General features: G+C 72.0%; 45 protein-coding genes and 3 pseudogenes (1 of these 48 running past the window's edge). 30 read left to right on the top strand and 18 right to left on the bottom strand.

What is annotated here, in order from left to right:
• The 4 genes from IE142_RS11010 to IE142_RS10995 form a co-directional block, all read left to right on the top strand.
• Nucleotides 1-622: the 3' portion of an amino acid permease gene (locus IE142_RS11010; protein WP_191885563.1), read on the top strand. The gene continues 791 nt to the left of window position 1, outside the view; 622 of the gene's 1413 nt are visible here — the last part of the coding sequence; its start codon lies beyond the left edge, outside the window; the stop codon is at nucleotides 620-622.
• 77 nt (nucleotides 623-699) lie between these two features.
• Entirely contained in the window at nucleotides 700-1761 is a 1062-nt protein-coding gene (locus IE142_RS11005; RefSeq protein WP_191885562.1) for an ATP-binding protein, read from the top strand.
• Entirely contained in the window at nucleotides 1758-3563 is a 1806-nt protein-coding gene (locus IE142_RS11000; RefSeq protein ID WP_191885561.1) for a vWA domain-containing protein, read from the top strand. Before IE142_RS11005 ends, IE142_RS11000 begins: the two co-directional genes overlap by 4 nt.
• An 85-nt stretch (nucleotides 3564-3648) precedes the next feature.
• Nucleotides 3649-4074: an OsmC family protein gene (locus IE142_RS10995; protein WP_043377849.1), complete on the top strand. Its 426-nt coding sequence runs from the start codon at nucleotides 3649-3651 to the stop codon at nucleotides 4072-4074.
• Between the two features lie 4 nt (nucleotides 4075-4078).
• Here the strand turns inward: IE142_RS10995 and narI are convergent.
• The 5 genes and pseudogenes from narI to IE142_RS10970 all read right to left on the bottom strand — a co-directional run bounded on the left by narI (nucleotide 4079) and on the right by IE142_RS10970 (nucleotide 7459).
• Nucleotides 4079-4788, bottom strand: a pseudogene (gene narI, locus IE142_RS10990) (respiratory nitrate reductase subunit gamma).
• Complete coding sequence (gene narJ / locus IE142_RS10985) at nucleotides 4785-5279, bottom strand: nitrate reductase molybdenum cofactor assembly chaperone (RefSeq protein ID WP_191885560.1); 495 nt, start codon at nucleotides 5277-5279, stop codon at nucleotides 4785-4787. Before narJ ends, narI begins: the two are co-directional and overlap by 4 nt.
• A 4-nt stretch (nucleotides 5280-5283) precedes the next feature.
• Nucleotides 5284-5496: pseudogene (gene narY / locus IE142_RS10980) on the bottom strand (nitrate reductase subunit beta); the annotation flags it as partial.
• A gap of 236 nt (nucleotides 5497-5732) precedes the next feature.
• On the bottom strand, nucleotides 5733-6548 hold the full coding sequence (locus tag IE142_RS10975) for an SAM-dependent methyltransferase (RefSeq protein ID WP_191885559.1): 816 nt from the start codon (nucleotides 6546-6548) through the stop codon (nucleotides 5733-5735).
• Between the two features lie 47 nt (nucleotides 6549-6595).
• A complete protein-coding gene (locus IE142_RS10970; protein ID WP_191885558.1) occupies nucleotides 6596-7459 on the bottom strand; it encodes a Sco1979 family transcriptional regulator in 864 nt (287 codons plus the stop codon).
• Between the two features lie 218 nt (nucleotides 7460-7677).
• On the opposite strand from IE142_RS10970, the gene IE142_RS10965 reads away from it, so the two are divergent.
• Nucleotides 7678-8103, top strand: a complete 426-nt coding sequence (locus IE142_RS10965) for a hypothetical protein (RefSeq protein ID WP_191885557.1) — start codon at nucleotides 7678-7680, stop codon at nucleotides 8101-8103.
• On the opposite strand, the gene IE142_RS10960 is transcribed toward IE142_RS10965, so the two are convergent.
• Nucleotides 8085-8900 carry a helix-turn-helix domain-containing protein gene (locus IE142_RS10960; protein WP_191885556.1) on the bottom strand — a complete coding sequence of 272 codons (816 nt, stop codon included), beginning with the start codon at nucleotides 8898-8900 and terminating at the stop codon, nucleotides 8085-8087. The genes IE142_RS10965 and IE142_RS10960 overlap by 19 nt on opposite strands.
• Before the next feature lie 122 nt (nucleotides 8901-9022).
• Between IE142_RS10960 and IE142_RS10955 the strand changes: the two genes are divergently transcribed.
• The 3 genes from IE142_RS10955 (at nucleotide 9023) to IE142_RS10945 (ending at nucleotide 12037) form a co-directional block, all read left to right on the top strand.
• Nucleotides 9023-9328, top strand: coding sequence for a 4a-hydroxytetrahydrobiopterin dehydratase (locus IE142_RS10955; RefSeq protein ID WP_191885555.1), 306 nt, complete (start codon nucleotides 9023-9025; stop codon nucleotides 9326-9328).
• Nucleotides 9329-9332: 4 nt separating this feature from the next.
• A complete protein-coding gene (locus IE142_RS10950) occupies nucleotides 9333-10073 on the top strand; it encodes a class I SAM-dependent methyltransferase (protein ID WP_191885554.1) in 741 nt (246 codons plus the stop codon).
• Nucleotides 10074-10159: 86 nt separating this feature from the next.
• Nucleotides 10160-12037, top strand: coding sequence for a rhamnogalacturonan lyase (locus IE142_RS10945; RefSeq protein ID WP_191885553.1), 1878 nt, complete (start codon nucleotides 10160-10162; stop codon nucleotides 12035-12037).
• A 15-nt stretch (nucleotides 12038-12052) separates the two neighbouring features.
• On the opposite strand, the gene IE142_RS10940 is transcribed toward IE142_RS10945, so the two are convergent.
• The 3 genes from IE142_RS10940 to IE142_RS10930 form a co-directional block, all read right to left on the bottom strand.
• Nucleotides 12053-12298: a hypothetical protein gene (locus tag IE142_RS10940; protein ID WP_043377833.1), complete on the bottom strand. Its 246-nt coding sequence runs from the start codon at nucleotides 12296-12298 to the stop codon at nucleotides 12053-12055.
• Nucleotides 12299-12435: 137 nt separating this feature from the next.
• A complete protein-coding gene (locus IE142_RS10935; protein WP_191885552.1) occupies nucleotides 12436-15090 on the bottom strand; it encodes a cellulose binding domain-containing protein in 2655 nt (884 codons plus the stop codon).
• A 218-nt stretch (nucleotides 15091-15308) separates the two neighbouring features.
• A complete protein-coding gene (locus tag IE142_RS10930; protein ID WP_191885551.1) occupies nucleotides 15309-18230 on the bottom strand; it encodes a glycoside hydrolase family 48 protein in 2922 nt (973 codons plus the stop codon).
• A 533-nt stretch (nucleotides 18231-18763) separates the two neighbouring features.
• Here IE142_RS10930 and IE142_RS10925 point away from each other — a divergent pair.
• The 3 genes and pseudogenes from IE142_RS10925 to IE142_RS10915 form a co-directional block, all read left to right on the top strand.
• Complete coding sequence (locus tag IE142_RS10925; RefSeq protein ID WP_191885550.1) at nucleotides 18764-20500, top strand: glycoside hydrolase family 6 protein; 1737 nt, start codon at nucleotides 18764-18766, stop codon at nucleotides 20498-20500.
• Nucleotides 20501-20646: 146 nt separating this feature from the next.
• Nucleotides 20647-21564 (top strand): class I SAM-dependent methyltransferase, encoded by a 918-nt coding sequence (locus tag IE142_RS10920; RefSeq protein WP_191885549.1) that lies wholly within the window; start codon nucleotides 20647-20649, stop codon nucleotides 21562-21564.
• Nucleotides 21565-21587: 23 nt separating this feature from the next.
• Nucleotides 21588-22034: pseudogene (locus tag IE142_RS10915) on the top strand (SDR family oxidoreductase); the annotation flags it as partial.
• 50 nt (nucleotides 22035-22084) lie between these two features.
• Here IE142_RS10915 and IE142_RS10910 read toward each other — a convergent pair.
• The 3 genes from IE142_RS10910 to IE142_RS10900 form a co-directional block, all read right to left on the bottom strand.
• The gene (locus IE142_RS10910) at nucleotides 22085-22921 is read right to left on the bottom strand and encodes an aldo/keto reductase (RefSeq protein ID WP_191885548.1); all 837 of its coding nucleotides are present in this window, start codon (nucleotides 22919-22921) and stop codon (nucleotides 22085-22087) included.
• Between the two features lie 83 nt (nucleotides 22922-23004).
• Entirely contained in the window at nucleotides 23005-24831 is a 1827-nt protein-coding gene (locus IE142_RS10905) for an AMP-dependent synthetase/ligase (RefSeq protein WP_191885547.1), read from the bottom strand.
• 303 nt (nucleotides 24832-25134) lie between these two features.
• Nucleotides 25135-26019, bottom strand: a complete 885-nt coding sequence (locus IE142_RS10900) for a LysR substrate-binding domain-containing protein (RefSeq protein WP_191885546.1) — start codon at nucleotides 26017-26019, stop codon at nucleotides 25135-25137.
• Between the two features lie 167 nt (nucleotides 26020-26186).
• On the opposite strand from IE142_RS10900, the gene IE142_RS10895 reads away from it, so the two are divergent.
• The gene (locus IE142_RS10895; RefSeq protein ID WP_191885858.1) at nucleotides 26187-27191 is read left to right on the top strand and encodes a bile acid:sodium symporter family protein; all 1005 of its coding nucleotides are present in this window, start codon (nucleotides 26187-26189) and stop codon (nucleotides 27189-27191) included.
• Nucleotides 27192-27206: 15 nt separating this feature from the next.
• Here the strand turns inward: IE142_RS10895 and IE142_RS10890 are convergent, their stop codons facing one another.
• The 6 genes from IE142_RS10890 to IE142_RS10865 form a co-directional block, all read right to left on the bottom strand.
• Nucleotides 27207-29081, bottom strand: a complete 1875-nt coding sequence (locus IE142_RS10890; protein ID WP_191885545.1) for a sialidase family protein — start codon at nucleotides 29079-29081, stop codon at nucleotides 27207-27209.
• 217 nt (nucleotides 29082-29298) lie between these two features.
• Complete coding sequence (gene fdhD, locus IE142_RS10885; protein ID WP_191885544.1) at nucleotides 29299-30147, bottom strand: formate dehydrogenase accessory sulfurtransferase FdhD; 849 nt, start codon at nucleotides 30145-30147, stop codon at nucleotides 29299-29301.
• A gap of 5 nt (nucleotides 30148-30152) precedes the next feature.
• Nucleotides 30153-31013, bottom strand: a complete 861-nt coding sequence (locus tag IE142_RS10880; RefSeq protein ID WP_191885543.1) for a 2Fe-2S iron-sulfur cluster-binding protein — start codon at nucleotides 31011-31013, stop codon at nucleotides 30153-30155.
• Nucleotides 31010-32965: an NAD(P)H-dependent oxidoreductase subunit E gene (locus tag IE142_RS10875; RefSeq protein WP_191885542.1), complete on the bottom strand. Its 1956-nt coding sequence runs from the start codon at nucleotides 32963-32965 to the stop codon at nucleotides 31010-31012. Before IE142_RS10875 ends, IE142_RS10880 begins: the two co-directional genes overlap by 4 nt.
• On the bottom strand, nucleotides 32946-34868 hold the full coding sequence (locus IE142_RS10870; RefSeq protein ID WP_191885541.1) for a molybdopterin oxidoreductase family protein: 1923 nt from the start codon (nucleotides 34866-34868) through the stop codon (nucleotides 32946-32948). The genes IE142_RS10875 and IE142_RS10870 overlap by 20 nt, the downstream gene beginning before the upstream one ends.
• Nucleotides 34865-35836 (bottom strand): 2-dehydropantoate 2-reductase, encoded by a 972-nt coding sequence (locus tag IE142_RS10865; RefSeq protein ID WP_191885540.1) that lies wholly within the window; start codon nucleotides 35834-35836, stop codon nucleotides 34865-34867. The genes IE142_RS10870 and IE142_RS10865 overlap by 4 nt, the downstream gene beginning before the upstream one ends.
• Before the next feature lie 187 nt (nucleotides 35837-36023).
• On the opposite strand from IE142_RS10865, the gene IE142_RS10860 reads away from it, so the two are divergent.
• The 18 genes from IE142_RS10860 to IE142_RS10775 all read left to right on the top strand — a co-directional run.
• The gene (locus IE142_RS10860; RefSeq protein WP_191885539.1) at nucleotides 36024-37364 is read left to right on the top strand and encodes an OFA family MFS transporter; all 1341 of its coding nucleotides are present in this window, start codon (nucleotides 36024-36026) and stop codon (nucleotides 37362-37364) included.
• Nucleotides 37333-37476 (top strand): MFS transporter small subunit, encoded by a 144-nt coding sequence (locus tag IE142_RS10855; protein WP_167343782.1) that lies wholly within the window; start codon nucleotides 37333-37335, stop codon nucleotides 37474-37476. Before IE142_RS10860 ends, IE142_RS10855 begins: the two co-directional genes overlap by 32 nt.
• A gap of 138 nt (nucleotides 37477-37614) precedes the next feature.
• On the top strand, nucleotides 37615-38565 hold the full coding sequence (locus IE142_RS10850) for a beta-ketoacyl-ACP synthase III (RefSeq protein WP_191885538.1): 951 nt from the start codon (nucleotides 37615-37617) through the stop codon (nucleotides 38563-38565).
• A 125-nt stretch (nucleotides 38566-38690) separates the two neighbouring features.
• Nucleotides 38691-39368, top strand: a complete 678-nt coding sequence (locus IE142_RS10845) for a GntR family transcriptional regulator (RefSeq protein ID WP_191885537.1) — start codon at nucleotides 38691-38693, stop codon at nucleotides 39366-39368.
• A gap of 260 nt (nucleotides 39369-39628) precedes the next feature.
• The gene (locus tag IE142_RS10840) at nucleotides 39629-40810 is read left to right on the top strand and encodes an ROK family transcriptional regulator (RefSeq protein WP_191885536.1); all 1182 of its coding nucleotides are present in this window, start codon (nucleotides 39629-39631) and stop codon (nucleotides 40808-40810) included.
• Nucleotides 40811-40953: 143 nt separating this feature from the next.
• Nucleotides 40954-42471 carry a sugar ABC transporter ATP-binding protein gene (locus IE142_RS10835; protein WP_191885535.1) on the top strand — a complete coding sequence of 506 codons (1518 nt, stop codon included), beginning with the start codon at nucleotides 40954-40956 and terminating at the stop codon, nucleotides 42469-42471.
• Nucleotides 42468-43487 carry an ABC transporter permease gene (locus tag IE142_RS10830; protein ID WP_043377800.1) on the top strand — a complete coding sequence of 340 codons (1020 nt, stop codon included), beginning with the start codon at nucleotides 42468-42470 and terminating at the stop codon, nucleotides 43485-43487. Before IE142_RS10835 ends, IE142_RS10830 begins: the two co-directional genes overlap by 4 nt.
• 17 nt (nucleotides 43488-43504) lie before the next feature.
• Complete coding sequence (locus IE142_RS10825; RefSeq protein WP_191885534.1) at nucleotides 43505-44548, top strand: substrate-binding domain-containing protein; 1044 nt, start codon at nucleotides 43505-43507, stop codon at nucleotides 44546-44548.
• An 85-nt stretch (nucleotides 44549-44633) separates the two neighbouring features.
• On the top strand, nucleotides 44634-45929 hold the full coding sequence (locus IE142_RS10820) for a Gfo/Idh/MocA family protein (RefSeq protein WP_191885533.1): 1296 nt from the start codon (nucleotides 44634-44636) through the stop codon (nucleotides 45927-45929).
• 16 nt (nucleotides 45930-45945) lie between these two features.
• Nucleotides 45946-46944 (top strand): sugar phosphate isomerase/epimerase family protein, encoded by a 999-nt coding sequence (locus tag IE142_RS10815; protein WP_191885532.1) that lies wholly within the window; start codon nucleotides 45946-45948, stop codon nucleotides 46942-46944.
• Nucleotides 46945-47237: 293 nt separating this feature from the next.
• Complete coding sequence (locus IE142_RS10810) at nucleotides 47238-50942, top strand: ThuA domain-containing protein (RefSeq protein WP_191885531.1); 3705 nt, start codon at nucleotides 47238-47240, stop codon at nucleotides 50940-50942.
• 210 nt (nucleotides 50943-51152) lie between these two features.
• Nucleotides 51153-52448 (top strand): inositol-3-phosphate synthase, encoded by a 1296-nt coding sequence (locus IE142_RS10805; protein WP_191885530.1) that lies wholly within the window; start codon nucleotides 51153-51155, stop codon nucleotides 52446-52448.
• Complete coding sequence (locus IE142_RS10800; RefSeq protein ID WP_191885529.1) at nucleotides 52445-53524, top strand: SCO3242 family prenyltransferase; 1080 nt, start codon at nucleotides 52445-52447, stop codon at nucleotides 53522-53524. The genes IE142_RS10805 and IE142_RS10800 overlap by 4 nt, the downstream gene beginning before the upstream one ends.
• Complete coding sequence (locus IE142_RS10795) at nucleotides 53521-54501, top strand: sugar phosphate isomerase/epimerase family protein (RefSeq protein ID WP_191885528.1); 981 nt, start codon at nucleotides 53521-53523, stop codon at nucleotides 54499-54501. The genes IE142_RS10800 and IE142_RS10795 overlap by 4 nt, the downstream gene beginning before the upstream one ends.
• Nucleotides 54502-54788: 287 nt before the next feature.
• Nucleotides 54789-55430 (top strand): EboA domain-containing protein, encoded by a 642-nt coding sequence (locus IE142_RS10790; RefSeq protein ID WP_191885857.1) that lies wholly within the window; start codon nucleotides 54789-54791, stop codon nucleotides 55428-55430.
• Complete coding sequence (locus IE142_RS10785) at nucleotides 55430-56278, top strand: TatD family hydrolase (RefSeq protein ID WP_191885527.1); 849 nt, start codon at nucleotides 55430-55432, stop codon at nucleotides 56276-56278. The genes IE142_RS10790 and IE142_RS10785 overlap by 1 nt, the downstream gene beginning before the upstream one ends.
• A 3-nt stretch (nucleotides 56279-56281) precedes the next feature.
• Nucleotides 56282-57487: a metabolite traffic protein EboE gene (gene eboE / locus IE142_RS10780; protein WP_191885526.1), complete on the top strand. Its 1206-nt coding sequence runs from the start codon at nucleotides 56282-56284 to the stop codon at nucleotides 57485-57487.
• The coding region (locus tag IE142_RS10775) for an alkaline phosphatase family protein (protein WP_191885525.1) at nucleotides 57484-57671 on the top strand (188 nt) is incomplete at its 3' end. The genes eboE and IE142_RS10775, both read left to right, overlap by 4 nt.

Below are 57671 nucleotides of genomic sequence, written 5' to 3'. Positions count from 1 at the left end.
CCTGCTGGGCACCCTCTCGGTCTTCGGCACGGTCGCCCACGACCGACTGGTGGACTCCACCGCCCCCTTCTCCGACGCGGTCAACGCCATGTTCGGCGGCACCTGGGGCGGCTGGGCCGTGGCGCTCGCCGCCCTGGTCTCGATGACCGGCTGCCTCAACGGCTGGACCCTGCTCAGCGCCCAGACGCCCTACGCCGCCGCCAAGGACGGCCTCTTCCCGGCGGCCTTCGCGCGCCGGCGGCGCGGCGTCCCGACGACCGGCGTCGCCGTCACCGTCGTCCTCGCCTCCCTGCTCACCGTCTACAACTACGCCGCCGGCTCGGCGAAGGTCTTCGAGGTCCTGGTCCTCGTCACCACCTTCACCGCGACCGTGCCCTACCTGCTGGCCACCGCCGCGCAGATCTTCCACCTGGTCTCCGGACAGGGCGAGAAGGTCGACCGCGCCCGGTTCGTCCGCGACGGCGTGATCGCGGCGGTCGCGGCCGGCTTCTCCCTCTGGCTGGTCGCCGGCGCCAGCTACGCGGCCGTCTACCAGGGCGTCCTCTTCCTCTTCGCGGGCGTGCTGGTCTACGCGGTGATGGCGGCCCGCAGGCGGCGCGCGGAGGGGCCCGCCGCACCGTAATTCGGCTGCGCGCGGGCGGCCGGGGACCGACACTGGTGCGGTCCCCTCCCGACATCCCTCTTCCGAGGAGCCCCTGCGTGCACGCAGCCGTCACCGTCACTCCCGCCCGACTCCCGGAACTGCTGCTCGGTCTGGCCACCGTGCGGCCGGTCTTCCTGTGGGGCGCACCCGGCATCGGCAAGTCCTCCCTGGTGAGGAACTTCGCCGACTCGCTGGGCCTGGAGTGCGTGAGCCTGCTCGGCACCCAGCTCGCGCCCGAGGACCTGATCGGCGTACCGCAGATCCGGGACGGGCGGTCGGTGTTCTGCCCGCCCGAGTCCATCGCCCGCGACGAGCCGTACTGCCTGTTCCTGGACGAGCTGAACGCGGCCACACCGGACGTGCAGAAGGCGTTCTACTCGCTCATCCTGGACCGCCGCATCGGCAGCTACGAGCTGCCCAAGGGCTCCATCGTGATCGGCGCCGGCAACCGCGCCACCGACAACGCCCTCGCCCGCCCCATCGCCTCCGCGCTGGTCAACCGCCTCACCCACGTCCACCTGGACGCCTCCGCGAAGGACTGGCTGGCCTGGGCCGCCGAGAACGGCATTCACCCCTGGATCACGGACCACCTCACCGACCGCCCCGACCACCTGTGGTCCAAGCCGCCCAAGACCGAGGAACCGTTCTCCACCCCGCGCTCCTGGCACATGCTCTCCGATGCCCTGCACTCCTTCGGGCGGGAGCTCGACGAGGAGACCCTGAAGGTCCTCGCGCACGGCACGCTGACCCCCGCCCACGCCACCGCCTTCTGTGGCTACGTCAAGATCGTCCGCAGCCGCTTCGGCATCGAGGCGATCCTCAAGGGCGAGGCCCGCTGGCCCAACCGCCTCCAGGACCGGGACCTGCTCTACTACCTCGCCGAGTCCTTCCGCGGCCGGCTGGTCAAGGAGCTGCCCGCGAGCAAGGAGCAGATGTCGGCGAACGGCCGCCAGACCGCCTACCGCGCCAAGTCGCTGCTCGTCCAGCTCGCCGAGATCTCCGTCGAGGTCGCCCAGAGCGTCATCGCCTCCGACGCCGACGGCAACCCGGTGCTGCCCGCCTGGTTCCTCGTCGAGGCCGCCCGCGACATGCCCCGGCTGGTGGAGGCACGGCGATGAGCCGGGCCGCGGGGCCGAAGCAGCAGAAGAAGAAGGACCCGGCCGCCGAGAACTGCGCCAAGGGCGTGCGGTTGGCGTGGGCCAACCCGGCACTGGCCTCGATGGAGGTCAAGCTGTGCCGGGAGGAGGAGTGCCGGGTCGCGCCCCGGCAGGGACTCGTCCGCGTCAGCTCCAACGGCCGGCTCCACCTGCACCCCACCCGCCACGCGGAGCCCGCCGAGTGGGCCTGGGCCATCGCGCACGCGCTGATCCACCTCGGCTTCGGCCACGTACCCGCCGCGACCGGGGAGCGCGTCCAGCCCGACCGCTACGACCTCGCCGCCCGCTGCGTCGTCGTCAACCGCTTCCTGCAGACCTTCCCGGTCGGCCGCACGCCGGACGACCTGCCGCCGGCCTACCCCGACGGCGACGAGGAGCGCATCGCCGCCGCCTGGCGCCGCGAGGGCGGCATACCGGCCGCCTACGAGCACTGCGGGACCGCCGGCCACGAACCCGACCAGCTGCTCGCGCCGTGGGACACCTGGAACGGGCAGGCCCCCGACTGGCAGCTCGCCTTCGCCCACGCGCTGACCCGCACCATGTCCACCGCCCTCGACCTCGCGGGCGGCCGGCGTGACGACATGCTGGGCGGCCCCACCCGCCTGCACCCCTGGCAGCAGGCCCTGAGCTGGTTCGTCTCCTCCTACCCGCTCCTCGGCGGCATCGCGGCCGGCATCACCCTCGTCGCCGACGCCGAACTGGCCCGCGCCCACGGCATCTCCGTCGCCGCCGTCAACGCCGAGGCCGGCGAGATCTACGTCAACCCGCTGCGGCGCCTCGACGACGAGGAGTGGCGGTTCGTCCTCGCCCACGAGATGCTGCACGCCGCCCTGCGCCACGGCGACCGCTGCGGCACCCGCGACCCCTACCTCTTCAACGTCGCCTGCGACTACGTCATCAACGGCTGGCTCGTCGAGATGCAGGTCGGCACCATGCCCGAGGGCCTCCTGCACGACCCGTCACTGGCCGGCTCGTCCGCCGAGGAGGTCTACGACCGCATGGCCGGCGACCTGCGCCGCATACGCCGCCTGTCCACCCTGCGCGGCAAGGGCGTCGGCGACGTCCTCGGCGGTCCGCTGGGCTCGCCCCCCGACTACGTCGACCTCGACGGCTTCTACCGGCGCGGCCTGACCCAGGGACTCGACCTGCACCGGCAGCAGGAACGCGGCTTCCTGCCCGGCGGCCTGGTCCAGGAGATCCGCGCCCTCAGCCATCCACCGCTGCCCTGGGACGCGCGGCTCGCCCGCTGGTTCGACGAGTTCGTGCCACGCCCGGAGCCCGTACGGTCGTACGCCCGTCCCTCCCGACGCCAGGCGGCCACCCCCGACATCCCGCGCGCCGGGCGGTACTTCCCGCCCGAGGAGATCGCCCGCTGCACCTTCGGCGTCGTCCTCGACACCTCCGGTTCGATGGACCGCACGCTGCTCGGCAAGGCGCTCGGTGCCATCGCCTCCTACGCCGGGGCCCGCGACGTGCCCGCCGCCCGCGTCGTCTTCTGCGACGCGGCACCCCACGACGCCGGGTACCTGCCGGTGGCGGACATCGCGGGCCGGGTGCGGGTGCACGGCCGCGGCGGCACCGTGCTCCAGCCCGGCGTGGACCTGCTGCTGCGCGCCGACGACTTCCCGCCCACCGCGCCGGTCCTCGTCATCACCGACGGATGGTGCGACGTGCTGCGGGTGCGGCGCGAGCACGCCTACCTGATTCCGCAGGGGGCTCGGTTGCCGTTCACCGCCCGGGGACCGGTCTTCCGGGTGAGCTGAGCCGGAGTGTGATCGGATGGGGGTGGGAACCCGGTCGCGGGCTCCCACCGCCCCAGTACAGCAAGAGAATTCGAGAGGACCCGCCGTGGCAACCACGCGCTCCGCACACACCGTCTGGGAAGGCAACCTGCTCGAGGGCAACGGTGTCGTCACCTTCGACTCGTCAGGCATCGGCGAGCAGCCGGTGTCGTGGCCGTCGCGCGCCGAGCAGGCGAACGGCAAGACCAGCCCGGAGGAGCTGATCGCCGCCGCCCACTCCAGCTGCTTCTCCATGGCGCTGTCGCACGGCCTGGCCGGCGCCGGCACCCCGCCCACCAAGCTCACCACCTCCGCCGACGTCACCTTCCAGCCGGGTGAGGGCATCAAGGGCATCCACCTCACCGTGGAGGGCACCGTGCCCGGCCTCGACAACGACGCGTTCGTCGCCGCCGCTGAGGACGCCAAGAAGAACTGCCCGGTCAGCCAGGCCCTGACCGGCACGACCATCACCCTCACCGCGAAGCTGGCGTAACCGGCTAGGAGCCCGCGCGCTCCCAGCCCGCCGGTCCGGGCGCGGCCCCAGCTGCCTGGGGTCGCGCGACCGGTACACCACGTACGGGCGGGTCAGGTACTGCACCGGCGCGCTGAACATGTGCACCAGCCGGGTGTACCGCAGGAGGGCGTCAGCAGCATCCCCACCACCGCGTGCACCTGGTACAGCACCGGCACCCCACCATCAGCTCCGTCTTCCGCCGGAGGGTGAACAGGCCGCGCGACCAGGGCGCGATGGTGTGCCGGTAGTCGTAGCCGGTGCCCGAGGAGTGCGCTAGCTTGGCGACCACGCCGAGGACGATCGCCGCGAGCAGGAAGAGGTACATGACCTTGTCGTTGGCGGTCGTCGCCCGGAAGACGGGGCGTTGGTGCGCCGCCGGTAGATCAGGACGAGGATGCCCGCGACGGCGAGCACCCCGGCCGCCGTGCCGCCGTACAGGGACAGCAGGTGGTACGCGTGCTCGCTCACGCCCAGCGCGTCCGTCCACGATTCGGGAACGAACAACCCGACGAGAGGGCCGACGAGCACGAACAGGATGCCGTAGTGGAACACCGGCGACGCGATGTTCAGCAGCTTCGACTCGTAGACCTGCGAGGAACGGGTCGTCCGGTCGTAGCGGTGCCGCCGGACCAGGCCCGCGATCAGCGGGGCGCAGGCGGCGTAGGGCAGCACGCCCCGCAGGAAGACGGTCACGGGCGGCCTCCGGTGGGTGCGGGCGGCAGGGTGGCGCACACCGCGTCCAGGACGCACGCGTAGGGCGTCCCGAAGGCGGTGAGCCGGGAGCGGAGCTGGTCCAGGGCGTGGCGGTGCTCGGTGAGCATGCCGATGTTCCCGGTGCGGGAGGCGAACTCCAGGACCGCGGGCAGGAAGTCGGGCAGCTCCTCGTCGGTGAACTCCAGCCCGTGGGCCCGGTACAGCTCCTTGAAGCGGACCAGCGACATGCCGCGGTTGCGGGTGTCGCCGTCGGTCCACCAGCTCAGGTACAGGCTGTGCCGGTTCTTGAAGTCGAAGACCTCCACGTAGTGCGCCTGGAGTTCGCCCTGCTCGGTCGCCGCCGCGTGGTCGGTGAAGCCGCGCAGTTGCGGCGCGGCCTCGCGCAGCAGCGGCAGCCGGGTGCGGAAGTCGTCGTCGGGATACGTCAGACAGAGCGCCGCCGCCTGGTACAGCACCTCGAAGCCGGGCATGGGATCAGACCTCCCTTTCGTGGTCCGCGGTCTGCCGCCTGCGCAGGATGTGGAAGTTCTCCACGGGCACCAGCGGCAGCCGCTTGCGTCCCGAGTCCTGGCCGAACGGCCCGTCCCCGCCCATGCCCGGGCCGTCGACGCTGTCCAGGCTGCACGTGTCCGGCAGCGCCGACGCCTCCAGCCGGTGCGCGTCGCCGACGGCCGCCGTCGGGACCACGCGTCCGACTCCCGGCCGCCGACCAGCCCGATGCTGTGCAGGTCGGGGGCGGCGGTGCCGGGCCGGAAGAACCGCCCCGCCCGCAACAGCGCCGCGCCCGGCTCGGTGGGCGGTGTCCGTGTGTCGGTCACATGCGCTCCCTTGATCGCCCTGGCTCCCTCGAACCTAGGGGCGGGCGCGGGAGCGCACCCGTTCGCGGGGCCCGTACGGGTCAGGACGGGCCGTCCGGACCCGCGTCAGACCTTGCGCGCCACCCCCGCGTACACCGGCACGATGCCCTCCGCCTGCACGGCCACGTCCTCCGGGTCCGGCCGCCACCCGGTGACCGGGATGACGCCCGGGCCCACCAGTTCCAGGCCGTCGAAGAAGCGGGAGAACTCGCTGAGGGAACGCGGATAGAACGGCGTGCCGCTGCGGGCGAACAGGCCGGCGGCCTTGCCCACGGCCTCCGGGTTCAGGTCGGGCGTGACCTGGGAGAGGACCAGGTGACTGCCGGGGGCGAGGGCGTCGACGTACCGCTTCAGCAGCCCGTGCACGTCGTCGCCGTCGGCCGCGTCACCGAGGTAGTGCGTCAGCGCCACCAGGGACAGGGCCACCGGCCGGTTGAAGTTCAGGGACTCGCCCGCCAGCCGCAGAATGGTGTCCGGGTCGCGGACGTCCGCGTGGACGTAGTCCGTGGAGCCCTCGGCGGAGCCGTGCAGCAGCGCCTCGGCGTGCCGCAGCACGATCGGGTCGTTGTCGGCGTAGACCACCCGCGATGCGGGCGCCACGGCCTGGGCCACCTGGTGCAGGTTCGGCTCGGTGGGGATACCGGTGCCGATGTCCAGGAACTGGCGCACCCCGGCCTCGGCGAGCATGCGGACCGCCCGGTGCATGAACCGGCGGTTGGCCCGCGCACCGCGCACCGCGGTGCTGTCCGCGGCGAGGATCCTGCGGGCGAGTTCCTCGTCCACCGGGTAGTTGTCCTTGCCGCCCAGCCACCAGTCGTACACGCGCGCCGGGTGCGGCCGACTGGTGTCGACGGGGGCGGGGGTGGCGCCGGGTCCGGTCATGCGGTGTGGTCTCCTCACGAAGGCGTGGGTGCTTCGGGATCGCCGGGTCAGAAGTTCTCGCGGTACCGGCGCAGAATCTTCTCGGTGCGCTGGGTCGAAGCGGCACGCGCCGTCATGTGGTCCAGGACCTCCAGGTGCGCGGAGACCTCCGTACGGGAGTCCAGGTAGAGGGCGCCCGTCAGATACTCGGTGAAAACCATGTCGGGCAGCTCCGGCTCCGCGAAACGGAACAGGGTGAACGGCGCGTACGTCCCGGGGTGCGGCCCGTCGTCGAACTCGGCCACCTGGAGCGTCACCCGGTCCCGGACCGCGAACTCCAGCAGCTTGTCCAGCTGGTCGCGCATCACCCGGCCGTCGATGCTCACCGGCCGCCGCAGCACCGTCTCGTCCATCACCACCCACAGGTGCGGCGGGTTCGCGCGCTCCAGCAGCCGCTGCCGCTCCATCCGCAGGGACACGTGCCGCTCGACCGCGTCGCCGCCCGCGTTCCCGATCGTCCCCGCCTCCAGGACCGCGCGCGCGTAGTCCTCGGTCTGCAGCAGACCGGGTATGAAGTGCGGCTCGTAGGAGCGGACGATCCGCGCGGCGCCCTCCAGGCTCACGTACATGCTGAACCAGTCCGGCAGCACGTCGTGGTACCGCTGCCACCAGCCCGGCTGGTTCGCCTCCTCGGCCAGGGCCACGAACGCCGACACCTCGGCCGCGGGCACCCCGTAGGCCGTCAGCAGGATCTGGACGTACGGTATTTTCAGCGAGACCTCGGCCATCTCCATGCGTCGCACGGTCGCCGGGGCCACCCGGAGGACCTTGGCGGCCTCCTCGCGCTTGAGGCCCGCCGTCTCCCGCAGTTCCTGCAGCCGCCTGCCCAGGACCACCTGGCCCACGGTGGGTGCGGCCCGCCGCTCACTCACGCCACGCCTCCCCAACGCGCCCAAGTCCCAACGCAGTCTGTCATGTTCCCTTGTCAGTCTCACAGGGGCGGTCGTGGATCACCACCATTACCCGTCGGGTAATCGACCGTGCGCGACCGGAGCGCGATCGTGGAGTCACCGGGTTCCGGGCCGGCGCACTCCGGTCCGGAACCCGGCCCCCGCAACCGTGCACCGATCCCGACGGAGGGTGACTCGTCATGTCCACGAACCAGTTGGCCGTCCTCGCCCGCACCGCCGAACCGCGGCTGATGCTGCGCCGCTTCCTTGCCCTCGACGCGGTGGTGACCGGCGCCAACGCGGTCGCCTACCTCGCTTTTCCCGGCCCGCTCGGCCGGTTCCTCGGCGCCGGCTCCGGACTGCTCCTCGCCCTCGGCGCGTTCCTCGCGGTGTACGCCGGGTGCGTTGCCCTGGTCACCGCGCGGTCCCGGCCGCCGACCCTCGCGGTACGGGCCGTCGTCGAGGTCAACCTCGCCTGGGCGGCGGTCAGCCTCGCCGCCCTCGGCCTGTGGCTGACGCCCACCACGGCCGGTGCGGTGTGGACGGTGCTCCAGGCGCTCACCGTCGCCGGGTTCGCGCTGCTCCAGTACGCGGCACTGAGGCAGCGTCAGAAAACCGACGTGTGAAGGTACTTGATCGTCGCCGGGTCGGCCGGGAGCAGCGTCTCGATGGCCAGCTCGGCGACCGTCACGTCCATCGGCGTGTTGAAGGTGGAGATGGACGAGATGAACGACAGGGTCCGGCCCTCGTGCTCGATCTGCATCGGCAGCGCGAAGTACGGCACCGGCTCGGCCGGCTCATCGCCCGCACCGCTCTCCGGCACCGGGTACGCCGCCACCTCCTCGTACAGCGCCCTGAGCGGCTCCGAACGGTGCAGGGCGATCTGCCGCTCCATCTGCTCCAGCAGGTGCCCGCGCCACTCGCGCAGGTTGCGGATGCGCGGCGCCAGGCCCTCCGGGTGCAGGGTCAGCCGCATCGCGTTGACGGGTGACTCCAGCAGGTGCTCGGGGAGCCCGTCCAGCAGCATCAGGATGCCCCGGTTGGCGGCCAGTACCCGGTACGTCGCGTCCACGACCAGCGCGGGGTACGGCTCGTAGCCCCGGATCAGTCGCTCCATGCCCGCGCGCAGGGCGTCCAGCGCCGGGTCGTCCAGCGGGGTCTCCGGGTAGTGCGGGGCGTAACCGGCCGCGAGCAGCAGCGCGTTGCGTTCGCGCACGGGGACGTCCAGGTGCTCGGCGAGCCGCAGCACCATCTCCTCGCTCGGCCGGGAACGCCCCGTCTCGATGAAGCTGATGTGCCGGGCGGAGGAGTCGGCGCGCAGCGCCAGCTCCAGCTGGCTGACCCGCCGCCGCTCCCGCCAGGCCCGCAGCAGCGGACCCACGCCCTGGGCGGTGGGGGCGGTACCGGACATGAGTGCGGTCATACGCCGAACCGTAGCCGACGCTGGGCCCGTACCGGGACCGGCGGGCGCTCCTGACCAGGGCCCGCGGGGTGATCGTGTGGCAGGCTGAAGGGGTGCCGCCGCGAAGGAGAGGAGCGCGACCCATGCCCGTCGAACCGCTGTCGCAGAAGGAGATCGAGGAACGGCTGGCCGAGCTGCCGGGCTGGTCCCTCGACGACGGCCGCCTCACCCGCACCTACCGGCTGGGCTCGCACTTCGCGGCGACCGCGATGGTCGTCCACGTCTCCCAGGTGCAGGAGGAGCTCGACCACCACTCCGACCTGACCCTCGGCTACAACACGGTCTCGCTCGCCGTGCACACGCACAGCGCGGGCGGCGCCGTCACCGAGAAGGACGTGGAGCTCGCCCGCAGGGTGGAGGACCTGGCCGTCGGCCACAGGGCACACTGACGGTGTGCTCGACTACGACAAGGAAGCGGAAGTCTACGATGCCTCCCGCGGCGGCGAGCCCCGCGCCGAGGCCGCCGCACGGGCCGTACTGAGCCTCGTCCCGCCCCGGGCGCGCAGCCTGCTCGACGTCGCCTGCGGCACCGGCATCGTCACCCGTCGGCTCGCGGCCGGCCGGGAGGCCCTCCGGGTGACCGGCGTCGACCTCGCGCACGCCATGGCCCGACGCGCCGCTGGCCGGCTGCCCGGCGCCGTGGTGCTGGCCGACAGCCGCCGGCTGCCCTTCCGGGACGGCGAGTTCGACGCCGTCAGCAGCGTGTGGCTGCTCCACCTGGCGGGCAGCGGCGTGAACGCGCGGGCGATCGTCGGCGAGTGCGCCCGCGTCCTGCGTCCCGGCGGGGTGTACGTGACCACGGTCGACAAGGGCGCCTCGCACAACGTGGGCAGCGACATCGACGCCGTCCTCGCGACCCGCCCGCCGAGCACCGCGCACGACGCGGCGGAGCTCGTCGAGACGCACGCTCGCGCCCACGGCCTGGTCCCCGCCGGGCACGCCCGCTTCACCGGCCACGGCCAGGGCCGCAGCCCGCGCCGCACCATCGCCGACCTCGGGCGCGGCTGGTTCGTCACGCTGCCACCGGGCGACCCGCGCGCGGAGGAGTTCGCGGCCCGCCTCGCGGCGCTGCCCGACCAGGACCGGCCCCGGCCCGACCCGGTGTTCACACTGCGGGCGTTCGTGAAGCCGTAGGAAACCGTGACCGGCGGGCGGCAACCCGGGCGCCCCGGGCGGCGACCAAGAGACGGAATCCATCCGTCCTCCAGGAGGTTCGTCCCGTGAGGCACCCCCACAAGCACCGCAGACGCCGTCCGCTCGTCATCGGCGCGGCCCTCGCCGCCGCAGGGCTGGTCGGCACCGGCCTGACCACGCTCACCACCGACACCGCCGAGGCCGCCACCGCCCGGCAGGTCGAGGCCCTCGACCGGGGCGTGGTCAGCGTCCACACCGGCGACGGCAACCTGGTCAGCTGGCGCTGGCTGGGCACCGACCCCGACGGCGTCTCCTTCAACGTCTACCGGGCCGGCACCAAGGTCAACTCCGCGCCGGTCACCGGCTCCACGACCTTCTTCCACTCCGGCGCCCCCTCCCACGCCGACTACACCGTCCGCGCGGTCGTGAACGGCACGGAACAGGGCGACTCGGTCCATGCGATCCAGTTCCGGGCCGGCTACAAGGACGTGCCGATCTCCCCGCCGGCCGGCGGCACCACCCCCGACGGCGTCTCCTACACCTACGAGGCCAACGACGCCTCCGTCGGCGACCTCGACGGCGACGGGGCCCTCGACCTCGTCCTGAAGTGGCAGCCCACCAACGCCAAGGACAACTCCCAGTCCGGCTACACCGGCAACACGATCGTCGACGGCGTCAAACTCGACGGCACCCGGCTGTGGCGCGTCGACCTGGGCCGCAACATCCGCTCCGGCGCCCACTACACGCAGTTCCAGGTGTACGACTACGACGGCGACGGCAGGGCCGAGGTCGCCATGAAGACCGCCGACGGCACCAGGGACGGCACGGGCGTGGTCATCGGCGACTCATCGGCCGACCACCGCAACTCGTCCGGGTACATCCTCACCGGCCCCGAGTACCTGACCATGTTCGACGGGCGGACCGGCAGGGCCATGGGCACGGTCGACTACGTCCCCGCCCGGGGCAACGTCTCCTCCTGGGGCGACTCCTACGGCAACCGCGTCGACCGCTTTCTGGCCGGCACGGCCTACCTGGACGGCTCCCGCCCCTCCCTGATCATGGCGCGCGGCTACTACACCCGCTCGGTGATCGCCGCCTGGGACTGGCGGGACGGGCGCTTCACCCGCCGCTGGACCTTCGACACCAATTCCTCCACCAACGCGGGCAAGGGCTACGACGGCCAGGGCAACCACCAGCTGTCCGTGGCGGACGTCGACGGCGACGGCAGGGACGAGATCGTGTACGGCGCGATGGCCGTCGACGACAACGGCCACGCCCTGTGGACCACGCGCAACGGCCACGGCGACGCCATGCACGTCGGCGACCTCGACCCGTCCCGCCCCGGCCTGGAGGAGTTCAAGGTCGACGAGGACAGTTCGAAGCCCTCCTCCTGGATGGCCGATGCCCGCACCGGCCAGATCATCTGGGCGACGGGCGCGAGCGGCGACAACGGCCGGGGCGTCTCGGCCGACATCTGGTCCGGCAGCGCGGGCGCGGAGTCCTGGTCGTCGGCCGAGAGCGGCATCCGCAACCCGAAGGGCACGGTCGTGCACAGCCGCAAGCCCTCCAGCGCCAACTTCCTGTCCTGGTGGGACGGCGACCCCGTCCGCGAACTCCTCGACGGCACCCGCGTCGACAAGTACGGCACCTCCGGCGACACCCGCCTCCTCACCGGCTCCGGCGTGGCCTCCAACAACGGCACGAAGGCCACCCCGGTCCTGTCCGGCGACATCCTCGGCGACTGGCGGGAGGAGGTCGTCTGGCGCACGAGCAACAACACCGCCCTGCGCGTCTATTCGACCCCGCACGACACGGACCGCAGGATCACCACCCTCCTCCACGACACCCAGTACCGCACGGCCCTGGCCTGGCAGAACACGGCCTACAACCAGCCTCCGCACCCAAGCTTCTTCATCGGCGCGGGGATGGCGACGGCGCCCAGGCCGACGGTGTACACCCCCTGATCCGCCGCCGCGTCCTCACGCGGCCTCGTCCACCGGCGGGGGCTTCCCGCCGGTGACCACCGTCTTCACCCAGCCCTGCGTCAGCCGCGTCCGGGAGGCGAGCACCGTCACCGGTACGCCCCGCCGGTACGCGGCGCGCAGGGCTGCGTCCCGCCAGTCCCGGTTTCTCTTCTCCGCGGTCCTGCTCGCGACCGTGCGATCCAGCAGCACAGCCAGTCCGAGCAGCAGCAGCCCCGCCGTCCCCTCCCACTTGCGCGCCATACCCAACCCCCTGGTCTCGGCGCCACTCCCTTCCACACAACGGTCGAAGGTGGGCGGCAGGGCCACAAGGGCGTGAAACGGGCGCACTGGTCACGCGGACGGGAGGGCGCGCCGCCGGCACGCGCCCTCCCGGGCTGTCAGGCCTGCTCGCAGGCCTCGCCGCCCATCTCGAACGACGCCGGTGCCGCGTTGGTCCCCGACCAGCTCCCCGTGAAGCCGAAGCTCACCGACGCGCCGGGTGCCACCTTGCCGTTCCAGCCGACGTTCTCGGCCGTCACGGTGGCGCCCGACTGGGAGTACCCCGCGTTCCACATCTGCGTCACCCGCTGGCTGCCGGTGAACGACCAGTCGAGGGACCAGCCGTTCCAGGCGGAGGTGCCCGTGTTGGTGAGCCGCACATCGGCCTGGAAGCCGCCCGCCCACTGGTTGGTGACCGTGTACGCCACCGCGCACGCCCCGGTCGGCTCCGGGTCCGGCCCTGGGCCGGGGCCGGTACCGGCGGTGTCGCCGTAGACGATCCCGCGCCCGTTGGTCGCCACGTACACTCGCCCGTAGACGCGCGGGTCGCCAGTGATGGCCGCGCCGGTCCAGCCCCACTGGTGGGCGTCGTCGTTGACGCGGGTCCAGGTGGCGCCCTGGTCGGTGGAGCGGAAGATGCCGCGCACCCCGGCTATCTCGGCGCTGGTGTAGAGGGTTTGGTACGAGGCGCCCGGCGCAGCCTTGCCGAAGCCGATGGTGTCGGCCTCGTCGACGTTCGGCAGCTTGGTGAAGCTCGCGCCGCCGTCCGTCGAGTGCCACAGCCCGTACGGGCCGTCCGCAGTCCCGCCTGCCAGCCAGATGTCCCCCTCCCCGCCCGGCAGCGCCTTGAAGCGGACGCTGTCCCCGGCGGGCAGGCCGGTGGCCGCCGACGCGGTGAAGGTCGCGCCGCCGTCCGTGCTGACGTAGAACTTCCCGGACTTGAAGCCGTAGAAGGTGTGCGGGTCGACCCGGTCGGACTCGACGACTGCGCCGGCCGGGATGCCGCTCGACGGCTGCCAGGACGTGCCGAAGCCCGTCGTGTGGTGTACTCCGGCGCCCTGCGGGCTCCACACGAAGCGGCTGCCGTCCGCGCCGGCGGCCACGGTGCCCCCGCCACTCACGCCCGCAGGGTCGGTCCCGCCGAACCAGGTGGCGCCGTTGTCCGTGGAGAAGGCGATGTGCGGGCCCGCGTCCAGGTTCCCGGCCCGCACGACGACATCCGGGTCGGTCTCCGCGAAGTCCAGACTCGTGGTGGAGGTGAAGTTGGGGGAGGTGAACATCATCGACGGCACCTCGGTCAGGCTCGTGTGCCGGAAGCCGCCGATGTCACCGAGCGCGCTGAGCAGTGGGGCACCCGACGGGGGAGCGGCCAGGTCGTTCACCGCCGTCTCCTCCAGCCCGCGGACCATGGGCTCGATGGCGAACTCGCCGCCCTCGTCGTCCCAGTTCGTGAGGTTCTCCGTGCCGTAGATGGTCGCCCCGGTCCCGTACATCATCCGGTCCGAGTCGAACGGGTCGATCTCCAGCGCCTCCGTCATCCAGCCCAGCTTCGGCGTCTGCTCGGGCGGGCTGGGATTCGCGCCCCAGGTCAGCCACGGGGACGAGGAGACGTCCATGGTGTAGCGGTTCTCGCGGGTCGGGTACGACGTGTACTCCCACGCCTGCGTCCACGTCGCGCCGCTGTCCGTGGAGCGGTAGATCTGCGTGTCCGGCCACCAGGAGCTGTACGCCGTCGCCATCACCGTGCCGGGGTTCTGCCGGTCGACGGTCAGTCCGCTGAAGCCGAAGTAGGTGTCGGCCTCGGCGACCGGGCTGATGTCCGTCCAGGTGCCCGTCACCGTCGCGTACCGGTAGAGCCGGCCCTTGCCGCCGTCGTACGGGCCGCCCGTGTCGCTGTAGGCCAGGTACAGGTAGCCGTTCTCGGCGTCCAGGACGCCCTTGTGGGCGAGGTAGCCGGTCGGCTGCCCGGCGACCCGCTCCCAGGTCGCGCCCGCGTCGGTCGAGCGGTAGACGGCGTTCTCCTTGTCGGCGACCCCCACGTAGACCGTCTTCGTGGGGGTGCCCGCCGTACCCGTGGACTCGTCGAAGGTGACCCAGACGACGCCCTGGTTGTCGGAGGCGTAACCGCTGGCGTCGGTCGGGTCCTGTACGTAGTCGCCCGGGTTGGGGAAGGCCGTCACCTCGGACCAGGTGACGCCCGCGTCCGTCGAGCGCCACAGGCCGTTGCCGCTGGGCGCGCCCAGGTACAGCACGTCGTTGTCGTGCGGGTCGACGGCCAGGCGCTCGCCCATGCCGCGGCCCGGCATGTTGCCGCCCAGCTTGAACGGCAGGTCGGCCTTCTCCCACGTCGCGCCCCGGTCGGCGGAGCGCAGCACCGCGCCGTTGCCCGGGTCCCAGTCGTTGGTGTACGTGCCGACCGCCGCGTACACCCGGTCGGGGTCTACGGAGTCGGAGGCGACGCTGACCACACCCGTGTGGCCCCAGTCGTCCCAGCCGACGTGGTCGAGGAGGGGAGTCCAGCTCTTCGTTCCCTCCTCCCAGCGGTAGGCGCCGCCGATGTCGGTGCGGGCGTAGGCCAGGTCCTTCTCGGAGCGGTTGAAGACGATGCCGGGGACGAAGCCGCCCCCGTCGACGCGGGCGTTCTTCCAGGTGTAGGAGTCGGCGGCCACGGCGGCCGCCGCCGGTGCCCCGGCGGCCAGCGCGGCGGGCGGCCCGCCCGTGAGGAGGCCGGCCGCCAGGGCCAGCAGGACTGTGAGGATCCGGGTTCTTCGCACGGTGGCGAACCGTCCTTCCGTCAGGAACAGAACACATGCGAGGCCGGGCGGCCCTCGGCGTGGACGAGAGCCGCCCGGCAGGTGGCCCCGCCGTCCGGTGGCGGAACCTTGCACACGGAGCCGTCAAGCGCCCCGACGGGGCGCGGGGAGCTGCGCGACCAGCCACGCACGGCCCGCAGCCGAGCATCCCGCGCGACCCGCGGAGCGCTTCGCGGGGGCTATTCGAGAAGCTCCGCGTACGAACCCATGGCGAGGGCGATGTCCGCCTGCGCCCAGAACCGGTGGTACGTGAACGTGGGTGCGGCGCCGCCCGCTAGGTAGCTCTCGATCTGCGACCAGGCCGGGTCGTCCTGGTAGAAGGAGCGGATCGAGGAGAACGTCGACGACGCGTCGATCGTGTCGCCGTTCGGCATGGTCCCGGTCCAGCCTTCCGGCACGTACACCGGGTCGTCGAAGCGGTTGTAGTCGGCGCGGGTCTCCGGGACGGCGATGCCCAGCGCGGTCTGGTTGTTGCCCCACATGCCGTCCAGCAGCGCCTTGGCCGTCGACGCCGCCTCCGAGTCGCCCGAGCGGTCGGCGTAGTACGTCAGGGTCTTGGCGTACGCCGCCGCCACACCGACGTCGTTCGTGTAGTCCGCGACGGAGACGTGCAGGCCGGCGTTGGCACCGGGGGAGGACGCGTTCCAGGTGTCCGGCTGCCCCGACCACTTCAGCGTCGACGGGATCAGGAAGGTGCCGTCCGGGTTGACCGTCGTCTCCGACAGCGCCCAGTCGACCCACTTGTCCAGGACTTCCTTGGCCCGCGCGTCGCCGCTCTGCTGGTAGTACTCGGCGACCCGCTCCATGGACCACGCCTGGAAGCCGAACCACTGGTTGGACGGCGGGTCGTGGTACACCGGCTTCTCGTCGTAGTACATGCCGTAGAAGGTCGGCGTACCGGCCGGCGGGGTCGCGTACCGTCCCGCCCAGCTGTTGGTCGCGCCGCCCGCGATGGCGCCCTCGTCGGACTGGAGCCAACGGTAGAACTCGATCTGCCGGTCCAGGGACTCGGCCCAGTCCGCCGCGCCCGTCGCCGACTTCGGCTTCAGGTCGTCGTACGTGCTCAGCGCGTACGCCGCCAGCGGGTTCTGGTAGCCGCCGTGGGTGTGGCTGGAGCCGATGCGCCAGGCCCAGCCCGCCGAGGTGTCCACGGCGCCGCCCCACGCGTAGTACCAGGACAGCAGGTAGTGCGAGGAGTCCTTGCCGGTGCCCGCCGGGCAGCTCGACGGCCCCACGCAGTTACCGACCTTCTTGAAGTACTTGTCGTACATGGCGTAGCGCAGGTAGTCGCCCATCTTGGCGGCCTTGTCCAGGGTGCCGGCGATCTCCTCGCCCTTGCCCTGCTCCTCGGCCCAGACGTCCGCCCAGTACGCAGCCTGCACTGCCCGCGCGTCGGCGTCCGGGGCGTTGGTGAACTTCCACTGCTTCGCGTAGGAGGCGTCACCCGTGAACAGGTCCAGGTAGCCGTTGGGGCCGCCGTACTTGAAGGCGTCGCAGGTCGGCTGCGGCACCGTCTCCCACACCGACTCCTGCGCGCCGCGCTGGAAGGTGTTGATGTAGGAGGGGCCGGTGTCCGACGGGCCCGCCTCGCAGTTGCCGGGCGAGTTGCCGTAGCCGTAGGTGTTGTCGACGTCCTGGAGCCAGTGCATGCCGTAGACGTCGTCCGTGCCGTACGCCGACCTCAGCTCGCCGGCGATCGGGTCCGGACCGACCGACACCGTGCCGTCCAGCGGCGCCGGGTACTCGTTCGGCGTGTCCAGCTCGGGGGCGTAGGTCGCCGGCTCGGACGCGTTGTAGGACGAGTTGGTCGGCTGGTCGGCGTGTGTGGGGATCATGTAGGTCTCCATGATCTCCCAGGCGTTGTTGAACCGGTCCCAGTCGCCGGTCACCTTGCCGTACATGGCCTGGAGCCACAGAAGGTAGCTGTACGCCTCAGACGTGGTCTCGTGCCCGTGGTCCGGCGCCTCCACGATCAGCGTCTCGACCGAGTGGTACGGGATGCCCTCCGGGGAGAAGTAGCCGTTCGCCGGGTCGGTGATCTTCCCGTACAGCTCCAGGAAGCGGGCGTCGTAGTCCTTGGCGGCGGCCAGCTGGGTCACGGTGACCGTGGCCTTGCCGTGGCCGGGGGCCGTCGACTCGAAGACCGCCGAGCCGGTGCCGGAGGCGTCGGCCGCGACGGTCACCTCCTGGGCGGTGTCCCAGTTCGCCGGGGTGAAGGTGAGGCTCGCCCCGGCGGAGACCGACAGGCCGGTGTTGCCGCTCGCGCGGGCAGTTGTCACGGTGACGTTCGCGGTCGGCTGCTTCGACAGCTTGACCTCGTAGCTTCCCGACTCGCCCTGCTGGATGCCCAGTTGCCCGGGTGTGGCGACCACGGTCGGTCCCGAGGCGACCGTGATGCCGACCGGCGTCGAGGCCGCGGAGGCGCCCATGCTGTCGTACGCCTTCGCCACCAGGGAATGACTGCCCACGGTCAAGCCAGAGGTGGAGTACGTGTAGGGCGCGCTGGTGTCGGTGCCCAGCAGCGTGGTGTCGTCGTAGAACTCCACCTTGCTGATGGTGGCGTCGTCGGCCGCGGCGGCCGTGGCGGCCAGTGGAACGGCCTCGCCCTGCGAGTAGACCGATCCCGGCTCCGGGCTGGTCAGCACGGTGATCGGGGGCTGGTGCGCGCCGGCGCAGGTGGTGCCGTTGACGGTGAAGCTCGTCGGCGCGGTGTTGGTGCCGCTGTAGGTGAACTGCCCGCCGGTGGTGACGGCGGCGCCGGCCGCGACGCGGGCGTTGTACGCGGCGTTTCTGACGGTGACGGTCTTCCCGGACTGGCTCCAGGTGCCGTTCCAGCCGTTGGTCAGCTTCTGGTTGCCCGCGTAGTCGTACGTCAGCGTCCAGCCGTCGATGGCGTCGGCGCCGCGGTTGGTGAGCGTCAGCTCGGCGGTGAAGCCGGAGCCCCAGTCGTTGGTCCTGTAGTCCACGCTGCACTGAAGTGCGGCCGCCTGGGCGGGAGTCGAACCGGTGCCCAGCATGGTGAGGGGTAAGGCGACGGCCGCCAGGGCGGCCGTCCACAGCCGCCGCGCGGTGCGGCGTCTGGGTCTGTGTGCGGGGTGCATGGTGCCGGTTCCTCCTTGCGGCTCGGGGAGTGTGGGGCGGAGCAACAAGCCTTGAACCAGTGGGAGCGCTCCCATAGTGAGGAGGGGGGTCGGTGCGGTCAAGATGTGTGGAGAGTCGAAAAGATTCGACACGCACCGCCGAGAGAAAATCGGTAACTCCTCTGTTCTTTACCGTCACTTGGCGCTACCTTCATCGGCACCAGTGGGAGCGGTTCCATCAGTCGAAGTGTCCGTCGCGGCGCTTCCGAACTGCGAGGAGTCGCTCATGCGCCACCCCCCGCACCACCTTTCGCGTTCAGGACTTGGAGCCGTGGCAGCGGCACGTCCGACGCCTCACCGGCCGGCGCGCCGGCTCGCACACGCACACCCCCCGGGCCGCTCCACCGTGCCCGTGGGCCGTTCCTGAGTTCCGTCCGCGACGGCACCCCCATGCCGTGCGGAGGCGGACCGCGCCCAGTGCGCGCGGTCCCGGACGAACAGCACGCACCTCTGACCACAGCACGCGCACCCCACGAAAGAAGGAACCCGCACTCATGACCCGCAGCAGAACCGCGATGCTCGCCGCCTTGGCGCTGGTCGCCGGGGCATCCGGCACGGCCTTCGCCGCGCAGTCCGCCGGCGCCGGCGCGGCGGCCGTCCCCTGTACCGTCGACTACCAGGTGCAGAACGACTGGGGGAGCGGCTTCACCGCCGCCGTGACCGTCACCAACAACGGTGCCGCCACCTCCGGCTGGTCCCTGGGCTGGACGTTCGCCGGCAGCCAGAAGGTCACCAGCGGCTGGAACGCGAAACTCAGCCAGAGCGGCGCCGCCGTCACCGCGACCAACGAGTCCTACAACGGCACCCTCTCCACGGGCGGTTCGGCGAGCTTCGGCTTCCAGGGCACCTACAGCGGCAGCAACGCCGTCCCCGCCACCTTCACCCTGAACGGCGTGACCTGCAACGTCGACGACGGCGGTTCGACCGACCCCGACCCGACCGACCCGCCGGACCCGACCGATCCGCCGGAGCAGGGCGAGCGGGTGGACAACCCGTACGACGGAGCCAAGGTCTACGTGAACCCCGAGTGGAGCGCCAAGGCGGCGGCCGAGCCCGGCGGCGACCGCATCGCCGACCAGCCCACCGGCGTGTGGCTCGACCGGATCGCCGCCATCGAGGGGGTCAACGGCGGCATGGGGCTGCGCGACCACCTCGACGAGGCGCTGACACAGAAGGGATCCGGGGAACTCGCCGTCCAGCTCGTCATCTACAACCTGCCCGGACGCGACTGCGCCGCCCTCGCCTCCAACGGCGAGCTGGGCCCGACGGAGATCGACCGGTACAAGACCGAGTACATCGACCCGATCGCCGAGATCCTCGCCGACCCCAAGTACGCGGACCTCCGGATCGTCACCACGGTCGAGATCGACTCGCTGCCCAACCTGGTCACCAACGTCTCCGGGCGGCCGACCGCCACGGAGAACTGCGACATCATGAAGGCCAACGGCAACTACCAGAAGGGCGTCGGATACGCCCTGAACAAGCTCGGCGACGTCGGCAACGTCTACAACTACGTCGACGCCGGCCACCACGGCTGGCTCGGCTGGGACAGCAACTTCGGTCCCTCCGCCGAGATGTTCGAGACCGCCGCCACCACCGAGGGCGCGACCGTCGACGACGTGCACGGCTTCATCGTCAACACCGCCAACTACAGCGCCTTGAAAGAGGAGCACTTCAAGATCACGGACTCGGTGAACGGAACCTCCGTGCGCCAGTCCGACTGGGTCGACTGGAACCAGTACACCGACGAGCTGTCCTACGCCCAGGCCATGCGCGACAAGCTGGTCTCGCTCGGCTTCGACCAGAACCTCGGCATGCTGATCGACACCTCCCGCAACGGCTGGGGCGGCGAAGCGCGGCCCACCGGACCGGGCGCGACGACCGACGTGAACACCTACGTGGACGGCGGGCGCTACGACCGCCGCATCCACCTCGGCAACTGGTGCAACCAGTCCGGAGCCGGCCTCGGCGAGCGTCCGCAGGCCAGCCCCGCCGCCGGCATCGACGCGTACGTGTGGATGAAGCCCCCGGGCGAGTCCGACGGCGCGAGCGAGGAGATCCCGAACGACGAGGGCAAGGGATTCGACCGGATGTGCGACCCCACCTACGAGGGCAACGCGCGCAACGGCAACAGCCCCTCCGGTGCGCTGCCCGACGCACCGATCTCCGGCCACTGGTTCTCCGCGCAGTTCCAGGAGCTGATGAAGAACGCCTACCCGCCGCTGTCCTGAGCGGACTCCGGCGTAGGTGACGCCGTCGGGGTCCGGCCTCCCCGGCCGGGCTCCGACGGCACTTTTTGCGGTCACGGCAACTTCGTTTGCCTCCGTGCGGTGCGTCGTCGCACCCTGGCGGCACCGCGAACGGGAGGCTGACCACCATGGCGCACGACCACCACGACCACCACGACACCCACCACCGGCACGACACCGGACACGGACACGGACACGACCACAGCGACATGGACTGGGCCGAGATGGCCCCACTGCTCCAGGCCCAGGCGGAGCTGTACACACCGCTGTACCGGCAGGCCATGACCTGGCTGGCGCAGGAGGTGACCGAGCCCGGCCTGGTCGTCGACGTCGGCAGCGGACCCGGCGTCGTCTCCTGCCTGTTCGCCGACACCTTCCCCGGCGCCCGCGTCGTCGCCGTCGACGGGGCCGCACCCCTGCTGGAGCGGGCCCGCGACCGCGCCGCCCGGCAGGGCGCCGCCGACCGCTTCGGCACCCTCGCCGGCGACCTGCCCGGCGTGCTGGACGAGCTCGACTACCCGGCCGACCTGATGTGGGCGAGCCAGAGCCTGCACCACCTCGGCGACCAGCGCGCGGCCGTGGCCGCACTCGCCGGGCACCTCGCACCGGGCGGCACGCTGGCCGTTCTGGAGGGCGGTCTGCCCGCCCGGTTCCTGCCCCGCGACATCGGCATCGGGCGTCCCGGGCTGCAGGCCAGGATGCACGCGGTGGAGGAGGACGCGTTCGCCGAGATGCGCGCGAACACGCCCGGCTCCATGGCCGAGACGGAGGACTGGCCGGCGATGCTGACCGCGGCGGGCCTGAAGCACACCGGCACCCGCAGCTTCCTGCTGGACCTGCCGGCGCCCCTGACGGACGAGGCCCGCGCCTACGTCACCACCTCCCTGTCCCGGCTGCGCGACCGGATCGGCGACGGCCTCGACGCCACCGACCGGGCCACCCTCGACCGGCTGCTCGACCCCGCCGACGAGGCGGGCGCGCACCGGCGGCAGGACGTGTTCGTGCTGGTCGCGCACACGGTCTACACGGCGGTCCGTCCGGCCTGACCCGGAACCTTGACTTGGGGAGCGCTCCAAGTGGGTTCGCCACCCACGACTCGGTCGCCGAGGGCGACCCGGCCGGGTGGACCGAGATGGTGCTGACCAACGTGCTGGGTCCGGCCCTGCTGATCAGGGCGTCGTTCGACGCCCTCGAGGAGACGCGGGGGCGGATCGCGCTGGTCGGCAGCGTGGCCGGCTTCGTGCCCACACCCGGCAACATCTACGGGGCCACCAAGTGGGCGGTGACGGGGCTGGCCGAGAACACCCGGCGCGAGGTCATCCGGTGGGGTGTCGGCGTGACGCTGATCGCGCCCGGCCGGGTGGAGACGCCGTTCCGGGACGCCTACGGCAGCCTGCCGGACGGCGAACTGTTGACCGCCGACCAGATCGCCGACCCGATCGTCTGGGCCATGACCCAGCCCGCCGGAGTCGACGTCAACACCGTGGTCGTACGCCCGTTGGGACAGCCCGACTGAGGCACGCGAGGGGGCCCGGTCGCAGCGACCGGGCCCTCGCGGGCTTCGTCTCACTCGCCGTGGAACTCCGCCGGGTCCGGGCCGGTGCGCCGGTCCTCGTTGAGCGCGCTGATCGCCGCGAGATCCTCGGTGTCCAGGCTGAAGTCGAACACCTCGATGTTCTCCTTGATCCGCGACGGCGTCACGGACTTCGGAATCACCACGTTGCCGACCTGGAGGTGCCAGCGCAGCACGACCTGGGCCGGGGTGCGGCCGTGCTTCTGGGCGATCGCCACGATCGCCGGGATCTCGAGGATGCCCTTGCCGGAGCCGAGCGGGGACCACGCCTCGGTGGCGATGCCGTGTTCCGCGTGGTATTCGCGGGCGGCGTGCTGCTGGAGGTGCGGGTGCAGCTCGATCTGGTTGACGGCCGGGATGACCGACGTCTCGCCGATCAGCCGCTCCAGGTGCTCGGGCAGGAAGTTGGAGACGCCGATGGCCCGGATGCGGCCGTCGGCGTGCAGCTTCTCGAACGCCTTGTACGTGTCGACGTAGCGCTCCTTGGCCGGCATCGGCCAGTGGATCAGGTACAGGTCGACGTACTCCAGGCCCAGCTTCGTCAGCGACGTGTCAAAGGCGCGGAGGGTGGAGTCGTACCCCTGGTCCCTGTTCCAGAGCTTGGTGGTGACGAACAGATCCTCGCGGGGCACACCGGAGGCGGCGATCGCCCGGCCGGTGCCCTCTTCGTTGCCGTAGATCGCCGCTGTGTCGATGCTGCGGTACCCGGCCTCCAGTGCCTGGGCGACGGCCGTCTGCGCCTCGTCGTCCGGCACCTGCCAGACGCCGAAGCCCAGCTGGGGCATCTCGACGCCGTTGTTCAGGATGATCGGGGGGACCTTGCTGCTCACGAGCTCTTGATCCTTCGGTAGTGGTCAGTCGGTACTCACATGGTCAACGATCACGGGCCGTGACGCATTCCTGACCGGCGAACTCACGCTCTGTAAAGGGCTTCGACCTCGGCGCCGTAGGCGTTCTCGATGGCCTTGCGCTTCAGTTTCAGCGAGGGGGTGAGCAGCCCGTGCTCCTCGGTGAACGGCTGGGCCAGGATGCGGAAGGTGCGGATCGACTCGGCCTTCGAGACCAACGTGTTGGCGGTGACGACCGCGCGCCGCACCTCCGTCTCCAGGTCGGCGTCGTGCACCAGCTCGGCCGGGCACATCCGGGGCTTGTTGCGCATCGACAGCCAGTGGTCGACCGCCTCGGTGTCGAGGGTGATGAGGGCGGCGACGTAGGGGCGGTCGTTGCCGACGACGATGCACTGGTTGACCAGCGGATGGTCCCGGACGCGCTCCTCCAGCAGACCGGGGGAGACGCTCTTGCCGCCGGAGGTCACCAGGATCTCCTTCTTGCGGCCGGTGATGGTGAGGTAGCCGTCCTCGTCCAGCGAGCCCAGGTCACCGGTGGCGAGCCAGCCCTCGTGCAGGGTCTCGTCGGTGGCCTTGGGGTTGTTGAGGTAGCCCTGGAAGACGTTGTCGCCGTTCAGCCAGATCTCGCCGTCGTCCGCGATGCGCACGGTGACGCCTGGGATGGGCCGGCCGACGGTGCCGTAGCGGGTGCGCTCGGGCGGGTTGGCGGTGGCCGCCGCCGTGGACTCGGTCAGGCCGTAGCCCTCGTAGATCTGCACGCCCGCGCCCGCGAAGAACAGACCGAGCCGCCGGTCCATCGCCGAGCCGCCCGACATGGCGTTGCGGATGCGTCCGCCCATCGCGGCCCGGACCTTGGTGTAGACGAGCTTGTCGAAGAGCCGGTGCTGCATCCGCAGGCCCGCCGACGGGCCCGGACCGATGCCCCAGGCCTTCGTCTCCACCGCCTCCGCGTACCGCACGGCCACGCCGACGGCCTTCTCGAAGGGGCCGCCCTTCCCCTCCTTCTCGGCCTTTCGCCGGGCCGCGTTGAACACCTTCTCGAAGATGTACGGCACGGCCAGGATGAAGGTCGGCTTGAAGGCGGCCAGGTCGGGCAGGAGCGCGGCGGCGTTGAGCTGCGCCTGGTGGCCGAAGCGGACCTTGCCGCGGATCGCCGCGACCTCCACCATCCGCCCGAAGACGTGGGCGAGCGGCAGGAACAGCAGGGTCGCTACCTCGTCGCCCTTCTTGGAGTGGAACACCGGCTCCCAGCGCTCGATGACGGTGTCCGCCTCGTACATGAAGTTGCCGTGCGTCAGGACGCAGCCCTTGGGGCGGCCCGTGGTGCCCGAGGTGTAGATGACGGTGGCGACCGTGTCCGGCGTGACCGCCTTGCGGTGCCGGTGCACCACCTCGTCGTCGAGGTGGGCGCCCGCGTCGTACAGCTCCTGGACGGCGCCGGAGTCGAGCTGCCACAGGCCGCGCAGGTGCGGCAGCCGGTCGATGACGGTGGCGATCGTCATCGCGTGGTCCTCGTGCTCCACGACCGCGGCCGTCACCTCGGCGTCGTACAGCATCCACAGGCACTGCTCGGCCGAGGAGGTCGGGTAGACGGGCACCACCTGGGCGCCGATCGTCCACAGGGCGAAGTCGAAGAGCGTCCACTCGTAGCGGGTGCGGGACATGATGGCGACCCGGTCGCCGAAGCGGATGCCCTGGGCGAGCAGGCCCTTGGCGAGGGCCAGCACCTCGTCGCGGAACGCGCCGGCACTCACGTCCCGCCACCGCCCGGCGTCGTCCTTGCGGCCGAGGGCGATGCGGCCCGGATCCTCCTGGGCATGCCGGAAGACGACATCGGCCAGACCGCCCACCGGTGGTGCCGACGTCGACGGAGGACTGGTGAACTCCCGCAAATTCCGCTCCCCGTTCCTTGTGACGCACCGCACAGCGCGGTGAAAGCTACATCACGCGGAACGGGGGCGGGAGGGGTGTCAAACGCGAGCAGTGCTCATGTCCGCGCTGGTCAGCGGGAGGAAATGCGCTCACATGGGAAAAGGGCGGACACGTTCCTGACGGTTGAGTAAGTTTCGGTGCCGCAATCTCCACCGAATCTGTACGACCCGCTTACCGCCGGTACGGGGCTGTCATGAAGCCGCCTTCTCCTCCTTCAGCGCGGGCGCCGCGGAAAGCGTCACACCCGGGCCGCTTCGGGTGGCTCACCTGCCGAGGCCCGCCCGTTGAGGCGGGTGCAGGCGGTCGCCGCCCGCCAGGATCGCCGAGGCCAGGGCATCCGCCGCGCCCTGCGCCGACGGGTGGCGACGGCCGTGCACGAGTACGAAGTCGACCCGGCCGAGCTCCGGCAGTCCGGCCCGGTCGGGCACCCGTACCAGGCCGGGCGGGACGAGCCCGCGCGAGTGCGCCATCACGCCGAGGCCCGCGCGGGCCGCCGCGATCAGCCCGTTGAGGCTGCCGCTGGTGCACGCGACGCGCCACTCGCGGCCCTGCCGTTGCAGGGCGTCGATGGCGAGCGCGCGGGTGATGCCCGGCGGGGGGTAGACGATGAGCGGCACCGGACGGTCGGGGTCGAGGCGCAGGCGTTCGGCGCCGATCCACACCAGGCGGTCGCGCCAGACCGGCTCGCCCCGCGGGTCCTGCGGACGCCGCTTGGCCAGCACAAGGTCCAGTTTCCCGGCGGCCAGCTGCTCGTGCAGCGTCCCCGACAGCTCCACGGTCAGCTCGAGGTCGACCTCGGGATGGTCGTGCCGGAACCCCTCGAGGATCTCCGGCAGCCGGGTCAGCACGAAGTCTTCCGAGGCCCCGAACCGCAGTCGGCCGCGCAGCCGGGTGCCGGTGAAGAAGGCCGTCGCCTGCTCGTGCACCTCCAGGATCCGCCGCGCGAACCCGAGCATCGCCTCCCCGTCCTCCGTCAGCTCCACGGAGTGCGTGTCGCGGCTGAAGAGCTGCCGGCCGGTGGCGTCCTCCAGCCGCCGCACGTGCTGGCTCACGGTCGACTGGCGCAGTCCGAGCCGCCGGGCGGCCTGCGTGAAACTCAACGTCTGGGCCACCGACAGGAAGGTGCGCAGGTGAGAAGGGTCGTACACGCTGCAAGGCTATCGCGGTACGTGATGACAGTCAGAGCGGTGTACCGGATTCCCGATCGCTGTGCGAGGGAGCAGGATGGAGCGGGGACCCGTGAGCCCCGCGAACGCGACGAATGAGCACGACGAGCAAGTGGAGCACCGTGAGACGCCTGCGATGGCCGCGTTGGATGCCGGTCGACCCGTACATCCTGCTGCTGCTCGGGACGGTGGGCCTCGCCGCACTGCTCCCGGCCCGCGGCACGGGCGCGGACATCGCCTCCGGCGCCTCCACCGCCGCGATCGCCTTCCTCTTCTTCCTCTACGGCGCCCGGCTGTCCACCCGTGAGGCGATGGACGGCCTGCGGCACTGGCGGCTCCACGTCACCGTGCTCGCCTGCACCTTCGTCGTCTTCCCGCTGCTCGGTCTCGCTTCGCGCGGACTCGTCCCGGTCCTCCTGACCGACCCGCTCCACCAGGGCCTGCTCTTCCTCACCCTGGTGCCGTCCACCATCCAGTCCTCGATCGCGTTCACCTCGATCGCCCGCGGCAACGTGCCCGCCGCGATCTGCGCCGGTTCCTTCTCCTCGCTGGTGGGCATCGTCGCGACGCCGCTGCTGGCGGCCGCGCTGCTGGGCGGCGACGGGGGCGGGTTCTCCGCCGACTCGGTCGTGGAGATCGTGCTGCAACTGCTGGTGCCGTTCGTCGCCGGGCAGCTGCTGCGCCGCTGGATCGGGGGCTTCGTCGCCCGGCACAAGAAAGTCCTCGGGCTCGTCGACCGCGGCTCGATCCTCCTCGTCGTCTACACGGCGTTCAGCGAGGGCATGGTCGAGGGCGTCTGGCACCAGGTCAGCCCGGTCCGGCTGGCCGGGCTGCTGGCGGTCGAGGCCGTGCTGCTCGCCGTGATGCTGCTGCTGACCTGGTACGGGGCGAAGGCGCTGCGCTTCGACCGGGCGGACCGGATCGCGATCCAGTTCGCCGGGTCGAAGAAGTCCCTCGCCGCCGGACTGCCGATGGCGAGCGTCCTGTTCGGCGCCCAGGCCTCGCTGGCCGTGCTGCCGCTGATGCTCTTCCACCAGATGCAGCTGATGGTCTGCGCGGTCATCGCGAAGCGCCGCTCGCACGATTCGGAGGCGGAGGCGCCCGGGGAACCCGCCGCCGCGGGGCGCGCCACGGTCGGTACCGGCAGCCGCTGAGCCGGTGGGGCGCCGTCAGCCGCCCGCCGCCACCCCGTCCAGCGGCAGGTGCAGCACGGTGTTCCCGGCAGCCGAGGGCGGGTTCCCGGCGGCGATCTCCGCGTCGGTCAGCGCCCGGTTCCACACGTGCACCTCGTCGATCGCGCCGGTGAAGCGGGCCCGGCCGTCCACCCGCTCCCCGATGTGCACACCGAACGGCGAATTGCGGCTCACCGAGCCGGGGACGTCCGCCGCGCCGACCGTCGTACCGTCGACGAACAGCGTGAGCCGGCCCCCGCCGCGGCGCAGCGCCAGGTGGTGCCAGCGGCCGTCGTCGTAGGCACTGTCGGTGCGCACCCACGCCGAGCGCGGGGCCGCTCCGCCCTCACGCGTGGTGATCAGCCCCTGGACCCGGCCGTTGCCGGGCTCGGCGCGCACCCACACCTGGGGCTGGCGGGTGCCGACCCCGCCCATCCACAGCAGCGGCTGCTCCCCGCCGTCCGCCGAGTACCGGAACCGGAGCGACGCCGTGAAGTCCCCGGCCCCCAGCGGCAGCCGCTCGTCGTACGGCAGCCGTACGGCGTCGTCGACGCCGTCGAAGGAGAGCGCGCCGCCCACCGCGCCGTCCGTCGTCCCGGCGCCGCCGAGCACGACCGCGGGCGCTGCGCCCGGCGCGAGGTCGGGAGTGGTCGGATCGGCGCCCCGGCGCGGCTGGAGCCAGCCCTCGGTGAAGCGGGCGAAGCGGATCTCGTCGCGGGCGTCCACCGGCCCGGCCTCGTACATCAGGCCCACCGTCGCGTCGTCGACGGCCACCATGTCGGAGTAGCCGGACCAGTCCCGGGTGACGACCGTGCCGCGGTCAACGCTGTCCCAGGTCGCGCCGCCGTCGTAGGAGGAGCGGACCGACATCGTGCGGCGACGGTCGGGGTCGGCGGGGGCGGACAGCAGCATCCGGTCGCCGAGGCGGAGCACGGCCCCCTGCACCTGCGGGGTGTACAGGTCCGGCAGGGCCCGGAACGGCGCGGCGAAACTGTCGCCGCCGTCGCGGCTGACGGCCTGGGTGCGGTGTCCGAGGTCGGTGCCGTTCTCCTCCCGGCCGCTGACCAGGAGCGAGCCGTCGGCGCGTTCGGTGAGGGTGAGCTCGGACGGTTTCTGCCGGAAGGTGCCGTCGGCGGCGACGGGCCAGGTGTCGGTGGCCCCGATCCTCCAGTTCTCGCCGCCGTCGTCGCTGACCACGAGCGCCGCGTGGTTGGCGGTGACCCGCTCGCCGTCCCAGGTCTCGGCGTTGACGCCGACCACGAGGCGTCCGGCGCGGTCGCCGCCGGTCAGCTGGATGCCGTGCACGGGGCCGGTCGCGTACCAGGAGTCCCAGTCGGGCGGCTGGATCTGAGCGCTCAGGTCGCGGGGCGTGGACCAGGTGCGGCCGTCGTCGTCGCTGTACTGCAGGTGGGGCGTGCGGGCACAGGGCACCGCGCAGTTGCCGCCGTCGGTGCGCCCCTCGTTGTACGTCTCGACCAGCAGGACGCGGCCGGTGGCGCGGTCCACGACCGGGGCCGGGTTGCCGTGGGTGTCGCCGCCGCCCTCGTTGACGACCTGGAGCGGGCTCCAGGTGCGCCCGCCGTCGGTCGAGCGCTTGACGACGATGTCGATGTCGCCGGCGTCCCCGCAGTCGAGGACGCGGCCCTCGGCGAAGGCGAGCAGGGTGCCCTCCGTCGTCCGCACGATCGCCGGGATACGGAAGCAGGCGTAACCGCCGGGGTCCTGGTCGGCCCGGAAGAGGACCTGCTGCTCGAACTCCGCGGCACGGCCCTTCGGTTCGGCGTGGGCCGGCAGCGCGGAGGCGGCCAGGGCGAACAGGGAGGCGAGGGCGAGCAGGGGGGAGCGCGGACGCGTACGGGGAGGTGACGGCATGGAGCGGTCTGCCCTTCAGGCGGCTGAGCCGGTCATCAGGACATCAGTACATCAGGACGTTCCGTCCTTGATACGCCCCATTCGATCACGCGCGTGTCGCCGGACGGCGCTCACCGGAGTCCGGCCGTGCACGGGCCTGGGATCACGGCGGGGCCCCGGCGACGCAGGGGGCGCTCCCCGCCGGTCGGGGCCCCGCCGCCGTGGCGCGGGGGGCCGGTCAGCCCCGGGAGGCCGCGGCCCGGAGGGCGACGCGGTCCTCACCCGCGTACACGTTCATGGAGGTGCCGCGCAGGAAGCCCACCAGGGTCAGCCCCGTCTCGGCGGCCAGGTCCACCGCGAGCGAGGACGGCGCCGACACGGCGGCCAGCACCGGGATTCCCGCCATCACGGCCTTCTGCGCCAACTCGAAGGACGCCCGGCCGGACACCAGCAGCACCGAGCGGGACAGCGGCAGGTCCCCGTTTCGCAGGGCGCGGCCGACCAGCTTGTCGACCGCGTTGTGCCGGCCCACGTCCTCCCGCACGTCGACCAGTTCGCCGCCCTCGTCGAACAGGGCCGCCGCGTGCAGGCCGCCGGTCCGGTCGAAGACCCGCTGGGCGGCGCGCAGCCGGTCGGGCAGGCTCGCCAGCAGCTCCGGACTGACCCGGACCGGGGGAGTGTCGGCGATGGGCCAGCGGGCGGTCGTGCGCACCGCGTCCAAGCTGGCCTTTCCGCACAGGCCGCAGGACGAGGTGGTGTAGACGTTCCGCTCCAGGGTGATGTCCGGAGCCTGGACGTGCGTGGCCGTCCGCACGTCCACCACGTTGTACGTGTTCGAGCCGTCGGCCGTCGCGCCCGCGCAGTACACGATGTTCTGCAGGTCGCCCTGCTCGGCGAGCACGCCCTCGCTCACCAGGAAACCGGCCGCCAGCGCGAAGTCGTCGCCCGGGGTGCGCATCGTGATCGCCAGCGGCTTGCCGTTCAGCCGGATCTCCAGCGGTTCCTCGGCGACGAGCGTGTCCGGCCGGGTGGAGACCGCCCCGTCCCGGATGCGGATGACCTTGCGACGTTCCGTGACTCGTCCCATGTGTATCAGTCCCGGTTCTGTACGTGCTGGTAGCCGAAGCGGCCCTTGATGCAGAGGTTGCCGTGGGTCACCGGGTTGTCGTGCGGGGAGGTGACCTTGACGATCTCATTGTCCTGCACGTGGAGGGTGAGGTTGCAGCCCACACCGCAGTACGCGCACACCGTGGTCGTCTCGGTCTGCCGCTCCTCGTCCCAGGTGCCGGCCGCCCGCATGTCGAACTCGGACTTGAAGGACAGCGCCCCCGTGGGGCAGACCTCGATGCAGTTGCCGCAGTAGACGCATGCCGAGTCGGTCAGCGGGGCGTCGTGCTCGACGGAGATCCGGGCGTCGAAGCCGCGGCCGGAGACGGAGATGGCGAAGGTGTTCTGCCACTGGTCGCCGCAGGCGTCCACGCACTTGTAGCAGAGGATGCACTTGCCGTAGTCGCGGACGTACAGGTCGTTGTCGATCCGGGGTTCCTCGTCGACCCGGGCGGCGTCGGGGCCGAAGCGGTCGGGTTCCGCCTCGTACTCCTTCAGCCACGCAGCGACCGCCGGGGTCGTGGACAGGTCGACCGACGACGCCAGCAGTTCGAGGACGACCTTGCGGCTGTGCCGGGCGCGCTCGGTCTCCGTGCGCACCACCATGCCCGGCTCCGCCCGGCGCGAGCACGCGGGGGCGAGGGTACGGGCGCCCTCGACCTCCACCACGCAGACCCGGCAGGCGTTCTTCGGGGTGAGCGTGTCGCCCTCGCACAGGGTCGGGACCTCCTTGCCGGCGGCCCGGCAGGCGTCGAGGAGCGTCGACCCCTCCGGGACCCGGGCCTGCTGTCCGTCGAGGGTGAACTCCACCAGTCGGCGCGGCACTCCGAGCGGTATCGCGGTCATTCGTACGCCCCCAGACGGTCGATGGCGGATTCCACGGCGTTCCAAGCGGTCTGCCCCAGGCCGCAGATCGAGGCGTCCCGCATCGCGCGGCCCACCTCCCGCAGCAGGGCGATGTCACCGGCCGCGGCGGCACCCGTGCGCTCGGCGATCCGGTGCAGCGCCTCCTCCTGGCGGACGGTCCCGACCCGGCAGGGCACGCACTGTCCGCACGACTCGTCGCGGAAGAACTCGGCGATGCGCAGGAGAAGGCGGGGGAGCCGGATCGTGTCGTCGAAGGCCATCACCACTCCGGAGCCGAGGGTCGTGCCCGCCTCGCGGGTGCCCTCGAAGGTGAGGGGGATGTCGAGCTCGTCCGGGCGTACGAAGCCGCCGGCGGCTCCGCCGAGCAGGACCGCCCGGAGGCCGTCCCGCACACCGGCGAGGGTGAGCAGTTCGCCCAGCGTCGCACCGAAGGGGAGTTCGTAGACGCCGGGGCGGGTCACGCTGCCCGACACGCAGAACAGTTTCGGGCCGGGGGAGCCGGGGGTGCCGATCGCCGCGTACGCCTGGGCGCCCATGGTGAGGACGGGCAGTACGTTGACCAGCGTCTCCACGTTGTTCGCCACCGTGGGTTTGCCGAACAGGCCCTTCTCCACGGGGAACGGCGGCTTGGAGCGGGGCTCGCCCCGGTGGCCCTCGATGGAGTTGAACAGGGCGGTCTCCTCGCCGCAGACGTACGCGCCCGCCCCGCGCCGGATCTCGATGTCGAATGCGTAGCCCTGGCCCATGACGTCGTCGCCGAGCAGGCCGCGGGCGCGGGCCTGCACGATCGCGTGGGTGAGGCGGTCGAGGGCGCGCGGGTACTCGCCGCGGAGGTAGAGGTAGCCCTTGTGCGCGCCGGTCGCGTAGGCCGCGACGGTCATCGCCTCGACGAGCGCGTACGGGTCGCCCTCCATGAGCACGCGGTCCTTGAAGGTGCCCGGCTCGGATTCGTCGGCGTTGCAGACGAGGTGGTGCGGGTGGTCGGGCTGGGCGGCGGTGGCCTGCCACTTGCGTCCGGTGGGGAAGGCGGCGCCGCCGCGGCCGACCAGGCCGGCGTCGGTGACCTCGCGGATTACGCCGGCGGGGCCGAGGGCGAAGGCGCGGCGCAGGGCGGTGTAGCCGCCGTGGGCGCGGTAGTCGTCGAGGGAGGCGGGGTCGGTGGTGCCGATGCGGTGGAGGAGCGTGAGGGCGGGGTCGCCGGCCTGGGGGACGGCGGCTTCGGGGGAGGGTTCGGCGGGGGCGGTTTCGGGAGCGGTGGCCGCGCGGGCAGCGGCGGCGGGATTCGCGGGGGCGCATACGGCGGTGGCGTGGTGTGTGTTTCGCCCCCGCCGCCCTCTCCCTCCCCCGCTCTCGGCTTCGCTCGAGCGTGAGGTGCCCCCATCGTCCCCGGGGGCTGCGCCCCCGGACCCCCCTACGGCCTGGACGGCCTCGTCCTCGAACGCCGGACGGGCCGTCTCACCCGCCCGGATCGCCAAGGCCGCCGGGGCCCGTTCGCACAGTCCCAGGCACGGGCTGCGCTCGACCTTCACCCCGTTCTCCGGGCCCAGCCGTGCCTCCACCGCCGCGCACAGCTCGCCCGCCCCCGCCGCCGTGCACGCCAGGTCCGTGCAGACGTGAAGGACCGTGGCCGGGCGGGGGCGGACCGAGAACATGGCGTAGAAGGTGGCGACGCCGTACGCCTCGGCCGGAGGAATCGTCAAGCGCCGGCACACGTAGTCCAGGGCGCCCTCGCTGATCCAGCCGACCCGGTCGTTGACCGCGTGCAGTGCCGGGAGGAGCAGGTCGCGGGCTTCCCGGCCGCCCCGGGACCATCTGAGGTCGGCGTCGGAGCGGTCGGCGCCCTCCCACGACGACTCGGGAGCGCCGAGCAGGGCGTCGACGGCCTCGCGCTCGTCGTCCGTGGGCTTGCTGTCACCGAAGCGCAGGTCCACCGTTGCTCACCTTCTCGATCCGGATCGCCGAGGCCTTGAACTCCGCCGTCCCGGCGATCGGGCAGTTGGCCTCGATGGTCAGCTGGTTGGTGTCCACCTCGTCGGGGAAGTGGAAGCTCATGAAGGCGAGCCCGGGCCGCAGCGCGGTGTCGACCCACACGGGCGCGACCAGCGACCCGCGCCGCGAGGTCACCCGTACCTCCTCGCCGACGGCCACGCCGTAGCGCTCGGCGTCCTCCGGGCACAGCTCGACGGACTCGCCGCGCCGCAGGGGGGATGCGTAACCGCCGCTCTGGACGCCGGTGTTGTAGGAGTCGAGGCGGCGTCCGGTGGTCAGGCGGATCGGGTACTCCTCGTCGGTGAGGTCCACGGGCGGGTCGTGCCGGACGATGCCGAAGGGCGCGCGTCGGCCGCGTCGCGACGGGTCGGTGTCCCACAACCTGCCGTGCAGGTAAGTGGGTTCCAGCTCCTCGGCGCTCGGGCACGGCCACTGGATGCCCTGGTGCTCCTCCAGGCGCGCGTACGTCATTCCGTGGTGGTCCGGCGACAGGGAGCGCAGCTCGTTCCAGACCGCTTCGGCGTCCGCGTACTTCCAGTCGTGGCCGAGGCGGGCCGCCAGGTCGCAGAGGATGTCGATGTCCTCCCGGGCCTCACCCGGCGGGGTCACGGCCCGGCGCACGCGCTGGACGCGCCGTTCGCTGTTGGTGGTGGTGCCCTCGGTCTCCGCCCAGCCGGCGGTGGCGGGAAGGACGACGTCGGCCAGCTCGGCGGTCTTCGTCAGGAAGATGTCCTGCACGACGAGGAAGTCCAGTGCCCGCAGCCGGCGTACCGTCTGTTCGCCGTCCGCCTCCGACTGTGCCGGGTTCTCGCCGATGCAGTACACGGCCCGCAGCGTGCCCTCGTCCATGGCCTCGAACATCTGCGTGAGGGTGAGGCCGTGGTGCGGCTGGATGACCGTGTCCCAAGCCGACTCGAACTTGTGCCGGACCGCGGGGTCGAGTACGTCCTGGAAGCCGGGCAGCCGGTTGGGGATCGCGCCCATGTCGCCGCCGCCCTGCACGTTGTTCTGGCCGCGCAGCGGCTGGAGCCCGGAGCCGTAGCGGCCGACGTGCCCGGTGAGCAGGGAGAGGTTGATCAGCGCGCGGACGTTGTCGGTGCCGTTGTGGTGCTCGGTGATGCCGAGGGTCCAGCACAGCTGGGCGCGCTCGGCGCGGGCGTAGGCGTGGGCCAGGTCCCGGACGGCGGCGGCCGGTACGCCGGTCACCTTCTCGGCTAGGGAGAGCGTCCACGGTTCGACGAGGGCCCGGTACTCCTCGTAGCCGGTGGTGGCCCGTTCGACGAACGCCTCGTTGACGAGCCCCGCGTGGATGATCTCGCGGCCGACCGCGTGCGCGAGCGGGATGTCGGTGCCGACGTCCGGGCCGAGCCAGCTCTCCGCCCACTCGGCGGTGGAGGTGCGGCGCGGGTCGACGGCGTACATGCGGGCGCCGGCCCGGATGCCCTTGAGCACGTGCTGGAAGAAGATGGGGTGGGCGAAGCGGGCGTTGGAGCCCCACATGACGATGACGTCGGTGTGCTCGATCTCCTCGTACGAGGAGGTGCCGCCGCCCGAACCGAAGGCGGCCGAGAGGCCGGCGACGCTCGGGGCGTGGCAGGTGCGGTTGCAGGAGTCGACGTTGTGGGTGCCCATCACCACCCGGGTGAACTTCTGGGCGACGTAGTTCATCTCGTTGGTCGCGCGGGCGCAGGAGAACATCCCGAACGCGCCGCGCGCCGCCGCCAGGCCCCGGGCGGTGCGGTCCAGGGCCTCGTCCCAGGTCGCGCGGCGGAAGGGCTGGTCGCGCGAGTCGCGGACCAGGGGGTGGATGAGACGGGTGTAGGTCTTCGGTTGCCGTTTCCTCATGCGGCGCTCCTCAGCGCGAGCAGGTCCGACAGGGCGTGCACGGTGCGCAGCGTGGGCACCGGGACCCCGGTGATCTCCGCCAGTTCGACCACCGCCGCGAGCAGTACGTCGAGTTCGAGCGGCTTGCCGCGCTCCAGGTCCTGGAGCGTGGAGGTGCGGTGGTCGCCGACCCGTTCGGCGCCGGCGAGCCGGCGCTCGATGGAGACGCCGACCTCGCAGCCGAGGGCCGCGGCGACCGCCAGCGTCTCGGTCATCATCGTCTCGATGACCTGGCGGGTGCCGCCGTGCAGGCACATCTGCCGCATGGTGGCGCGCGCGAGGGCACTGATCGGGTTGAAGGAGATGTTGCCCAGCAGCTTCAGCCAGATGTCCCGGCGCAGATCCGGTTCGACCGGGCACTTCAGGCCGCCCGCGCGCATCGCCTCGCTAAGCGTCAGGCAGCGTGCGGAGACATCGCGGCCGGGCTCGCCGATCGAGAAGCGGGTGCCCTCCACGTGCCGTACGACGCCGGGCTGTTCGAGCTCGGTGGCCGCGTAGACGACGCAGCCGACGGCCCGGTCGGGCGCGAGCACCGTACTGACCGCGCCCTGCGGGTCGACAGTCTCCAGCCGGCGGCCGTCCCAGGGCCCGCCGTGCCGGTGGAAGTACCACCACGGAATGCCGTTCTGGGCGGCCACGATCGCCGTGGTGTCGTGCAGCAGCGGCTCGATCAGCGGCCCGCACGCCGCGTACGAGGTCGCCTTGAGGCCCAGGAACACGTAGTCGGACGGGCCGACTTCGGACGGGTCGTCGGTGGCGCGGGGGTGCGCGGTGAAGTCGCCGCGCGGACTGCGCACCCGTACTCCGTACTGCCTCATGGCCGCCAGATGCGGTCCACGGGCGATGAGGTGCACGTCGGCGCCCGCGCGGTGGAGCGCGGCGCCGACGTAGGCGCCGATCGCCCCGGCGCCGAGGACTGCGACTTTCATGGCGAGGGAGCTCCGTTCGGTCGAGGGATACCGCGGAACTGCCGACGAGGTCGACGAAATATTGTCTACAGTATGGAGGCAGGGTCGACAGGGTCGACAAGGCGCGCGGCAAGCTTTGTGGAGCACCAGTGGTTGTCTGCTCAACTGTCTTCTCAACCGCCCCGCGCGTCCCTACGGTTGGGAAATCATGAGTCCCCCCGTCGCACCCCCGGGCTGGAGCCGCTGGCTCGTTCCCCCCGCCGCACTCTCCGTCCACCTCTCCATCGGCCAGGCGTACGCCTGGTCCGTGTTCAAACCGCCCCTGGAGTCCGCCCTCGGCCTCAGCGGCACGCAGAGCGCGCTCCCGTTCCAGCTCGGGATCGTCATGCTCGGGCTGTCCGCGGCCTTCGGCGGCACCCTCGTGGAACGGCACGGGCCGCGCTGGGCGATGACCGTCGCCCTGGTCTGCTTCTCGTCCGGTTTCCTGCTCTCCGCGCTCGGCGCGGCGGTGGAGCAGTACTGGCTGATCGTCCTCGGCTACGGCTTCGTCGGCGGGATCGGCCTCGGCATCGGCTACATCTCACCGGTCTCGACGCTCATCAAGTGGTTCCCGGACCGGCCCGGCATGGCCACCGGCATCGCCATCATGGGCTTCGGCGGCGGCGCGCTCATCGCCTCGCCCTGGTCGGCGCAGATGCTGAAGTCGTTCGGCACCGACAGCTCCGGGATCGCCCTCGCCTTCCTCGTGCACGGACTCGCGTACGCCGTCTTCATGCTGCTGGGCGTGCTGCTGGTGCGGGTGCCGCGCCCCAGGGAACGGGCGGACGGCGGCCCGGCCGCCCTCGAAGGCGTCCAGGTCCCGGCGCGCGGAGCCATGCGCACGCCGCAGTTCTGGCTGCTCTGGGTGGTGCTCTGCATGAACGTCACGGCCGGCATCGGCATCCTGGAGAAGGCCGCGCCGATGATCACCGACTTCTTCGCCGACACCTCCACACCGGTGTCCGTGACGGCCGCCGCCGGGTTCGTGGCGCTGCTGTCCGCGGCCAACATGGCGGGCCGGATCGGCTGGTCCTCGACCTCCGACCTGATCGGACGCAAGAACATCTACCGCGTCTACCTCGGCGTCGGCGCGCTGATGTATGCGCTCATCGCCATGTTCGGCGACTCCTCCAAGCCACTGTTCGTCCTGTGCGCCCTCGTCGTCCTCTCCTTCTACGGCGGCGGCTTCGCCACGGTCCCCGCCTACCTCAAGGACCTCTTCGGCACCTACCAGGTGGGGGCGATCCACGGCCGGCTGCTCACCGCCTGGTCCACGGCCGGCGTCCTCGGGCCGCTGATCGTGAACTGGATCGCCGACCGGCAGGAGGAGGCCGGGAAGCACGGCTCCGCCCTGTACGGAACGTCCTTCGTCATCATGATCGGGCTGCTCGTCGTCGGCTTCGTCGCCAACGAACTCGTCCGTCCCGTCCATCCCCGCCACCACCTGCCCGCCGCGCCGGCCCGGAAGGAGGCCACCGATGTCCCACGACAGCAGCCAGAGTCCGCCTGACCCGCCCTCCCGGCGGCCACTGATCGCCTTCACCTGGCTGTGGGTGGGCGCTCCGCTCGCCTACGGGCTGTACGAACTCGTCCGCAAGGCGACCCAGCTGTTCACCGGGTGACGCGTGGAGGGCGCCCGGGGTGCTGACCGAAGCCGACAAGGCGGACGCCGGTTTCCTGTCGCTTCACCTGCCGTCGTACCCGTCGGTCACTGATCACACTGGTGGATCCCGTACCCGAGGCAAGCGAGGACTCCACCCATGCACCACGGCTCCCGGATCACCGCCGTCGGCCACTACCAGCCCGCCGGTGTCCTCACCAACGAGGACCTGGCGGGCATGGTCGACACCAGCGACGAGTGGATCAGGAGCCGCGTCGGCATTCGTTCCCGCCGTATCGCGGGCCCCGACGAGCCGGTCGACGAGCTGGCCGGCCACGCCGCCGCCAAGGCGCTCGCGTCGGCCGGGGCGACCCCCGCCGACGTGGACATGGTCGTGGTCGCCACCTCCACCGCGATCGACCGCTCCCCGAACACCGCCGCCCGCGTCGCCGCCCGCCTCGGCATCCCCGGGCCCGCCGCGCTGGACGTCAACGTCGTCTGCGCCGGCTTCACGCACGCTCTGGCCACCGCCGACCACGCCGTGCGGGCCGGCTCGTCGAGCCGGGCGCTGGTCATCGGCGCGGACAAGATGTCCGAGGTGACCGACTGGTCCGACCGCACCACCTGCGTGCTGGTCGGCGACGGGGCGGGGGCGGCCGTCGTGGAGGCGTGCGCGCCGGGTGAGGACGCCGGGATCGGGCCCGTGCTGTGGGGGTCGGTGCCCGAGATGGGCAACGCGGTCCGCATCGAGGGCACCCCGCCGAGGTTCGCGCAGGAGGGCCAGAGCGTCTACCGCTGGGCGACCACCAAGCTTCCCGCCATCGCCCGCCAGGCCTGCGAACGGTCCGGACTCGCCCCCGCCGACCTCGCCGCGGTCGTCCTGCACCAGGCCAACCTGCGCATCATCGAACCCCTCGCCGCGAAGATCGGCGCCGTGAACGCCGTCGTCGCCCGCGATGTCGTGGAATCCGGCAACACCTCGGCGGCGAGCATCCCCCTCGCACTCTCGAAACTGGTGGAGCGGGGCGAGATCACCACCGGTGACCCGGTGCTGCTCTTCGGCTTCGGCGGCAACCTCTCCTACGCCGGACAGGTCATCCGCTGCCCCTGAACCGGAGCCGCGATGTGGCGTGCCTCACCCTCATCGCCGGGCCCTGTGCGCCGTAGACTGTAGACGAAACACAATCGATCTCGGTGTACTCGTCGTGCTCGTCGTACCGCTTCCGAGGGGGACCGATGTTGTCCGCAGGACTGCCGCAGGGCGCGGTGCCCAGACTCGAACGGCCCGGCCCACTGCGCGACCGCGTCTACGAGGCGCTGCTGGAACTCATCACGACCCGGGCCCTCCGGCCCGGCCAGCACCTCGTCGAAAGCGAACTCGCCGGTCACCTCGGGGTCTCCAGGCAGCCCGTACGGGAGGCGCTGCAGCGGCTCAACACCGAGGGCTGGGTCGATCTGCGCCCCGCGCAGGGCGCCTTCGTGCACGAGCCGACGGAGGAGGAGGCCGACCAGCTGCTGACGGTCCGTACGCTGCTGGAGGCCGAGGCCGCCCGACTCGCCGCGGCCAACGCGTCGAGTGCGGGAGTGGCCGCCCTGGAGGAGCTGTGCGAGGAGGGTGAGGGTGCCGTCGCGGCGGACGACGTGGACGCCGCCGTCTCCGCCAACGCCCGCTTCCACGCGAAGGTCATGGAGTTGGCCGGCAACGCCGTCCTCGCCGAACTCGCCGCGCAGGTCGACCGCCGGGTCCGCTGGTACTACACGCCCGTCGCCCGGCAGCGCGGCCGGCAGTCCTGGATCGAGCACCGCCGGCTGATCGCCGCCATCACCGACCGGGACGAGCAGGCGGCGACCCGGCTGATGCGTGAGCACACCGAACACACCCGGCGTTCGTACCACGCGCGCGGCGAGTCGTAGGGGTCGCACGGAGAACGCGAGGTCAGTGGCTGTTCAGGGGCCGCCCGGCGCGATGGCCGGGCGGCCTCTCCGCATCCCCGGCCGACGCGCTTGCCGCACACCTTTGTCCACTCAGAGGGGAAAGTTCGCAGCAATTCGTGTGTGACTTCTTCCCACACCGGGCGCCCGCTGCTACGTTCCCTCCGAAAGCAAGCCAAGGAACGTGACCGGCAACCGGCACACTCAAGGCCGATCGAGGCGGGGAGGGGCACGTGAGACGCATGACCGCACGTCCCGCCAACACCCATCAGGCCCGACTGCTCCAGCTGCTGCGCGACGGGGGTCCCAACTCCCGCGCCCAGCTCGGCGACCAGGTCGACCTCTCCCGGTCGAAGCTGGCCGTCGAGGTGGACCGGCTGCTGGAGACGGGGCTCGTCGTGGCCGACGGACTCGCCGCCTCGCGCGGCGGACGGCGCAGCCACAACGTCCGTCTCAATCCCGAACTGCGGTTCCTCGGCGTCGACATCGGCGCGACCTCGGTCGACGTCGCCGTCACCAACGCCGAGCTGGAGATCCTCGGGCACATCAACCAACCCATGGACGTACGCGAGGGACCGGTCGCGGTCTTCGAGCAAGTACTGTCCATGGCCGCCAAGTTGCGTGCCTCGGGGCTCGCGGAGGGCTTCGACGGCGCCGGCATCGGCGTCCCGGGGCCGGTCCGCTTCCCCGAGGGTGTGCCGGTGGCTCCGCCGATCATGCCGGGCTGGGACGGCTTCCCCGTGCGGGAGGCACTCAGCCAGGAACTCGGCTGCCCGGTCATGGTCGACAACGACGTGAACCTGATGGCGCTGGGGGAGCAGCACGCGGGCGTCGCCCGCACCGTGCACGACTTCCTCGTCGTCAAGATCGGTACCGGCATCGGCTGCGGCATCGTCGTCGGCGGTGAGGTCTACCGCGGTACGACGGGCAGCGCGGGCGACATCGGGCACATCCAGGCCGTGGCCGACGGGCGCCCGTGCGCCTGCGGCAACCGGGGCTGCCTGGAGGCCCACTTCAGCGGCGCGGCCCTGGCCCGCGACGCCACGGAGGCCGCCCAGCAGGGCCTGTCGGCCGAACTCGCGGGCCGGCTGGAGGCGAACGGGGGCCTCAGCGCCGCCGACGTCGCCGCCGCGGCCGCCGCGGGCGACGCCACCGCACTCGACCTGATCCGCGAGGGCGGCCGGAGCACCGGCCAGGTCATCGCCGGTCTGGTCAGCTTCTTCAACCCGGGCCTGGTGGTGATCGGCGGCGGGGTGACCGGCCTCGGCCACAACCTGCTCGCCGCGATCCGCACCCAGGTCTACCGCCAGTCGCTGCCGCTGGCGACCGGCAACCTGCCCATCGTCCTGGGGGAGCTGGGCCCCACCGCCGGAGTCATCGGCGGAGCCCGGCTGATCAGCGACCACCTGTTCTCACCCGCGTAGGCACCGTCCGCCTTCACGGGCCCACAGCGTCACCCGGCACAGCGCTCTACCCAGATATGCCCTGTTCTGTATAGCCCAGTCCCGCACAGCCCTGCCCTGCTCTGCCCTGACACCGGCCCGCATGCCCGCCGAGGGGACCTCACATGGCACCAGAACCACCGCTGCTCAGCATGTCCGGCATCACCAAGTCCTTCCCCGGAGTCCGGGCCCTGGACGGCGTCGACCTCGACGTCCAGGCGGGCGAGGTGCACTGCCTGCTCGGCCAGAACGGCGCCGGCAAGTCCACCCTCATCAAGGTGCTGGCCGGTGCCCACCAGCCCGACACCGGCACCATCCGCTGGCGCGGCGAGGACGTCACCCTGCGCTCGCCCATCGCCGCCATGCGCCTCGGCATCGCCACGATCTACCAGGAACTCGACCTGGTGGAACACATGTCGGTCGCCGAGAACGTCCACCTGGGACACGAGCCGACCGCCGGCGGCTTCGTCGTCCGGGGCAGGGCGGCCAAGGAGTCGACGGCCCAGCTCCTCAAGCGGCTCGGGCACCCCGAAGTCGACCCCGGACGGCTGGTCGGGGAGCTGTCGGCGGCCCAGCAGCAGATCGTGTCCATGGCGCGGGCGCTGTCGCACGAGGTACGGCTGATCGTGATGGACGAGCCGTCCGCCGCGCTCGACCCGGACGAGGTCGACAACCTCTTCCGCATCGTCGCCGACCTCACCGCCGAAGGCGTCGCCGTCGTCTACATCTCGCACCGCCTGGAGGAGATCCGCCGCATCGGCGACCGGGTCACCGTCCTCAAGGACGGCCGTGCCGTCGCCGGCGGGCTGCCCGCCGAGTCGACGCCCACCCGCGACGTGGTGGCGCTGATGACCGGGCGCAACGTCGAATACGTCTTCCCGCAGCGGCCGGCCGCGCCACCCGAGGGTGAGCCCGTGCTGAGCGTCAAGGGGCTCTCCCGCCAGGGCGAGTTCGACACCCTCGACCTGGAGGTCCGCCCCGGGGAGATCGTCGGCCTCGCCGGACTCGTCGGCTCCGGCCGCTCCGAGATCCTGGAGACGATCTACGGGGCCCGCAGGGCGAGTACGGGCCAGGTGCTCGTCGAAGGACGCCCGCTCAGGCCGGGCAGTGTCCGCGCCGCCGTCCGCGCCGGACTCGGACTCGCCCCCGAGGAGCGCAAGGCGCAGGCCCTGCTGATGCTGGAGTCCGTCACCCGCAACGTGTCGGTCTCCGCCATGTCCCGCTTCTCGCGCGGCGGCTGGCTCGACCGGGGCGCCGAACTGGAGGCGGCCCGCGCGGCGACCCGCGAGCTGTCCCTGCGGCCCGACAACCCCTCCGCGCCCGTGCGCACCCTGTCCGGCGGCAACCAGCAGAAGGCGGTCCTGGCCCGCTGGCTGCTGCGCGGCTGCAAGGTACTGCTCCTCGACGAACCCACCCGCGGCGTCGACGTCGGCGCCCGCGCCGAGCTGTACGCGGTCATCCGCCGCCTCGCCGACGAGGGCCTCGCCGTGCTGCTGGTCTCCAGCGAGGTGCCCGAGGTGCTCGGCCTCGCCGACCGCGTGCTGGTGCTGCGCGAGGGCCGGGTCGTGCACGAGGCCCCCGCCCGCGAACTCGACGAACACCGCGTACTCGACCTCGTGATGGAAGGAAGCCCGGCGTCATGACGCAGCACGTGTCCCCGCCGCGGGACGGCACCGGCAAGGCGGCACCGGTGGACGGGCCGCCCGCCTGGCGGGTCCAGTTGGGCCGCGCCGACGTCCGCACCCTCACCCTGCTCGGCGTGCTCGCCGCACTGGTCCTCATCGGCGGCATCACCCAGCCCGACTCGTTCCTCGACACCCGCAACCTCCAGCTGGTGCTGACCCAGGCGTCCGTGATCGGCGTCGTCACCGTCGGCATGACCTTCGTGATCATCTCCGGGGGCATCGACCTGTCGGTGGGCGCCATCGTCGCCCTGGCGTCCGTGTGGGCGACCACCGTCGCCACCCAGGAATTCGGTTTCGCCGGCATCCTCTTCACGGCGATCGTGGTGGGAGTGGGCTGCGGACTGGTCAACGGGGTGCTCATAGCCTTCGGCCAGATGGTCCCGTTCATCGCCACCCTGGCCATGCTGGCCTCGGCCCGCGGCCTCGCGCTCCAGATCACCGACGGCCGCACCCAGGTCGTCACCGTGCCCAGCGTCCTGGACCTCGGCGAACGCGACTCCTACATCCTCGGCATCCCGCCCCTGGTCCTGGTCTTCGCGGCCGTCACCGTCATCGGCTGGCTGGTGCTCAACCGGACCACCTTCGGACGCCGCACCGTCGCCGTCGGCGGCAACGCGGAGGCCGCCCGCCTCGCCGGCATCGACGTCCGCCGCCAGCGGCTCTACCTCTACCTGCTGTCCGGGCTGTGCTGCGGCATCGCCGCCTTCCTGCTGATCGTCCTGGCCGGCTCCGGCCAGAACACCAACGGCAACCTCTACGAACTCGACGCCATCGCCGCGGCGATCATCGGCGGCACCCTGCTCACCGGCGGCCGGGGCACCATCGTCGGCTCCGTGCTCGGGGTCCTGATCTTCACCACCATCACCAACATCTTCGCCCTGAACAACCTGCAGACCGACGTGCAGCAGATCGCCAAGGGCGCGATCATCGTCGCCGCCGTGCTGGTCCAGCGCCGTACCGCAAGCACGCACTGAGGAAAGGGTCCACCGCCATGACGAACCTCACGAGCCGCAGAGGGCTGCTCTTCGGAGCCGCCGCCGTGTCCGCCGGTGCCGTCCTCACCGGGTGCACGAGCAACGAGACCGACGACGGCGGCGACAAGGCCGCGGACACGCAGCCGGCCGCCGACGACAAGCCGGGCAAGCCGGTCACCATCGGCTACGCCGGACCGCAGGCCGACCACGGCTGGCTCAACGCCGTCAACGACCAGGCCCAGAAGCGTGCCGAGAAGTACTCGGACGTCACCCTGGAGGTCACCGAGGGTTCCAACGACACCGCCCAGCAGATCGGCCAGATCGAGACCCTCATCAACAAGAAGGTCGACGTCCTGGTCGTCCTGCCCGCCGACGGCAAGGCCCTCACCCAGGTCGGGCTGAAGGCGATGCGCGCCGGCATCCCGGTCGTCAACCTCGACCGCATCTTCAACAGCCCGCAGGCCTACCGCTGCTGGGTCGGCGGCGACAACTACGGCATGGGCCTCAACGCCGCCCACTACATAGGCGAGAAGCTCAAGGACAAGCAGGGCGCCAAGGTCATCGAGCTGGCCGGGCTGGACAACCTGGAGCTCACCCAGCAACGCACCAAGGGATTCGACGACGGCCTGAAGAACTACCCGAACATCCAGAAGGTGGCCCGCCAGGCCGCCGAGTTCACGGTCGAGTCGGGCCAGGCCAAGATGTCGCAGCTGCTCCAGGCCCAGTCCCAGTTCGACGCCCTGTGGAACCACGACGACGACCAGGGCGTGGGCGCGCTGCGCGCCATCGAGCAGGCCGGGCGCGACGACTTCCTGATGGTCGGCGGCGCGGGAGCGCTTACCGCCTTCCAGGCGATCAAGGCGGACAGCGGCGTGCTGAAGGCGACCGTGCTCTACCCGCCGACCATGGCCGCCTCCGCGATCGACCTCGCCCGCGCCCTCGGCCAGGGCAAGGGGATCAGCGGTCTCGCCGAGTTCGAGATCCCCTCGACCGTCACCTGCTACTCGGCCGTCGTCGACAAGGGGAACGTCGACCAGTACATGTCCACGGGCTTCAAGTGAGGGCCGCCGCCCCGGAGCGGCCCGACCAGCCGACCGGGGCGGGGCCCACCCCCCACCGCGCCACGACGACGAGGAGGACATCCGCATGGGACAGCCGCAGCAGCCCGAGGGGGCCGGGGAGCACCGGCCGGCCGCCGGGAGCGGAACCGGCAACGGGACCGGGACCGGGGTGACGGGGGCATCCGCGACCAGACCGCCGTTGCGCGTCGGCATGGTCGGCTATGCCTTCATGGGCGCCGCACATTCCCAGGGCTGGCGCACCGCCGGCCGGGTCTTCGACCTGCCGCTGAACCCGGTGCCGGCGGCCATCTGCGGCCGGGACGCCGACGCCGTCCGCGCGGCGGCCGACCGCCACGGCTGGGCGAGCACCGAGACCGACTGGCGGACCCTGGTCGAACGGGACGACATCGACCTCGTCGACATCTGCACCCCCGGTGACAGCCACGCCGAGATCGCACTGGCCGCCCTCGCCGCGGGCAAGCACGTCCTGTGCGAGAAGCCGCTGGCCAACTCCGTCGCCGAGGCCGAGGCGATGACCCGGGCCGCCCAGGAGGCGGACGCACGCGGCCAGATCGCGATGGTCGGCTTCAACTACCGCCGGGTACCGGCCACCGCCCTGGCCCGCCGGATGGTCGCCGAGGGCCGCGTCGGCCGGCTGCGGCACGTGCGGGTGACGTACCTCCAGGACTGGCTGGTGGACCCCAAGGCCCCGTTGACCTGGCGGCTGCGCAAGGAACTGGCCGGCTCGGGAGCCCTCGGCGACCTGGGCGCCCACATCGTCGACCTCGCGCAGTACCTGACGGGGGAGCGGATCGCGGGCGTCTCCGCGCTCACCGAGACCTTCGTACGGGAGCGTCCGCTGCCCGAGGGAGCCGCCCGGGGCCTGACGGCGGGCTCGTCGGACGGCACCACGGGCCAGGTCACCGTGGACGACGCCGCCGTCTTCACCGGCCGCCTCACCTCCGGCGCCCTGGTCTCCTTCGAGGCCACCCGGTACGCCACCGGCCGCAAGAACGCCCTGCGCATCGAACTCAACGGGGAGCACGGCTCGCTCGCCTTCGACCTGGAACGGCTCAACGAGCTGGAGTACCACGACGGTACGGAGCCGGGGGAGCACGCCGGCTTCCGCCGCATCCTCGTCACCGAACCCGAACACCCCTACCTGGACGCCTGGTGGCCGCCGGGCCACGGCCTCGGCTACGAGCACACCTTCGTCCACCAGGCGCGCGACCTCGTCCACGCAGTCGCCGAGGGCCGCCGGCCCGAACCGTCCTTCGCCGACGGGCTCCAGGTCCAGCGCGTGCTGGCGGCGGTGGAGGAGAGCGCCGAGAAGAACTCCGTCTACACCCCGATCACCCCCATCGCCCCCGACGCCCTCTGAGGAGGCCGGCAGCGACATGCCACGCAACTTCACTCTCTTCACCGGCCAGTGGGCGGACCTGCCACTGGAGGAGGTCTGCCGACTTGCCCGCGACTTCGGCTACGACGGGCTGGAACTCGCTTGCTGGGGCGACCACTTCGAGGTCGACAAGGCACTCGCCGATCCCTCGTACGTGGACTCGCGCCACCAGCTGCTCGACAAGTACGGGCTGAAGTGCTGGGCGATCTCCAACCACCTCGTCGGCCAGGCGGTGTGCGACGCCATCATCGACGAACGCCACGAGGCCATCCTGCCCGCCCGGATCTGGGGGGACGGCGACGCGGAGGGCGTACGCCAGCGGGCCGCGGCCGAGATCAAGGACACCGCGCGGGCCGCCGCACGCTTCGGCGTCGACACCGTCATCGGCTTCACCGGCTCGGCCATCTGGCACCTGGTGGCCATGTTCCCGCCCGCCCCGGAGTCCATGATCGAACGCGGCTACCAGGACTTCGCGGACCGCTGGAACCCGATCCTCGACGTCTTCGACGCGGAGGGCGTGCGTTTCGCCCACGAGGTCCACCCCAGCGAGATCGCCTACGACTACTGGACCACCCAGCGGGCCCTGGCTGCGGTGGACCACCGGCCGGCCTTCGGCCTCAACTTCGACCCCTCGCACTTCGTGTGGCAGGACCTCGACCCGGTCGGGTTCCTGTGGGACTTCCGGGACCGGATCTACCACGTCGACTGCAAGGAGGCCCGCAGGCGCCTCGACGGCCGCAACGGACGGCTCGGCTCCCACCTGCCGTGGGGCGACCCGCGCCGCGGCTGGGACTTCGTGTCGGCCGGCCACGGAGACGTCCCCTGGGAGGACGTCTTCCGCATGCTGCGCTCCATCGACTACCAGGGTCCCGTCTCCGTCGAGTGGGAGGACGCAGGCATGGACCGGCTCCAGGGCGCCCCCGAGGCCCTCACCCGCCTCAAGGCCTTCGACTTCGAGCCGCCCAGCGCCTCCTTCGACGCCGCTTTCAACAGCTGACCCACGCCCCCGGCAGCAGGTCGGGACGGGGGCCGGGGCCGGGACGGTACGCCGGCCTCCGGTCCCGACCTGCCCGGATGCCGCTTTGTCCTGTGATGGGATGAAGTTCAACTATTGCGGGTCCCAGGGGTGTTGGCCCAGGACGAACGGGGCTACCGTCGCTGAAGTGTTCAGGACACTCACGCCTCCGGGGTGACAGCGCACCCCGGCGCCCGCACCGCACGTCTCCTCATGCACGTACCGCACGTACCCGCACCATCCCCTACGGCCCATTCCGTTCCCGGAGGGACTTCGTGCACAGAAGCAGACCCAAAGGCACCCACCCCACGGGGCGTCCCGGACTCCGCACCGCCCTCGCCCTGGCCATCGGCCTGATGCTGACCGTGGGCACCCCGGCGACCGTAGCCGGGGCCCAGCCGGCGGCGGACGAACCGGTCGCCGCCGAGGGGCAGTTCCAGCAGGTACCGCTCGCCAAGGGCGAGCCCGAGACGGGCGAGCCGATGTCGCTGGCCGTGCTCCCCGACCGCAGCGTCCTGCACACCTCGCGCGACGGCACCCTGCGCCTCACCGACCAGGGCGGCGTCACCAAGGTCGCCGGCAAGCTCGACGTCTACAGCCACGACGAGGAGGGCCTGCAGGGCGTAGGCATCGACCCGGACTTCGAGAACAACCGGGCGATCTACCTCTACTACGCCCCGCCGCTCGACACCCCCGCGGGCGACGCCCCCGAGACCGGCACCGCCGAGGACTTCGAGAAGTTCGACGGCGTCAACCGCCTCTCCCGCTTCGTCCTCAACCCCAACGGCACGCTGGACATGGCCAGCGAGAAGAAGGTCCTGGACGTCGCGGCCTCCCGCGGCACCTGCTGCCACGTCGGCGGCGACATCGACTTCGACGCCGAGGGCAACCTCTACCTGTCCACCGGCGACGACACCAACCCCTTCGCCTCCGACGGCTACACGCCGATCGACGAGCGGGAGAACCGCAACCCGGCCTTCGACGCCCGCCGCAGCTCCGGCAACACCAACGACCTGCGCGGCAAGATCCTGCGCATCAAGGTCGCCGAGGACGGCTCGTACACCGTCCCGGAGGGCAACCTCTTCCCGCCGGGCACCGACAAGACCCGTCCCGAGATCTACGCGATGGGCTTCCGCAACCCGTTCCGGATGAGCGTCGACGACAGGACCGGAACGATCTACGTCGGCGACTACGGGCCCGACGCCGGCTCCGCCGACCCGAACCGCGGACCGGCGGGACAGGTCGAGTTCGCCAAGGTCACCGAGCCCGCCAACTTCGGCTGGCCGTTCTGCACCGGCGCCAACGACGCCTACGTCGACTACGACTTCGCCACCGGCGCCTCCGGCGACAAGTTCGACTGCGCCGCCCCGAAGAACACCTCGCCGCACAACACCGGCCTGGTCGACCTGCCGCCCGCCCAGCCCGCCTGGATCCCGTACGACGGCGGCAGCGTGCCCGAGTTCGGCAGCGGCTCCGAGTCCCCGATGGCCGGCCCGGTCTACCGCTACGACCCCGAGCTCGACTCCTCCGTGAAGTTCCCCGAAGAGTTCGACGGCGACTTCTTCGCGGGCGAGTTCGGCCGTCGCTGGATCAAGCGGATCGAGCAGAACGCCGACGGAACCGTCGCGAAGATCAACGACTTCCCGTGGACCGGCACCCAGATCATGGACATGGAGTTCGGCCCTGACGGCGCGCTCTACGTCCTGGACTACGGCGTCTCCTGGTTCCAGGGCGACGAGAACTCCGCGCTGTACCGGATCGAGAACGCCGAGGACGGCTTCTCCCCGATCGCCGAAGTCAGCGCCGACAGGACGTCCGGTGCGGCCGGCCTGAAGGTCAAGTTCAGCGCCACCGCCAAGGACGCCGACTCACCCGACCTCGCCTACAGCTGGGACTTCGGCGACGGCACCGAGGGCGAGGGCCTGACCCCCACCCACACGTACAAGAAGGTCGGCACCTACACCGCGACCTTCACCGCCGAGGACCCCGAGGGCAACACCGGCAACGCCGGCGTCCGGATCGTGGTCGGCAACACCGAGCCCAAGGTGAAGATCGAGGTCCCGGGCAACGGCAGTCTGGCACCAATGGGCGAACCCGTTCCCTTCAAGGTGACCGTCACCGACCCGGACGAGACCGTCGACTGCTCCGAGGTCAAGGTCGTCTACAGCCTCGGCCACGACTCCCACGCCCACGAACTGACCAGCGAGATGGGCTGTGAGGGCACCCTCAACCCTCCGCCGGGCGACGGCGGTCACGATCCCAACGCCAACATCTACGGCGTCGTCGGGGCCAGTTACACGGACGGTGGGGCCAACGGCCAGGAGGCTCTGACCGGCACTGCGCGCTCCGTGATCCAGCCGCCGCACCGCCAGGCCGAGCACTTCGGCACCCAGCAGGGCGTCTCGGTCATCGACAAGAGCGGCGCCAACGGCGGCAAGACCGTCGGCGACATCCACGACGGCGACTGGATCTCCTTCAGCCCCTACAAGTTCGACGGGCAGAAGAAGCTGACCGTCCGGGCCTCCTCCGGCGGCGCGGGCGGGTTCATCGAGCTGCGCACCGGCTCGCCCACGGGCAGGCTGCACGGCTCCGCGTACATCCCGCCGACCGGCGGCTGGGAGAAGTTCCAGGACGTCGACGTGCCGCTGAGGTCGCTGCCCAAGCGCACCTCGGAGATCTACCTGGTCTTCCGGGGCGGCGACGGCGCGCTCTACGACGTGGACGACTTCGAGTTTTCCAAGGAGCCGTTCAAGGCCGGAAAGAAGGTCCTGGTCTTCTCCAGGACGGCCGGCTTCCGCCACGACTCCATCCCGGAAGGCATCGCCGCCCTGAAGGAGCTCGGCACCCCGGCCGGCATCTCCGTCACCGCGACCGAGGAGGCCGGACAGTTCACCACGGCCAACCTCGCCAAGTACGACGCGGTCGCCTTCCTGTCCACCACCGGTGACGTCCTGAACACCGACCAGCAGAAGGCGTTCGAGAACTACGTCGCGAACGGTGGCGGCTACATGGGCATCCACGCCGCCGCCGACACCGAGTACGACTGGGAGTTCTACGGCGGCCTCGTCGGCGCCTACTTCGACTCGCACCCGGCCATTCAGAAGGCCACGGTGCGCGTCCACGACCACGACCACCCGTCCACCGCGCACCTCGGCGACACCTGGGAGCGCACCGACGAGTGGTACAACTACCGCATCAACCCGCGTGAGCAGGCCAAGGTCCTCGCCACCCTCGACGAGACCACCTACGACGGCGGGAACATGAAGGGCGACCACCCGATCGCCTGGTGCCAGAACTACGGCGGCGGCCGCTCCTTCTACACCGGCGGCGGTCACACCAAGGAGTCCTACGCGGACGAGGCCTTCCGCGCCCACCTGCTCGGTGGCATGCGGTACGCGACCGGTCAGGTCAAGGCGGACTGCAAGCCGAGCAAGGGCTACCGGGACATCTTCAACGGCGAGACCCTGGACGGCTGGAAGCAGGCCGGCCCCGGCAAGTTCGTCGTCAAGGACGGCACCATGGAGTCCGAGGGCGGCATGGGGCTGCTCTGGTACCAGGCCAAGGAGCTGAAGTCGTACTCCCTGAAGCTCGACTGGAAGATGCAGGGTGATGACAACTCCGGGATCTTCGTGGGCTTCCCCGCCTCCGACGACCCCTGGTCCGCCGTGAACAAGGGCTACGAGATCCAGATCGACGCCACGGACGCGCCGGACCGCACCACGGGCTCCGTCTACTCCTTCAAGTCGGCGAACATCAAGGCCCGTGACCAGGTCCTGCGGCCGCCCGGCCAGTGGAACTCCTACGAGATCAAAGTCCAGGGCGAGCGTCTCCAGGTGTTCCTCAACGGAGTCAAGATCAACGACTTCACCAACAAGGACCCCGAGCGGAGCCTGACCGACGGCCACATCGGCCTCCAGAACCACGGAGCCGACGACCATGTCTCCTTCCGCAACATCCAGCTGAAGGAACTGCCCTCCTAGGGGCGCCTGACCCCTGGGGCGCCTGACCCCAGGACTGCTTGACCCCCTGGGGGCGTCCTGCCCCCGGGGTGACCCGCCCCTCCGGGGCAACCGGAACGGCGGCGGGCGGAGGACGCCGGACCTCCGCCCGCCGTCCCGCCGGGGCCAACGCACCCGGCACCCCCTCTTCCGGCACTCGCGTCCGGTTCGCGTACGACAAGGAGGCTGCCCATGTCCGCCGAACCGTCCCTGCCCGTCCCCTCCACGGACCCGCGCTTCGGCGTCTGGCTCATCGGGGCGCGCGGCTCCGTGGCCACGACCGCGATCGCGGGCTGCGCCGCCGTCGGGGCCGGGCTCCACCCACCGACCGGCGTGGTCACCGAGACCCCCGACTTCGCCTCGTGCGGTCTGCCGTCGCTGTCGTCCCTCGTCTTCGGCGGCCACGACACCCTCGACTGTCCGCTGCCCAAGCGTGCCGAGCACCTCGCCGCCGACGGCGTCCTGCCGCACGGGCTGCCGTCCGCCGTGCACGCCGAACTCGTCGCCGCCGACCGCGAGATCCGGCCCGGCGGCCCCCAGCCCCGTGACACGGACGACGGTCCGGACCGCACCGACGACGAGTGGATCGACGTGTTCGCCGCCGACATCCGCGCCTTCGTGCGCCGCCAGGGCCTCGCGGGTGCCGTCGTGGTGAACGTCGCCTCGACCGAGCCCGCGCCGACCGACGGCTCGCTGCCGCCCAGTTCCCTCTACGCGGCGGCCGCCCTGCGGGCCGGCTGCCCCTACGTCAACTTCACCCCCTCCACGGGCCTGCACCACCCGGCGCTGGCGCCCCTCGCCGAGGCCTCGGGCCTGCCGTACGCGGGCCGCGACGGCAAGACCGGGCAGACCCTGCTGCGCTCCGTGCTCGGCCCGATGTTCCTGCAACGCGCCCTCGCCGTGCGCGCCTGGTCCGGCACAAACCTGCTGGGCGGCGGCGACGGAGCCGCCCTCGCCGACCCCGCGGCCGCCGCCGCCAAGAACGCCGGCAAGGAACGCGTCCTCGCCGACACTCTCGGCACCGTGCCCGAAGGTGAGGTCCACATCGACGACGTGCCTTCGCTCGGCGACTGGAAAACCGCCTGGGACCACATCGCCTTCGACGGCTTCCTGGGCGCCCGCATGATCCTCCAGACCACCTGGCAGGGCTGCGACTCGGCGCTCGCCGCCCCGCTCGTCCTCGACCTGGCCCGTCTGGCCGCCCGCGCCCAGCAGCGGGGCCTGTCCGGTCCCCTGAGCGAACTGGGCTTCTACTTCAAGGACCCGGTCGGGGAGGGACCGTCGTCATTGGCCGAGCAGTACGCCGAGCTGAAACGCTTCGCCGGGCGGTTGCGGGACGGCTCGGGCGTCCAGGGGGACGATGGGGCCCCGGATGGCTTCGCCGTCGACACCGAGGCGCACCGGGACGCCGCCGGCGGGGGCGCGGCCGACCGCGGCGTAGCCGGTGGGGCCCGACAGGGTGCCGACGAGCACGGGAGGCAGCGTTGAGCCGCACGGCCGCCGCGGCACGGGCCGCGGCCGAGGCGGGCCCGCCCGCGCCGGAGCAGCGCTCGGCTTCCGGGGCCGTCGCTCCGACGGCCTCCTGCGGCTCCGTACCGCGCGCTTCCGGCCCCCGCTCCGGCCGCGCGGGCGCCTGGGCCGAACTGTTGCGCCTGCCCGCCCTGTTCACCGTGCCGGGCGACGCCCTGGCCGGCGCGGCGGCGGCCGGTGCGCGGCCCGGCCCCCGCACGCTGCTCGCCATCGGTTCCTCCCTGTGCCTGTACGAGGCCGGTATGGCCCTGAACGACTGGGCCGACCGTGCCGAGGACGCCGTGGAGCGTCCGCACCGCCCGCTTCCGTCCGGCCGCATCCGCCCGGCGGCGGCCCTCACGGCGGCCGGTGCCCTCACCGGCGCCGGACTGGCTCTGGCCGCCGGCGCGGGACGCCCTGCCCTCGCGGTGGCCGCGCCCCTGGCGGCGACCGTCTGGGCCTACGACCTCGCCCTGAAGCACACGCCCGCCGGACCGGCGGCCATGGCGGCGGCCCGCGGACTGGACCTGCTCCTGGGGGCGGCCGCCACCGGTGGCGGCACCCGGGCCGCACTGCCCTCCGCCGCGCTGCTCGGCAGCCACACCCTCGCGGTCACCGCCGTGTCCCGCCGGGAGACCACCGGCGGTTCGGTCCTCGCCCCGCTGGCCGCCTTGGCGACGACGGGCGCGCTGACGCGGCTGGTCACCGCAGGTCGCATCCGACTCCCGGCAGGCCGGCGGGCTGCAGCCGCCCCCGGCCTGCCGGGCTCCAACCCGGCCGGGCAGCCACCCGGGCCCACCGGCGCCCTCACCACCGTCCTGGGCGCCGCCTACGCCGCCACGGCCGCCCGCCCCTACTTCCACGCCACGCTCAACCCCTCACCCCCACTCGTCCAACGGGCCGTAGGCGGTGGCGTCCGGGCCACCGTCCCGCTCCAGGCGGCGCTCGCCGCCCGCTCCGGCGCGCCCGTCACGTCCCTGCTGGTCGCCGCCCTGGCACCGGCCGGGCGGATGTTCGCGAAGAGGGCAGCCATGAGGAAGGTGAGCATCACGTGAGCCCGCACACCCATCAGCCACCGCACGGGCAGGCGGCCCCCGACCCGCGCACACACAGGGACGGCGAACGCGTACCCTCCCTCCGCTTCGGCTACGGCACCAACGGTCTCGCCGACCTCCGTCTCGACGACGCCCTCGCCCTCCTCGCCGACCTCGGTTACGACGGCGTCGGCCTGACCCTCGACCACATGCACCTCGACCCGCTCGCTCCCGACCTGGCCGCCCGTACCCGACGGGTCGCGCACCGGCTGGCCGAGCTCGGGCTCGGCGTCACCGTGGAGACCGGTGCCCGCTACGTCCTCGACCCGCGCCGCAAACACGGCCCATCGCTCCTCGACCCCGACGCCGGCGACCGGGCCCGCCGCGCCGACCTGCTGCTGAAGGCCGTCCGCGTCGCCGCCGACCTCGGTGCCCACGCCGTGCACTGCTTCAGCGGCGTCACTCCGCCCGGAACGGACGAGGAGACGGCCTGGAAGCGCCTGGCGGAAGCCCTGGCCCCGGTCCTGGACGCCGCCGCGGCCGCCGGTGTGCCGCTCGCGGTGGAGCCCGAGCCGGGTCACCTCCTGGGCGACCTCGACGGCTTCCACCGGCTGCGGCGCACCCTCGGTGACCCCGAGAACCTCGGCCTCACCCTCGACATCGGCCACTGCCAGTGCCTCGAACCACTGCCTCCCGCCGACTGCGTACGCGCCGCCGCCCCTTGGCTGCGTCACGTGCAGATCGAGGACATGCGCCGCGGTGTCCACGAACACCTCCCCTTCGGTGACGGCGAGATCGACTTCCCACCCGTCCTCGAGGCCCTCGCCGCCACCGGCTACCAGGGCCTGACCGTCGTCGAACTTCCCCGCCACTCCCACGCGGGCCCCCACTTCGCCGAACGCTCCCTCCCGTTCCTCCGCCGGGCCGCGGCGGCGGCACCCCGCACGAACCGCTCGGGCGAGCCCTCCGCCACCTATGGAAGGGAGCCACACCCATGACGCAGCCGCACGCCACCCACGGCACACCCGAAACACCGTCCACGGACGGCATCCGGGCCACGGGGGCACCCTCGGGCGGGGACGGCCCCCGAGTCACGGAGGACACCTCGTCCGGCAACGGCAGCCGGGCGGAGCGCGCCTCGACCGGGGTCAGCACCCGGGCTACGGAGGGCACCTCGACCGGGGCCAGAACCCGCACCACGGAGGGCACCCCGGCCACCGACGGCCCCCGGACCCCGGACGGCACCCGTGCAGGGCAGAACCTCCCGGGCACCACCCCCGCCCACCTGCCGCCCGCCGACCTGCGCGCCGCCCTCACCGCCGAACTCGGCGGAGCCGCCCGCGCCTGGCTGGACCAGGCCCTGGACGAGGCCGCCGCCCACCCCGGCACCCACGGTTCCGTCTCGGTGTGGGAGCTGCGCCTGGCCGAAGCCGGACGCCGCTGCGGCCCCGCCCACGCCGACGCCGCACGCGTCCTCGTCCTGCACGCCGCACGCGCCGGCACCGACGCCCTGACCCGCGTCTACTCCCAGGGCACCGCCGACGAACGCCGCGCCGTCCTCCACGCGCTGCCCCACCTCGTGCCCGGCCCGGACGCCATCCCGCTCGTCGAGGACGCCCTGCGCGCCAACGACACCCGGCTGGTCGCCGCCGCCCTCGGCCCGTACGCCGCCCGGCACCTCGACGCGCACCAGTGGCGGCACGCCGTACTGAAGTGCCTGTTCACCGGCGTCCCCGTCGACCGCGTGGCGGACCTCGGCCGACGGGCCGCAGGCGACGCGGAACTCGCCCGCATGCTCGCCGACTACGCCGCCGAACGCACCGCCGCGGGCCGCCCCGTCCCCGAAGACCTCCACCGCGTCCTGGCCCTGACCGGGTCCGAGCCTCCCGCTGCCGGCCCGGTCGACCCCCACGGCAAGGAGTCCTGATGCGCATCTTCGACCCACACATCCACATGACCTCCCGCACCACCGACGACTACGAGGCCATGCACGCCGCCGGCGTCCGCGCCGTCGTCGAACCCTCCTTCTGGCTGGGTCAGCCCCGTACCTCTCCCGACTCCTTCCGCGACTACTTCGACGCCCTGCTCGGCTGGGAACCCTTCCGCGCAGCCCAGTACGGCATCGCCCACCACTGCACGATCGCCCTCAACCCCAAGGAGGCGAACGACCCGCGGTGCGCCCCCGTCCTCGACGAACTGCCCCGCTATCTCGTCAAGGACCGCGTCGTGGCCGTCGGTGAGATCGGCTACGACTCGATGACCCCCGCCGAGGACACCGCCCTGGCCGCCCAGCTCCAGCTCGCCGCCGACCACGGCCTGCCCGCCCTCGTGCACACCCCGCACCGCGACAAACTCGCCGGCCTGCGCCGCACCCTGGACGTGGTCCGCGAGTCCGCGCTGCCCACCGACCGGGTGCTGGTCGACCACCTCAACGAGACCACCGTCAAGGAGGCCAAGGACAGCGGCGCCTGGCTCGGCTTCTCCGTCTATCCGGACACCAAGATGGACGAGGCCCGCATGGTCGCACTGCTGCGCGAGTACGGCCCCGAGCGGGTCCTGGTGAACTCCGCCGCCGACTGGGGGAAGAGCGACCCGCTCAAGACCCGCAAGGTCGGCGACCTGATGCTCGACGAGGGCTTCGGCGAGGACGACGTGGACCGCGTACTGTGGCGCAACCCCGTCGCCTTCTACGGCCTCAGCGGACGCCTGAGCCTGGACGTCACCTTCCAGGACGCCACGCACGAGGGCAACTCCATCCTGCGCGGCGGTGAGTGAGCCATGCGCTTCCGGCACCCCGACGGCTCCACCGTCCACCTCGCCTACTGCACCAACGTCCACCCCGCCGAAACCCTCGACGGCGTCCTCGCCCAGCTCCGCGACCACTGCGAGCCGGTCCGCCGCCGCCTCGGCCGCGACCGCCTCGGCATCGGGCTGTGGCTGGCCAGGGACGCCGCCCACGCCCTGGTCACCGACCCCTCCGCGCTGCGCGGGCTGCGCACCGAACTCGACCGGCGCGGTCTGGAGGTCGTCACCCTCAACGGCTTCCCCTACGAGGGCTTCGGCGCCGAACAGGTCAAGTACCGCGTCTACAAGCCGGACTGGGCCGACCCCGAACGCCTGGAGCACACTACCTCCCTGGCCCGCGTCCTCGCCGGGCTGCTGCCCGACGACGTCACGGACGGCACCATCTCCACCCTGCCGCTCGCCTGGCGCACGGCCTACGACGAGACCCGCGCCGACAAAGCCCGTACCGCCCTGGTCACCCTCGCCGAACGGCTCGACGCCCTCCACGAGCTGACCGGTCGCTCCATCCGCATCGGCCTGGAACCCGAACCCGGCTGCGTCGTGGAGACCACCCGCGACGCCATCGCACCGCTGACCGCGATAGCCCACGACCGCATCGGCGTCTGCGTCGACACCTGCCACCTCGCCACCTCCTTCGAAGACCCGCACACCGCCCTGGACGCCCTGACCGCGGCCCGCGTCCCCGTCGTCAAGTCCCAGCTCTCCGCCGCCCTGCACGCCGAACACCCTTCTCACCCCGAAGTACGCGACGCCCTCGCCGCCTTCGCCGAACCCCGCTTCCTGCACCAGACCCGCACCGTCGCCCCGACGGACCCAGCCACCGCGGCCACGACGGCCACCGCCGCCCTGCACGGCACCGACGACCTCGACGAGGCCCTGGCCGACACCGGTTCCCTTCCCGACACCGCGCCCTGGCGTGCCCACTTCCACGTCCCCCTGCACGCGGCCCCCGCCGCGCCCCTCACCTCCACCCTCGCCGTGCTCAAGACCGCGCTGACCCGCCTCGTCGGCGGCCCGCACCCGCTCACCCGCCATCTGGAGGTCGAGACCTACACCTGGCAGGCCCTTCCGCCCGAGCTGCGGCCCCGCGCCCGCGCCCAGCTCACCGACGGCATCGCCGCCGAGCTCACCCTCGCCCGCGATCTGCTGACCGACCTCGGTTTGAAGGAATTGCCATGATCCGAACCACCTCCTTGGGCGCACCGGCCCCCTCCGGGGGACCGACGCCCCTCCTGGTTTTGGACGTCGTCGGCCTCACCCCCCGTCTCCTCGACCACATGCCCCACCTCAAGCAGCTCGGCCGGTCCGGCTCCCGCGCACCCCTGGGCACCGTCCTGCCCGCCGTCACCTGCGCCGCCCAGTC

Origin of the sequence: Streptomyces mutabilis, assembly GCF_014649815.1 — a bacterium.
GTDB classification, from domain to species: Bacteria; Actinomycetota; Actinomycetes; order Streptomycetales; family Streptomycetaceae; genus Streptomyces; species Streptomyces mutabilis.
This window is presented reverse-complemented; position numbering and strand designations above follow the sequence as displayed.

Coding starts and splice junctions, on each gene's coding strand:
- IE142_RS11000 (WP_191885561.1), top strand. CDS start 1,758: ATGAGCCGGGCCGCGGGGCCGAAGCAGCAGAAGAAGAAGGACCCGGCC.
- narJ (WP_191885560.1), bottom strand. CDS start 5,279: ATGCCCGGCTTCGAGGTGCTGTACCAGGCGGCGGCGCTCTGTCTGACG.
- IE142_RS10975 (WP_191885559.1), bottom strand. CDS start 6,548: ATGACCGGACCCGGCGCCACCCCCGCCCCCGTCGACACCAGTCGGCCG.
- IE142_RS10965 (WP_191885557.1), top strand. CDS start 7,678: ATGTCCACGAACCAGTTGGCCGTCCTCGCCCGCACCGCCGAACCGCGG.
- IE142_RS10960 (WP_191885556.1), bottom strand. CDS start 8,900: ATGACCGCACTCATGTCCGGTACCGCCCCCACCGCCCAGGGCGTGGGT.
- IE142_RS10955 (WP_191885555.1), top strand. CDS start 9,023: ATGCCCGTCGAACCGCTGTCGCAGAAGGAGATCGAGGAACGGCTGGCC.
- IE142_RS10940 (WP_043377833.1), bottom strand. CDS start 12,298: ATGGCGCGCAAGTGGGAGGGGACGGCGGGGCTGCTGCTGCTCGGACTG.
- IE142_RS10930 (WP_191885551.1), bottom strand. CDS start 18,230: ATGCACCCCGCACACAGACCCAGACGCCGCACCGCGCGGCGGCTGTGG.
- IE142_RS10925 (WP_191885550.1), top strand. CDS start 18,764: ATGACCCGCAGCAGAACCGCGATGCTCGCCGCCTTGGCGCTGGTCGCC.
- IE142_RS10920 (WP_191885549.1), top strand. CDS start 20,647: ATGGCGCACGACCACCACGACCACCACGACACCCACCACCGGCACGAC.
- IE142_RS10895 (WP_191885858.1), top strand. CDS start 26,187: ATGCCGGTCGACCCGTACATCCTGCTGCTGCTCGGGACGGTGGGCCTC.
- IE142_RS10890 (WP_191885545.1), bottom strand. CDS start 29,081: ATGCCGTCACCTCCCCGTACGCGTCCGCGCTCCCCCCTGCTCGCCCTC.
- fdhD (WP_191885544.1), bottom strand. CDS start 30,147: ATGGGACGAGTCACGGAACGTCGCAAGGTCATCCGCATCCGGGACGGG.
- IE142_RS10880 (WP_191885543.1), bottom strand. CDS start 31,013: ATGACCGCGATACCGCTCGGAGTGCCGCGCCGACTGGTGGAGTTCACC.
- IE142_RS10870 (WP_191885541.1), bottom strand. CDS start 34,868: ATGAGGAAACGGCAACCGAAGACCTACACCCGTCTCATCCACCCCCTG.
- IE142_RS10865 (WP_191885540.1), bottom strand. CDS start 35,836: ATGAAAGTCGCAGTCCTCGGCGCCGGGGCGATCGGCGCCTACGTCGGC.
- IE142_RS10860 (WP_191885539.1), top strand. CDS start 36,024: ATGAGTCCCCCCGTCGCACCCCCGGGCTGGAGCCGCTGGCTCGTTCCC.
- IE142_RS10855 (WP_167343782.1), top strand. CDS start 37,333: ATGTCCCACGACAGCAGCCAGAGTCCGCCTGACCCGCCCTCCCGGCGG.
- IE142_RS10850 (WP_191885538.1), top strand. CDS start 37,615: ATGCACCACGGCTCCCGGATCACCGCCGTCGGCCACTACCAGCCCGCC.
- IE142_RS10845 (WP_191885537.1), top strand. CDS start 38,691: ATGTTGTCCGCAGGACTGCCGCAGGGCGCGGTGCCCAGACTCGAACGG.
- IE142_RS10840 (WP_191885536.1), top strand. CDS start 39,629: ATGACCGCACGTCCCGCCAACACCCATCAGGCCCGACTGCTCCAGCTG.
- IE142_RS10835 (WP_191885535.1), top strand. CDS start 40,954: ATGGCACCAGAACCACCGCTGCTCAGCATGTCCGGCATCACCAAGTCC.
- IE142_RS10830 (WP_043377800.1), top strand. CDS start 42,468: ATGACGCAGCACGTGTCCCCGCCGCGGGACGGCACCGGCAAGGCGGCA.
- IE142_RS10825 (WP_191885534.1), top strand. CDS start 43,505: ATGACGAACCTCACGAGCCGCAGAGGGCTGCTCTTCGGAGCCGCCGCC.
- IE142_RS10820 (WP_191885533.1), top strand. CDS start 44,634: ATGGGACAGCCGCAGCAGCCCGAGGGGGCCGGGGAGCACCGGCCGGCC.
- IE142_RS10815 (WP_191885532.1), top strand. CDS start 45,946: ATGCCACGCAACTTCACTCTCTTCACCGGCCAGTGGGCGGACCTGCCA.
- IE142_RS10805 (WP_191885530.1), top strand. CDS start 51,153: ATGTCCGCCGAACCGTCCCTGCCCGTCCCCTCCACGGACCCGCGCTTC.
- IE142_RS10785 (WP_191885527.1), top strand. CDS start 55,430: ATGCGCATCTTCGACCCACACATCCACATGACCTCCCGCACCACCGAC.
- eboE (WP_191885526.1), top strand. CDS start 56,282: ATGCGCTTCCGGCACCCCGACGGCTCCACCGTCCACCTCGCCTACTGC.